This window comes from Oceanicaulis sp. (genome assembly GCF_965249665.1).
In the GTDB taxonomy this organism is placed as follows: domain Bacteria; phylum Pseudomonadota; class Alphaproteobacteria; order Caulobacterales; family Maricaulaceae; genus Oceanicaulis.
In genome coordinates this window covers 2,326,805-2,384,475 of sequence record NZ_OZ252247.1, presented here as the reverse complement: position 1 = coordinate 2,384,475, position 57,671 = coordinate 2,326,805, and the positions used below count along the sequence as shown (strand labels likewise).

At 61.3% G+C, this 57,671-nt stretch carries 51 protein-coding genes and 1 tRNA gene (1 of these 52 cut by a window edge); 26 read left to right on the top strand and 26 right to left on the bottom strand.

Annotation, left to right across the window (positions count from 1 at the left end; genetic code table 11):
• Positions 1–39: 39 nt before the first annotated feature.
• Together ACP154_RS11475 and ACP154_RS11470 are read right to left on the bottom strand one after the other, a co-directional pair.
• Positions 40–261 carry a hypothetical protein gene (locus ACP154_RS11475; RefSeq protein WP_421859066.1) on the bottom strand — a complete coding sequence of 74 codons (222 nt, stop codon included), beginning with the start codon at positions 259–261 and terminating at the stop codon, positions 40–42.
• A gap of 83 nt (positions 262–344) precedes the next feature.
• Complete coding sequence (locus ACP154_RS11470; RefSeq protein WP_022699625.1) at positions 345–521, bottom strand: DUF1328 family protein; 177 nt, start codon at positions 519–521, stop codon at positions 345–347.
• Positions 522–777: 256 nt separating this feature from the next.
• Here ACP154_RS11470 and ACP154_RS11465 point away from each other — a divergent pair, with 256 nt between their 5' ends.
• The 4 genes from ACP154_RS11465 to ACP154_RS11450 all read left to right on the top strand — a co-directional run bounded on the left by ACP154_RS11465 (position 778) and on the right by ACP154_RS11450 (position 3,423).
• Positions 778–1,287: a Dps family protein gene (locus ACP154_RS11465; protein ID WP_421859069.1), complete on the top strand. Its 510-nt coding sequence runs from the start codon at positions 778–780 to the stop codon at positions 1,285–1,287.
• Positions 1,288–1,350: 63 nt separating this feature from the next.
• On the top strand, positions 1,351–2,535 hold the full coding sequence (locus tag ACP154_RS11460; RefSeq protein WP_421859072.1) for a mechanosensitive ion channel family protein: 1,185 nt from the start codon (positions 1,351–1,353) through the stop codon (positions 2,533–2,535).
• A complete protein-coding gene (locus ACP154_RS11455) occupies positions 2,535–2,801 on the top strand; it encodes a DUF7218 family protein (protein ID WP_421859075.1) in 267 nt (88 codons plus the stop codon). The genes ACP154_RS11460 and ACP154_RS11455 overlap by 1 nt, the downstream gene beginning before the upstream one ends.
• An 85-nt stretch (positions 2,802–2,886) precedes the next feature.
• Entirely contained in the window at positions 2,887–3,423 is a 537-nt protein-coding gene (locus tag ACP154_RS11450) for a hypothetical protein (protein WP_421859077.1), read from the top strand.
• A gap of 1 nt (position 3,424) precedes the next feature.
• On the opposite strand, the gene ACP154_RS11445 is transcribed toward ACP154_RS11450, so the two are convergent.
• Positions 3,425–3,790, bottom strand: coding sequence for a YidH family protein (locus ACP154_RS11445; RefSeq protein WP_421859079.1), 366 nt, complete (start codon positions 3,788–3,790; stop codon positions 3,425–3,427).
• Between the two features lie 97 nt (positions 3,791–3,887).
• Between ACP154_RS11445 and ACP154_RS11440 the strand changes: the two genes are divergently transcribed.
• Together ACP154_RS11440 and ACP154_RS11435 are read left to right on the top strand one after the other, a co-directional pair.
• Positions 3,888–4,583: a hypothetical protein gene (locus ACP154_RS11440; RefSeq protein WP_421859082.1), complete on the top strand. Its 696-nt coding sequence runs from the start codon at positions 3,888–3,890 to the stop codon at positions 4,581–4,583.
• 29 nt (positions 4,584–4,612) lie between these two features.
• A complete protein-coding gene (locus tag ACP154_RS11435; RefSeq protein ID WP_107713083.1) occupies positions 4,613–4,801 on the top strand; it encodes a YqaE/Pmp3 family membrane protein in 189 nt (62 codons plus the stop codon).
• Between the two features lie 188 nt (positions 4,802–4,989).
• On the opposite strand, the gene ACP154_RS11430 is transcribed toward ACP154_RS11435, so the two are convergent.
• Positions 4,990–5,074: transfer RNA gene (locus tag ACP154_RS11430), tRNA-Leu, on the bottom strand.
• 165 nt (positions 5,075–5,239) lie between these two features.
• Between ACP154_RS11430 and ACP154_RS11425 the strand changes: the two genes are divergently transcribed.
• Complete coding sequence (locus tag ACP154_RS11425) at positions 5,240–5,881, top strand: methyltransferase domain-containing protein (RefSeq protein WP_421859085.1); 642 nt, start codon at positions 5,240–5,242, stop codon at positions 5,879–5,881.
• On the opposite strand, the gene ACP154_RS11420 is transcribed toward ACP154_RS11425, so the two are convergent.
• From ACP154_RS11420 to ACP154_RS11405, 4 genes are all read right to left on the bottom strand, one after another.
• Positions 5,878–7,242, bottom strand: a complete 1,365-nt coding sequence (locus tag ACP154_RS11420; RefSeq protein WP_421859088.1) for an MATE family efflux transporter — start codon at positions 7,240–7,242, stop codon at positions 5,878–5,880. The genes ACP154_RS11425 and ACP154_RS11420 overlap by 4 nt on opposite strands.
• A gap of 129 nt (positions 7,243–7,371) precedes the next feature.
• Complete coding sequence (locus ACP154_RS11415) at positions 7,372–7,869, bottom strand: hypothetical protein (RefSeq protein ID WP_421859090.1); 498 nt, start codon at positions 7,867–7,869, stop codon at positions 7,372–7,374.
• 58 nt (positions 7,870–7,927) lie between these two features.
• Entirely contained in the window at positions 7,928–10,213 is a 2,286-nt protein-coding gene (locus ACP154_RS11410; RefSeq protein WP_421859093.1) for an NADP-dependent malic enzyme, read from the bottom strand.
• A 67-nt stretch (positions 10,214–10,280) separates the two neighbouring features.
• Entirely contained in the window at positions 10,281–11,813 is a 1,533-nt protein-coding gene (locus ACP154_RS11405) for an NAD(P)H-hydrate dehydratase (protein ID WP_421859095.1), read from the bottom strand.
• Between the two features lie 148 nt (positions 11,814–11,961).
• On the opposite strand from ACP154_RS11405, the gene ACP154_RS11400 reads away from it, so the two are divergent.
• The 4 genes from ACP154_RS11400 to ACP154_RS11385 all read left to right on the top strand — a co-directional run bounded on the left by ACP154_RS11400 (position 11,962) and on the right by ACP154_RS11385 (position 18,234).
• Positions 11,962–12,300, top strand: a complete 339-nt coding sequence (locus ACP154_RS11400) for a P-II family nitrogen regulator (protein ID WP_107713080.1) — start codon at positions 11,962–11,964, stop codon at positions 12,298–12,300.
• Positions 12,301–12,353: 53 nt separating this feature from the next.
• Positions 12,354–13,760 carry a type I glutamate--ammonia ligase gene (gene glnA, locus ACP154_RS11395; protein WP_107713079.1) on the top strand — a complete coding sequence of 469 codons (1,407 nt, stop codon included), beginning with the start codon at positions 12,354–12,356 and terminating at the stop codon, positions 13,758–13,760.
• Positions 13,761–13,971: 211 nt separating this feature from the next.
• The gene (locus tag ACP154_RS11390) at positions 13,972–17,319 is read left to right on the top strand and encodes an autotransporter outer membrane beta-barrel domain-containing protein (RefSeq protein WP_421859098.1); all 3,348 of its coding nucleotides are present in this window, start codon (positions 13,972–13,974) and stop codon (positions 17,317–17,319) included.
• Between the two features lie 240 nt (positions 17,320–17,559).
• Positions 17,560–18,234: a hypothetical protein gene (locus ACP154_RS11385; RefSeq protein WP_424993785.1), complete on the top strand. Its 675-nt coding sequence runs from the start codon at positions 17,560–17,562 to the stop codon at positions 18,232–18,234.
• On the opposite strand, the gene ACP154_RS11380 is transcribed toward ACP154_RS11385, so the two are convergent.
• Positions 18,231–18,635 (bottom strand): ACT domain-containing protein, encoded by a 405-nt coding sequence (locus tag ACP154_RS11380; RefSeq protein WP_421859101.1) that lies wholly within the window; start codon positions 18,633–18,635, stop codon positions 18,231–18,233. The two genes, ACP154_RS11385 and ACP154_RS11380, sit on opposite strands and share 4 nt — an antisense overlap.
• An 82-nt stretch (positions 18,636–18,717) precedes the next feature.
• Here ACP154_RS11380 and parE point away from each other — a divergent pair, with 82 nt between their 5' ends.
• Complete coding sequence (parE, locus tag ACP154_RS11375; RefSeq protein WP_421859103.1) at positions 18,718–20,880, top strand: DNA topoisomerase IV subunit B; 2,163 nt, start codon at positions 18,718–18,720, stop codon at positions 20,878–20,880.
• Positions 20,881–20,903: 23 nt separating this feature from the next.
• Here parE and ACP154_RS11370 read toward each other — a convergent pair whose 3' ends face one another.
• Positions 20,904–21,740, bottom strand: coding sequence for a penicillin-binding transpeptidase domain-containing protein (locus tag ACP154_RS11370; protein WP_421859105.1), 837 nt, complete (start codon positions 21,738–21,740; stop codon positions 20,904–20,906).
• A gap of 208 nt (positions 21,741–21,948) precedes the next feature.
• Between ACP154_RS11370 and ACP154_RS11365 the strand changes: the two genes are divergently transcribed.
• From ACP154_RS11365 to ACP154_RS11345, 5 genes are all read left to right on the top strand, one after another.
• The gene (locus ACP154_RS11365; protein WP_421859108.1) at positions 21,949–23,376 is read left to right on the top strand and encodes an amidohydrolase; all 1,428 of its coding nucleotides are present in this window, start codon (positions 21,949–21,951) and stop codon (positions 23,374–23,376) included.
• Entirely contained in the window at positions 23,376–24,650 is a 1,275-nt protein-coding gene (locus ACP154_RS11360; protein WP_421859111.1) for an amidohydrolase family protein, read from the top strand. Before ACP154_RS11365 ends, ACP154_RS11360 begins: the two co-directional genes overlap by 1 nt.
• 172 nt (positions 24,651–24,822) lie before the next feature.
• Positions 24,823–26,328: a DEAD/DEAH box helicase gene (locus ACP154_RS11355; RefSeq protein WP_421859113.1), complete on the top strand. Its 1,506-nt coding sequence runs from the start codon at positions 24,823–24,825 to the stop codon at positions 26,326–26,328.
• A gap of 95 nt (positions 26,329–26,423) precedes the next feature.
• Positions 26,424–27,485: a GGDEF domain-containing protein gene (locus ACP154_RS11350; RefSeq protein WP_421859116.1), complete on the top strand. Its 1,062-nt coding sequence runs from the start codon at positions 26,424–26,426 to the stop codon at positions 27,483–27,485.
• Positions 27,486–27,532: 47 nt separating this feature from the next.
• On the top strand, positions 27,533–28,282 hold the full coding sequence (locus ACP154_RS11345) for a TMEM175 family protein (protein WP_421859120.1): 750 nt from the start codon (positions 27,533–27,535) through the stop codon (positions 28,280–28,282).
• Here ACP154_RS11345 and ACP154_RS11340 read toward each other — a convergent pair.
• The 11 genes from ACP154_RS11340 to ACP154_RS11290 form a co-directional block, all read right to left on the bottom strand.
• Positions 28,279–28,884 carry a glutathione S-transferase gene (locus tag ACP154_RS11340; RefSeq protein WP_421859123.1) on the bottom strand — a complete coding sequence of 202 codons (606 nt, stop codon included), beginning with the start codon at positions 28,882–28,884 and terminating at the stop codon, positions 28,279–28,281. The genes ACP154_RS11345 and ACP154_RS11340 overlap by 4 nt on opposite strands.
• A 75-nt stretch (positions 28,885–28,959) precedes the next feature.
• Positions 28,960–29,319 carry an iron-sulfur cluster assembly accessory protein gene (locus ACP154_RS11335; RefSeq protein WP_107713070.1) on the bottom strand — a complete coding sequence of 120 codons (360 nt, stop codon included), beginning with the start codon at positions 29,317–29,319 and terminating at the stop codon, positions 28,960–28,962.
• A gap of 10 nt (positions 29,320–29,329) precedes the next feature.
• A complete protein-coding gene (locus ACP154_RS11330; RefSeq protein ID WP_107713069.1) occupies positions 29,330–29,776 on the bottom strand; it encodes an SUF system Fe-S cluster assembly protein in 447 nt (148 codons plus the stop codon).
• A gap of 14 nt (positions 29,777–29,790) precedes the next feature.
• Positions 29,791–31,032, bottom strand: coding sequence for an aminotransferase class V-fold PLP-dependent enzyme (locus ACP154_RS11325; protein WP_421859126.1), 1,242 nt, complete (start codon positions 31,030–31,032; stop codon positions 29,791–29,793).
• Positions 31,032–32,129 carry a SufD family Fe-S cluster assembly protein gene (locus ACP154_RS11320; RefSeq protein WP_421859129.1) on the bottom strand — a complete coding sequence of 366 codons (1,098 nt, stop codon included), beginning with the start codon at positions 32,127–32,129 and terminating at the stop codon, positions 31,032–31,034. The genes ACP154_RS11325 and ACP154_RS11320 overlap by 1 nt, the downstream gene beginning before the upstream one ends.
• Positions 32,129–32,893 carry a Fe-S cluster assembly ATPase SufC gene (gene sufC / locus ACP154_RS11315; protein WP_421859131.1) on the bottom strand — a complete coding sequence of 255 codons (765 nt, stop codon included), beginning with the start codon at positions 32,891–32,893 and terminating at the stop codon, positions 32,129–32,131. The genes ACP154_RS11320 and sufC overlap by 1 nt, the downstream gene beginning before the upstream one ends.
• A 103-nt stretch (positions 32,894–32,996) precedes the next feature.
• Positions 32,997–33,479 (bottom strand): hypothetical protein, encoded by a 483-nt coding sequence (locus ACP154_RS11310; RefSeq protein WP_421859133.1) that lies wholly within the window; start codon positions 33,477–33,479, stop codon positions 32,997–32,999.
• 136 nt (positions 33,480–33,615) lie between these two features.
• Complete coding sequence (locus ACP154_RS11305; protein ID WP_421859135.1) at positions 33,616–33,933, bottom strand: hypothetical protein; 318 nt, start codon at positions 33,931–33,933, stop codon at positions 33,616–33,618.
• A gap of 3 nt (positions 33,934–33,936) precedes the next feature.
• Positions 33,937–35,448, bottom strand: coding sequence for a Fe-S cluster assembly protein SufB (gene sufB, locus ACP154_RS11300; protein ID WP_421859137.1), 1,512 nt, complete (start codon positions 35,446–35,448; stop codon positions 33,937–33,939).
• A 20-nt stretch (positions 35,449–35,468) separates the two neighbouring features.
• Entirely contained in the window at positions 35,469–36,608 is a 1,140-nt protein-coding gene (locus tag ACP154_RS11295) for a cysteine desulfurase family protein (protein WP_421859139.1), read from the bottom strand.
• Positions 36,605–37,069: an Rrf2 family transcriptional regulator gene (locus tag ACP154_RS11290; RefSeq protein ID WP_107713061.1), complete on the bottom strand. Its 465-nt coding sequence runs from the start codon at positions 37,067–37,069 to the stop codon at positions 36,605–36,607. The genes ACP154_RS11295 and ACP154_RS11290 overlap by 4 nt, the downstream gene beginning before the upstream one ends.
• A gap of 233 nt (positions 37,070–37,302) precedes the next feature.
• Between ACP154_RS11290 and ACP154_RS11285 the strand changes: the two genes are divergently transcribed.
• Positions 37,303–37,986, top strand: coding sequence for an alpha/beta hydrolase (locus ACP154_RS11285; protein WP_107713060.1), 684 nt, complete (start codon positions 37,303–37,305; stop codon positions 37,984–37,986).
• An 81-nt stretch (positions 37,987–38,067) separates the two neighbouring features.
• Here ACP154_RS11285 and ACP154_RS11280 read toward each other — a convergent pair whose 3' ends face one another.
• Together ACP154_RS11280 and ACP154_RS11275 are read right to left on the bottom strand one after the other, a co-directional pair.
• A complete protein-coding gene (locus tag ACP154_RS11280; protein ID WP_421859142.1) occupies positions 38,068–39,174 on the bottom strand; it encodes an anhydro-N-acetylmuramic acid kinase in 1,107 nt (368 codons plus the stop codon).
• On the bottom strand, positions 39,171–42,635 hold the full coding sequence (locus tag ACP154_RS11275) for a DUF3971 domain-containing protein (protein WP_424993784.1): 3,465 nt from the start codon (positions 42,633–42,635) through the stop codon (positions 39,171–39,173). The genes ACP154_RS11280 and ACP154_RS11275 overlap by 4 nt, the downstream gene beginning before the upstream one ends.
• A 94-nt stretch (positions 42,636–42,729) precedes the next feature.
• On the opposite strand from ACP154_RS11275, the gene bcp reads away from it, so the two are divergent.
• From bcp to ACP154_RS11255, 4 genes are all read left to right on the top strand, one after another.
• Positions 42,730–43,197, top strand: coding sequence for a thioredoxin-dependent thiol peroxidase (gene bcp / locus ACP154_RS11270; protein ID WP_421859148.1), 468 nt, complete (start codon positions 42,730–42,732; stop codon positions 43,195–43,197).
• Between the two features lie 26 nt (positions 43,198–43,223).
• Complete coding sequence (locus ACP154_RS11265) at positions 43,224–44,036, top strand: ferritin-like domain-containing protein (protein WP_421861473.1); 813 nt, start codon at positions 43,224–43,226, stop codon at positions 44,034–44,036.
• A gap of 242 nt (positions 44,037–44,278) precedes the next feature.
• Complete coding sequence (locus tag ACP154_RS11260) at positions 44,279–45,430, top strand: M23 family metallopeptidase (protein WP_421859151.1); 1,152 nt, start codon at positions 44,279–44,281, stop codon at positions 45,428–45,430.
• 64 nt (positions 45,431–45,494) lie between these two features.
• Complete coding sequence (locus tag ACP154_RS11255) at positions 45,495–45,977, top strand: bactofilin family protein (RefSeq protein ID WP_421859154.1); 483 nt, start codon at positions 45,495–45,497, stop codon at positions 45,975–45,977.
• A gap of 71 nt (positions 45,978–46,048) precedes the next feature.
• Here the strand turns inward: ACP154_RS11255 and prfB are convergent.
• The 3 genes from prfB to ACP154_RS11240 all read right to left on the bottom strand — a co-directional run bounded on the left by prfB (position 46,049) and on the right by ACP154_RS11240 (position 51,142).
• Positions 46,049–47,162 (bottom strand): peptide chain release factor 2 gene (gene prfB / locus ACP154_RS11250; RefSeq protein WP_107713054.1). Its coding sequence is split into 2 segments (ribosomal slippage): positions 46,049–47,092 and positions 47,094–47,162, totalling 1,113 coding nucleotides; the frame shifts between segments, so codons are not numbered across the junction.
• A gap of 112 nt (positions 47,163–47,274) precedes the next feature.
• Positions 47,275–49,803, bottom strand: a complete 2,529-nt coding sequence (locus ACP154_RS11245) for a penicillin-binding protein 1A (RefSeq protein WP_421859157.1) — start codon at positions 49,801–49,803, stop codon at positions 47,275–47,277.
• 118 nt (positions 49,804–49,921) lie between these two features.
• Positions 49,922–51,142, bottom strand: coding sequence for an N-acetylmuramoyl-L-alanine amidase (locus tag ACP154_RS11240; protein WP_158267900.1), 1,221 nt, complete (start codon positions 51,140–51,142; stop codon positions 49,922–49,924).
• A gap of 524 nt (positions 51,143–51,666) precedes the next feature.
• Here ACP154_RS11240 and ACP154_RS11235 point away from each other — a divergent pair.
• The 4 genes from ACP154_RS11235 to ACP154_RS11220 all read left to right on the top strand — a co-directional run.
• On the top strand, positions 51,667–54,390 hold the full coding sequence (locus ACP154_RS11235; protein WP_421859160.1) for an Rne/Rng family ribonuclease: 2,724 nt from the start codon (positions 51,667–51,669) through the stop codon (positions 54,388–54,390).
• Positions 54,391–54,515: 125 nt separating this feature from the next.
• Positions 54,516–55,952, top strand: coding sequence for a M48 family metalloprotease (locus ACP154_RS11230; RefSeq protein ID WP_107713049.1), 1,437 nt, complete (start codon positions 54,516–54,518; stop codon positions 55,950–55,952).
• A 68-nt stretch (positions 55,953–56,020) separates the two neighbouring features.
• Positions 56,021–56,749, top strand: coding sequence for a DsbA family protein (locus ACP154_RS11225; protein WP_421859163.1), 729 nt, complete (start codon positions 56,021–56,023; stop codon positions 56,747–56,749).
• Positions 56,750–56,843: 94 nt separating this feature from the next.
• Positions 56,844–57,671 carry the 5' portion of a hypothetical protein gene (locus ACP154_RS11220; protein WP_421859166.1) on the top strand. Its footprint extends 84 nt past the window's final position, so 828 of the gene's 912 nt are visible here — the first part of the coding sequence; its start codon is at positions 56,844–56,846; its stop codon lies off the right edge, out of view.

The following is a 57,671-nucleotide window of genomic DNA, read 5'->3' as shown; positions in this document are numbered from 1 at the left end:
CTTTGTGTTTTGAAGGGGATGATGGTCGCAAAACCAAATTTAGCGAGGCGGTTCGTCGGTCGCGTCCTCGATGGCGTCTTCGGCGTCATCAGCCGCGTCATCCAGGTTTTCACCAGCTTCCTCGAACGTACCTTGCTCTTCGCCAGTTACGTCCTCGATCGCCTCATCAACGTCTTCGCCAGCGTTTTCAGCCGGACCGTCTGAGCAGGCCGCAGCAGCCATAAAAAACGGGGCGATAAACAGCGGGGCAAACTGTTTCATGATCAACATCCTTTTTTGTTGAAGTCTGTCAGATGAAGTCTGGCGACTGTTACGCCGCCAGACTTCTCATAAAGGCTCTACGTTCAGGCTCGGGGTGAGCGTCCACGCAGGGCGCCAAACAGCAGCGACACCACAAACAGCACCAGAAAGACAAAGAACAGAACTTGCGCGATTGAGGCCGCGCCGGCTGCAATGCCGCCAAAACCGAAGAGGGCCGCGATCAGGGCGACGACGAAAAATCCAAGGGCCAGTCTCAACATGGTGTAGCTCCTTCAACATTAAACAGTCCCCCAATCAACGCCCTCGCCCATATCCGGTTCCCAAAATTTTCAGAAAAAACCACTACAGTTTCAGCTCGTATAATAAAGCATAGTTTTTGCCTGAGGGTCCGCGCTGGCCCTTTTCAATAGATGTGTTTTTGTGAGACGTGTCGAATGCGGCAGGTTTACTGTCAATTTTTGGAACCCATCCGTCACGACCCGCGTTGAAAGGGTCCGCAACTGATGGAGAACTGAGATGAGCAGCACCGCTCTCGCGTCCAAGTCCGCCGCATTCGCCCCGAAATCCGGCATCGAAGCCGAAGATCGCACCCAGATTGCTGGCGCACTGGGCAAGGTGCTCGCCGACAGCTACATGCTGTTTATCAAGACCCAAGGCGTGCACTGGAATGTGGTCGGCCCAACCTTCTACAGCCTGCACAAGTTGACTGAAGAGCATTACGAGAATCTCTATCACGCCATTGACGAGCTGGCCGAGCGGATCCGCGCCTTGGGAGAAAAAGCCCCGGCTTCCTATCGCAAGTACGGCGAGCTGTCAGAGATCCGCGATTACGATCTGGAACAATCTGCTGACGCGCATGTGCGCATGCTGGTGGACGACCACCGCACCGCGGTCAAATCCATGCGCGACGCCATCGAATGGTGCGAAGACAAGAAAGATTTCGTCACTGCCGACATGCTGATCGAGCGCATGAGCTGGCACGAAGAGGCGATCTGGATGCTCAACGCCATCATCGCAAAGCAATAAGATCATTTTTGACTTTGCAAAAGCGGGCCTGCGGGTCCGCTTTTTCATATGCGGGGACCTGTCATGACCCAAGCTCCGGATACAGAAGCTTCAAACACCCTCAACGCTGTCGAGGAAAACGTTCAGGGCGTCGTCGAGCAAGGGCGCATGGCCTTTACTGAACTTCTGGACTGGATCGCCGAGGATACTCAATCGGTGACCCTGGCGCTTTCACTCACCCTGGCAGTGACCATCACCGCGCTCTTGATAAAATGGGGCGTGTCGTTTGCGCGCCAGCGCCTGGATCAAAGCAGTCTGGCCCACGTTATGTTGGGAACGGCAGAGCGGCTGTCCGCCATGACCTTTTTGATCATCGGCGCCGCTATCGGACTGAGCGTAACATCCTCGCCTCAAAGCGTTCTGGACGCCATCTGGTATATCCTGGGCCTGGTGTTGATCATACAGGTCGCAGCGATCTTTCGCGGTTTGGCTGTCGATCTGGTGCAGCGTCGCGCCTTACAGCGCGCAGACAGCCGCAGCGCTGTCTGGAACGGCATCGCCATCATCAAATGGGCGATCAGCACCTTTATCTGGTCAGCGGCTTTTCTGGTCCTGCTCGATAACGCCGGCGTGGACATCACCGCCCTGATTGCAGGTCTCGGCATTGGCGGCATCGCTATCGGCCTGGCGGCTCAGGGATTGTTCAGCGACCTGTTCGCCGGCATCTCGATCCTGTTCGACAAACCCTTCAAACGCAATGACTTGATCGAGTTTGGCGAATGTCTGGGCACGGTCAGCAAGATTGGACTGAAAACCACACGCCTGCGTTCCTTGTCCGGCGAAGAGATCGTCATCCGCAACACCAATCTGCTCGACATGACGATCCGCAATTTTCAACGGCTCGAAGAGCGGCGCTGGCTGTTTCAGATCGGTGTGACCTATCAGACCGCCGCGGATCAGCTGGAGCAGATCCCGGACTGGATCAAAGCCATTATCGACGAGACCGACCAGGCCCGTTTTGAACGCGCTCATTTCGCCCGCTTCGCCGACAGCGCAATGGAGTTTGAGATTGTCTGTCACGCCCAGAGTCTGGACTACGCTGTTTACATGGACGTGCGTCACGCCGTGAATCTCGCCCTCGTGCGCAAGTTCGCAGATGAGGGCGTGGAGTTCGCCTACCCCACGCGCACCTTGATGCTCGCTCGCGATGACGGCTCGGTCGTCGATCCCGCCACAACGCCACAGCCCCCAGCAAACGGAGACGAATAATGACAAAGGATCATGGTCCGTCCGTGAAGGATGACGAAACCTATGAAGCCCTGCGCGAGGAGGGCGCGTCCAAATCCAAAGCCGCCCGCATCGCCAACGCCCAGGCGTCCGATGACAGCGACGCCGCTGCAAAAGGGGGCGCCCACGACGCCTATGAAGACTGGACGAAAGATGCGTTGTACGACCGCGCCCAGGAGATCGGCATCGACGGGCGCTCGAGCATGACCAAGAGCGAGCTGATCAAGGCGCTGCGCGACGGCCAATAGCCGCCCTGAACACTTCAGCTCTTCTCTGAAGGGAACTGTTTCGCCTCCCTGACGTTAGTCTTTCATACAAAATCGGGAGGACGCCATGTTCGCAACTACTGCCGTTTTGATTGCTATGCAAGCTGCGCAGGCTCCGGACGCGCAAGTTCGCGGTCCCGTCCTAAGCACGTTTGTCGCGCAATTACAGGCTGAGTTCCAGGGCCCAAGCGACAGCGCCTGGTCCATCCCGTTGGGCGGCGCGGACAGCGCGGCGTTGATCCCGACTATTTCTGCTCAGAATGAAAGCCGTGCTGACAGTGACGAGCTGTCCGCTTTCGGACTCGGCCTGGAGCTGGAGACGAGTCCGCTCGCCTTTGGGTCCATCTCACGTTTGAGCCTGATCGTGTCCTATGATGAGGAGACGGTCATCATGCGTCCGGGCGGCGGCGGTATCAGCGCTCTGACCCGCGTGGCAGGCGAAGTCGGCGTGGCGGACGGATTTGCGGGCGTTGGCATGTCACTGAATGATCATGGCGCAGTCACCGCAGGGTATATTCGTCAGAACCGGGAAATACGGTTTGGCGAAAACAGTTGGAACGCGCGATCTGATTTTATCGGCCTGAGCTATCGCCAGGCGTGGTGATCTAGACCAGCCAGATCACCAGGACCGCCCCCAGGGCGCCCAGGCACAATCCTGCAGACACTACATCTCCCAGCCAGTTTGAGCGCCCTTCAAGACAATGGGCGCTCAGCGATCGTGCGACGGCCCGGTCCCGCAACCGACCCATCACGATCAACCCCACCGCCAGCATCATGAACAGGCTGGAGATCATCTTGGCGATCCAGGTGGGCTCAAAGCTGTCAAAAACCACCTGCATCCCCAGCCCAACGCCGATGGCGGCCAGCGCTGTGCGCAGCCAGCTGGCGAAGGTGCGCTCGCTGGCCATCAGCGTGCGGTCTTCCGCAAAGTTTGTCCGCTCTTCAGCAAGTTCGGTCTTGGCGACGGTCATTGTGATTCCCTGAAAAACCGGGAACCGGACGTCCCATGGCACGTTTCTAAACCAAGCCTGAACATACATGAAGGAGGCCCTGACGATGAAGACCGCTATGACCTTGACTGCGATCGTGGCTCTGGCCGGATTGTCAGCGACCGCCTTCACCCAAAATCTTGACGCCCCACAGAATACCCTGGTCAACGAAACGGCTGACGGCAAGGCGTTCTATCTGGCCTCCACGCTCTTGCAATCGCGCCTGGCGTTTACTGACGGGGAGCTCCCCATCAAGGACTTGCTGGTGGATGAAGCCGGCAATCTGCACGCCATCGTCGTTGATCATCCCAATTGGCTGGACGGCGATGCCGCGATCGCAGCCGACCTCGTCTATCTGGCCGGCGCGCCCGGCGTTGAGACACTGCGCGCCGACATCACGCGCGAAGAGTTCCAGATGCTCGCTCAGGGCGGCGGATACGAACCTATCGGTTTGAGCTGGGCGGCTGAATATCGTGAGGCGAATTCGGCGCGCGCCCTATTGGGGCAATCCATTCAGGTCAGCGCCACTGCGCCCGATATCGCGATTGACGACCTTGAAATCAGTCAGGGCGGCGCCGTCATGGCCGTGCATTTTGAAGACAGCGGCTGGCTCGCCTTTGATGCGCTGGACGGCCGCATTCCGGTGAACGCCCTGCACTTTGACTATGAGGCCCCTCAAGGCTGGAGCGTCGCCACGACTGTGAATGACGCACAGATCAACGCGTTGGCGGGCCGCGACACCTCGTTGTTTCTGAGTGCGTCCAACGCGTCCTGATCCGCTAATCCATACAAAGGAGACCCACTATGAGTGCTCAATCCACTGCGACTGGCGGCGACATTCTGCGCCTGATCCTGGCCATTCTTCTGCCGCCGCTCGGCGTGTTCTTCCAGGTCGGCCTTGGCCTTCATTTCTGGCTGAACATTGTCCTGACCCTGTTCGGCTATGTTCCCGGCATCATTCACGCCGTCTGGATCATCGCCACCCGCCGCTAGACCGGCACATCGCCAAACTGATCATCGGGCGCTGGAGCTTTCCCCCTCCAGCGCCCGAAGTCTGTCTGGCTTCGGCCCACCCCCCTCATAATACGCAAACCCGAACCCAACGGGTTCGCATGGGCTAACGCCCGCCCGCAGCTTTAGCGAGGACTGACCGAACGGAGGCGAGGGAGACAAAGAAGAAATGGTGCGGGTGAGAAGACTCGAACTTCCACGTCATAAGACACTGGTACCTAAAACCAGCGCGTCTACCAATTCCGCCACACCCGCACAGGCAAGGCAGGCCGGAGAATTAGCTCTTAGGCTATGCCGCGGTCAATCTGCCTTTGCGGTGGCGAGACATCCCAAAGCCGCGCGCCAGACCTGTAACTGCATCTGGACCTTAGATGCCAGCGCTTCATCATGTCTGCAGCTTTCACCATGAGAGATCGCATCATGACGTCGGATCGCCCCGCACCACCCCCTTCAGACACTCCCCCGTCAGAAGACCGTAGCGGCATTGACTGGGAAGCGCGGTTTCAGGCCGATGACGCGCCCTGGGAGCGTCAAGGCCTGCACCCCGCCTTGATCGACTGGCTGGATTCAGGCGTTTTGAAACCGGGTCAGACTGTCCTGACCCCCGGCTGCGGGCGCAGCCAAGAGCCGGCATACCTGGCGCAGCATGGGCTGAGCGTCATCGCCACAGATATCGCGCCCAGCGCCATCGCCTGGCAAAAGGCGCGCTTTGACAGTGCAGGCGTCACCGCTCAGGCGTTTGAAACAGACGCTCTCGCCTGGCGTCCGGAAACGCCGGTTGATGTGCTGTACGAGCAGACATTTCTGTGCGCCATCCACCCCCAAAAGCGCGAAGACTATGAAGCCATGGCCCATGCCAGTTTGAAACCGGGCGGGCTGTTTCTGGCTTTGTTCATGCAGAAATCCGAGCGCGGCGGTCCGCCCTATGGCTGCGGCCTTAACGCCATGCGCGCCCTGTTCACCGAAGACCGCTGGCGCTGGCCCGAGGCCGACCCGCGCCCCTACCCCCATGGCGGGCTGAACGACAAGGCTGAACTGGGCATGGTGCTGACGCAGCTCTAGCGCTTGCCGCCCTCTTTCGCCGTCAAAGGCGCATATCTGAGCACCAGGAACCCGATCAGCAGACCAGAGATCAGATTGGCGGCGAACAAGCCCCAGATGACGCCGCCTGCGCCGCCCAGAAACCCGCCAAGCCAGCTCAAGGGGATGATCAACACCAGCCCCCGGAAGGCATTGCAGGCCACGCCCAGCAAGGGTCGACCCAGGCCGTTAAAGCCCGCCGCGGCCGCCATCGCCACGCCATAACCGCCCATGGCGAACGGCGCGATCGCCCAATACGCCACGGCCATGGCCTGCCCGTCCTCGGACGGCAGGAAGACCGGCGCCAGGAAACTCCCAGCCAGCAGAAGCAAGACCGCCATCGACGCGCCCCAGCCCCAGCAAAAGATGAAGGACTTCACAAAAGCTTCGCGGACTCGGTGATCCAGCCCGGCGCCTCCGTTCTGACCGGTGATGGGACCGATTGAGCCTGACAGGGCGAAGAGCGGGATCAGCGCCAGCGCCTCCACCCGCATCCCCACGCCGAGCCCCGCCACTGCGGGTTCGCCATAGGGCGCGATGGCCGCGAAGACCAGCGTATTGGCCAATGGCCCGATCATGTTGGAGCCCGAAGCCGGGGCGCCGATCCGGGCGATCTCGCGCCAGTTCCACAACAGGGTGTCGACACCGGGCCAGCTGAAATCGATCAGTTTCTCGCGAAAGATCAGAACGCCCATAGCGATAAGGAACACCGCCATATTCGCGATTAGCGTCGCCAGCGCGGCGCCCGTCACTTCCATGGCCGGAATGGGACCCAGGCCAAAGATCAGGATCGGGTCCAGCACCATATTGATTACTGCGGCGATGATCATGATCACGCTGGGCACGATGGCGTCGCCCATGGCCCTGAGCAGATTGCTGGCCACCATGGGGCCGACCATGAAGACTGCGCCGGCAAACCAGATCGTCATGTACTCACGCACGTAGGGCATCATAGACTCTGTCGCGCCCATCGCCCTGAAAACCGGACCGATCAGCGGAATGCCCATCACGCTGACCAGCAGAACCACGATGAAGGACAAGGTGATGGCGTCTGTCGCCACGCGGCGGGTGGACTCGCCATCGCCGCGCCCGGCGGCGCGCGCCACCACAGACACAGCCCCCGCGCCCAGACCGATGGAAACGCTCATGACCAGCATGGCGACGGGGAAGACAAACTGGACGGCGGCCAGCTGGTCCGTTCCAAGCTTGCCGACCCAATAAGCGTCGATCACCCCCACCAGCATCATGGCGAGGATGCCAAAGCTCATCGGGGCGACAAGGCGCAGGATATGGCCGAAGACCGGCCCCTGCGTCAGATCATTGGAGGCGCGAGTGGAAGCCATGAAAGCGCTTTCAGGAATCAGAAAATCAAACAGCGCCATAGGTAGGGCGCCCTATGGCGCTGTTCCATGTCTTTCATGGAAAAGCTCTGTTCACATCTGCTGTCGGCGCCGATCCGCCACCCTGCCCTGTTACTGGGTGCGAGTGATGGATGTGTAGCGAATGCGGGCCGAACTATGCTCGACCGACAGCTCAGGCAGACCACACACCTCTGACCGCGTCTCGCCGACCTCCATCAGCTCAAACCTCGCGCAATCTGCTTCGCCTTGCGCCCGGCCGGTCTCATGGATTGTCGACGTCGATAGCCCTGTGCTGACTGGATAGATATAGGCGAATGGAAAGTCATAGCTGAAGGCGTAAGTAAAGGCGCCTTCACCGGCCTCTGTGAGCGCAAATTGCGATGCGCAATGCTCATACTGCACATCCGCATCAGAGCTGCTCATCGCGATGCAATTGCCGGTGAATTCAAACTCGATCATATAGTCCTGACCATAGGCGGCGGCATTTGAAGAGATCACCACCTCCCAGACCTGGCCTCGCATCGGATCATCGTCAGAGAGCGCGGTCGCGTGTCCACAGCCGAGCACTCCAAAACCTGAAGCAACGAGTGTTATGGTCAACATACGCATGAGCGCCCCTCCCCTGAAAACAGAGGGCACTCTTGCACGCAGGGATTAAGGCTCTGCCCTATGTCGCTTTCTGCGATGGCGTATGATTGAGATCGTAGGCCGCCAGCCCCGCCAGATTGACGATGTCGGACACGTTCGAGCCCACACGCGCCACCTGGACCGATTGCTCCAGCCCGATCAACAGCCCCTCGATCACGGTCGCCCCGCCCGCAGACTTCAACAAGCGCGCCGCAATGGACGCGGAATGCACCGCCGGCATTACCAGAACATTCGCAGCGTCAGACAGGCGCGAGAACGGATAGCGCTCGCGATGATTGGGGTCGAGCGCGATATCGACCGCCATCTCGCCTTCATACTCAAAATCGAGATCAAGCTTATCCAGCTTGCTGACCGCGCTCTGGACCTTGGTCGTCCGTTCGCCGGGCGGGTTGCCGAAAGTGGAATAACTCATGAAGGCCACACGGGGATCGAGCCCCAGCCGGCGGGCGGCGTGGGCGGCGCCGACGGCGATCTCGGCCAGGCCGTCAGAATCGGGGAATTCGGTGACGTTTGTGTCCGCGATGACCAGCATCTTTCCGCGCGCCAACGCCACAGTCAGGCCAATTACGCGCCCCCCCGGCGCCGGATCCAGCACCAGCCGAATATCGCTCATTGTGTTTGTGAAATGGCGGGTGACGCCCGTGACCATGCCGTCCGCATCGCCGAATTTGAGCATGCAGGCGGAGAAGACATTGCGATCATTATTGACCAGGCGCTGGACGTCGCGGCGCAGATAGCCCTGACGCTGAAGCCGCTTGTAGAGCCAGTCCGCATAGTCAGCATTGCGATCAGACAGACGCGCGTTCTGGATTTCCAGTACATCTTCGGGCAGTCCCAACTCGCGCATATTGGCGCGGGCGATCTCTTCACGCGCCACCAGCACCGCCTTGCCCAATCCCTGGGACTGGAAGGCGAAGGCGGCGCGGATGACACTCGGCTCTTCGCCTTCAGCGAAAACGATACGCTTGTCAGATCCGGAAATCGCCTGGGTGACGCGTTGCTGCAAGGCTGCGGTCGGATCAAGGCGACGCGCCAGCGACTGCCGGTATTTCTCTTCATCCTCGATCGGAATGCGCGCCACGCCGGTTTCAATCGCCGCCCGCGCCACATAAGGCGGCACAAAGCTGATCAGGCGCGGATCAAAGGGCGACGGGATGATGTAATCGCGACCAAACCGCAACCCGCTGTCAGACTTGTTGGCGGTGGACACCTCGTCTGGCACGTCCTGACGGGCGAGATCGGCCAGGGCGCGAGCAGCGGCGAGCTTCATTTCCTCATTGATTGTCCGTGCGCGCACGTCCAGAGCGCCGCGGAAAATATAGGGAAAGCCAAGTACATTATTGACCTGATTAGGGAAATCAGACCGCCCTGTAGCCACGATAGCATCCGAGCGCGCCGCGCGGACTTCGTCGGGCATGATTTCCGGCGTCGGGTTCGCCATGGCGAAGAGTATCGGATCCGCCGCCATGGACTTCACCATGTCCTGACTGACTATGCCGCCCGCTGACAATCCCAGGAACACATCCGCGTCCACCATCGCCTCTTTGAGCGTGCGCAGATCCGTTTCGCGGGCATGTTGCGCCAGTCGGTCGTGCAGATCGTTGCGGCCGGTATGAACCACGCCGTTCACGTCCACCACGGTGACATTGTCGTGCTGAACGCCGAGCGATTTCACCAGCTCCAGCACGGACAGGCCTGCCGCCCCGGCGCCGCACAGCACCAGCTTGATGTCTTCAAACTTGCGATTGGTCAGATGGCAGGCGTTGATCAAACCTGCTGCGGCGATGATTGCTGTGCCGTGCTGGTCATCATGAAAGACCGGGATATCAAGCTTCTCGCGCAGGCGCGCCTCGATCTCGAAGCATTCCGGGCTTTTGATGTCTTCGAGATTGATGCCGCCAAAGCTGTCACCGAAACCGGCGACGCAATCCACGAACTTGTCAGGATCGGTGTAATTGATCTCCAGATCAAAGCCGTCAATGTCTGCAAAGCGTTTGAACAGGACCGCCTTGCCTTCCATCACAGGCTTTGATGCGGCCGCCCCCAGATTGCCCAGCCCCAGGATCGCCGTGCCGTTGGACACCACCGCCACGGTGTTGCCCTTGGAGGTGTAATCATAGACTGCGTCCGGGTTCTCCGCGATGGCCCGGACCGGCGCTGCAACCCCCGGCGAATAGGCCAGGGCCAAATCGCGCTGGGTCGCCATCGGCTTGGTTGGAATCATCGCCACCTTGCCCGGCGGGCTCGCGCGGTGAAATTCCAGCGCGTCTGCGTCGGTCGAGGAAAGCTTTTCTGTGTCGGACATGGCGATGATGGATCTATCTGCTCTGGGAAAGTCGTGAATGAGCTATACGCGTCTGCGCGCCCGCTTGCTACACCATGTGTGGGTTCAATCGCTGCAGAGCCGCCTTGCGAAATTGCGCCTGTGAAACAGCGTCAAGCGCTTGGGGTAATTGCGTAAGCACCGTGTCCGCCGTACCGCCCGGCCCCAGGCGCCGTCCTGCATCGCCATGTATATAGACCGCCGCGCAGGCCGCCTCCTGCGCCGGTGCGCCCTGGGCCAGAAAAGCGCCGATCAGCCCGGCCAGGACATCGCCCGTACCCGCCGTCGCCAGACGCGCGCTGGCGTGCACATTGACCCAAGCCGAGCCATCTGGCGCAGCGATCACCGTATCCGCGCCCTTGAACACCACCACTGCCCCACAGCGCCGGGAGGCTTCTCTTGTGCGCTCAATTTTGTTGCCTGCATGCGCCGCCTCAGTGAGGTCGGGAAAGAGCCGTGCGAATTCTCCGCCATGCGGGGTCAGAACGCAGGTCTCATGAAGGCGCTCAAACAAAGCTTCCGGCACATCCTCAAAGACGCTGAGTGCATCAGCGTCGAGCACAAGGGGGATTTTAAGATCACAAGCTGAGCGCACTTGCGCTTTCAGACGCGCGCTGATCCCGGCTCCCGGACCGATAACAGCCGCGCTGGCCCGGTGATGTTCGAGCACGTCGCTGAACGGTGCGTCAGCCTCATACTGTCGCGCTACAAGGCTTTCAGAGGAGGACGCGATCTCGTTGAGCGCGCCCTGCCCGGACAGGACAGTGACAAAACCGGCGCCGCCAATCTGACCCGCGCGAGCCGCCAGACGCGCCGCACCGGTCGCGCCGCGCCCGCCCGCCAAAACACAGAGCCGCCCCCGGCTGTGCTTGTGCGCATCTTGATCAACTGACGCGCCCGGCACGCGCCACAGATCGGGATGGTTGAGCGTCGCACAAGGAGCGGCCTGTTGGCTCCAACCGTCGGGTATCCCAATGCCGCACAAGACGACCTTCCCGCATAGCGCACGTCCCGGCGACAACAGATGCGCAGGCTTGAAGCGATGGAAGGTGACGGTCAGGTCCGCACGAAAGACTGGCCCCTGCCCCGCAGCCCTATCGCCTGACAGGCCGCTGGGCGTATCCACAGCCACACATACGCCAGCATAGCCTTGGCTCTCTTGCGCCAACCGTGCGGCTTCCCCCTCTAGGGGCCGACTCAGTCCTGCGCCGAACAAGGCGTCAACGATCAAGCCGTGATCGCTCAGACGGCAGGCGCTTAGCGGGTGAACAGGTCCGCTCCAGCCCGACGCAGCCCAAGCGGCGTCTCCGCTGAGGCCTGAAACGTGCGCGAGCGTGAAAACGCGGACCGGCCAGCCCTTATCGCGTAAGCACTGGGCGATGATCCAGCCATCGCCACCATTATTGCCTGGCCCGCAAAGCACCGCCGCCTCACGCGGCGCCCAGTTTTGCGTGATGGTGTGGGCGGCGGCCTCCCCCGCATTTTTCATCAACACCTGGCCCGACACCCCGTGCAAAACCGCATAGGAATCCGCCTCTCCCATCGCGGAAGTGGTCAGGATGGCATGGGGCTGCTCAGACATGATCAAAGACATCCTTGCAATTCGCATTAGTATCGAGCATCCGCGCCTCATAATCGAGCAACAAGGAGTATACGCACCCCTGTACGTGGCTCCGGCTTGCAGCGTTGGACACGTGGGCTAGCGTCCGTCTGGCGAGCGGAGGCCCCGAATGAAAAAAATCGAAGCGATCATAAAGCCGTTTAAGCTGGACGACGTAAAGGAAGCCCTGCAAGAGATCGGACTGCAAGGCCTGACCGTTACAGAAGCCAAGGGCTTCGGACGCCAAAAAGGGCATACCGAGCTGTATCGCGGTGCAGAATATGTCGTGGACTTTCTGCCCAAGATCAAAATCGAACTGGTCATTCCCGATGACCGCGTCGAAGCCGCCATCGAAGCGATCCAGACCGCCGCCCAGACCGGGCGCATCGGCGACGGCAAGATCTTCATTCTCCCAGTGGAAGGCGCGATCCGCATCCGCACCGGCGAGACTGATGACGACGCCATCTGACCCCCGCAAGACAACGCCCGCCAGCACCCAAAGCCAGCCATAAGGACCTAACCATGTCTGCTGAAAAGATTCTCAAGCAAATCAAGGACGAAGACGTCGAGTTCGTCGATCTGCGGTTCACCGACCCGCGCGGCAAGCTGCAACATGTCACCTTCGACGTGGACATGGTGGATGAGGACTTCTTTGAAGAAGGCTCCATGTTTGACGGCTCTTCCATTGGCGGCTGGAAGGCCATCAACGAGTCCGACATGGTTCTGATGCCCGATACAAGCAGTGCGTATATCGACCCGTTTTTCCAGCAAACCACCCTGTCCATCGTCTGTGACATTCTGGAGCCGGATTCAGGCGAAGCCTATAATCGCGATCCGCGCACCACGGCGAAAAAAGCCGAGAATTTTCTCGCCGCCTCCGGCATAGGCGACAAGGCGTTCTTCGGTCCGGAAGCCGAATTCTTCGTGTTTGACGATGTGCGCTGGTCCACCGCGCAGAACAACACCTTTTACGCGCTGGATTCCGATGAAGGCCCTTACAATTCCGGCGTCAAAATGGACGGCGGCAATCTCGCCCACCGCCCTGGCCCGAAGGGCGGATATTTCCCGGTCCCGCCGATCGATTCGCTACAGGACATGCGCTCTGAAATGCTGTCGGTGATGAAAGAGCTGGGCCTGCAGCCAGAAAAACATCACCACGAAGTGGCGCCGTCGCAGCATGAGCTGGGGATGAAATTCTCCACCCTCACCGAGATGGCCGACCGCATGCAGACCTATAAATACATCGTGCACAATGTCGCCGCCGTTTACGGAAAAACCGCGACCTTCATGCCCAAGCCCGTCCATAACGACAACGGCTCTGGCATGCACGTGCACCAGTCGATCTGGAAAGACGGCAATCCGCTGTTCGCAGGGGATAAATACGCCGGCCTGTCCGACACCTGCCTGTATTATATCGGCGGCATCATCAAGCATGCCCGCGCCATCAACGCGTTCGCCAACGCCTCGACGAATTCCTACAAACGTCTCGTGCCGGGCTTTGAAGCGCCGGTTCTGCTCGCCTATTCGGCGCGCAACCGTTCGGCGTCCATCCGCATCCCGCATGTGCCGTCCGCAAAGGGCAAGCGTCTGGAAACCCGTTTCCCTGATCCGGCGGGCAACCCGTATCTGACCTTCGCCTCATTGCTGATGGCGGGCCTGGACGGTATCGAAAACCAGATCCATCCCGGCGACGCGATGGACAAGGACCTCTACGACCTGCCGGCCGAAGAGCTCCAGGATATCCCGACCGTTTGCTCGTCCCTGCGCCAGGCGCTGGAATCACTCGACGCAGATCGCGACTTTCTCAAGAAGGGCGGCGTCATGGATGATGACCAGATCGACGCCTATATCGATCTGAAGATGGAAGAGGTCACCCGTATTGAGCATCATCCGCACCCGGTTGAGTTCGACCTGTATTACAAAGTCTAGGCTCAGGCTTACACTTCGCGGCAATCGGCCGCCCCGGATATCTCCGGGGCGGCCGTTCTCATTTGGGAAGCGGTTTCAGGGAAAGCGCGAAAAATGGCTGCGGCGCGCGGGCTTGCAATGGTCGACGTGCGCAAAACCATGGGCTAGAAAGACGGGATGACGCACGTTTGGTTCACAAGTTGTGAACCTGCGCCTGACCGGAGACCGACGCATGCGCCGCAGCCTTTTCGCCGCCGTTTCCCTGACCGCCCTCATCGCGTCGCCATCCTGGGCGCAAGTCACGATCAATGACGAACGCACCGAACCGGTCCAGACTGCTGATGCAGACGGGTCCGGCAACGCCGATGACATCGTCATTGGCGCGAACGGACGCGTGACGTTGATAGGCGTTCCGGGGCCCGCCGTGCACGTCAATTCCAACAATGACCTGACCACGAACAATGGTTCGGTCATCCGGATCAATGACCGCGACTCCGACGGCGAAGCCGTCAATGTAGACGGCGCGGTCGGCGTTCAGATGGATCCAGGCGTAGACAGCAATTTCGTTCATAATGGTCGCATCCTGCTCAATGACACGGATACGGGAGTGGACAGCGGCACCGACGATCTGATCGACTCAGATGGTGACGGACAGGAAGATGATCCGGATCAAGAAGCTGACGGTCCCTTCGCTCAGGACCAGAACAAGACCGGCATTCTGATCGGGGCTGTCGACGCCGATTTCAATCCGCTTGACAATCAGGCCGCCGTCACCGGGACTGTGAACATCACCGGCACGGGTTCTGTTATTGTGCAGGGCCAGAACAGTTTCGGCGTGAGAGCGGTCACTGATATTAACGGCGATTTTCTCTCTCAAGGCACAATCAGCGTCACTGGCGAAGACAGTCGCGGCGTCTCTTTGGAAGGAGATGTCAGCGGTGACGTAGAAATAAGCATCGTCACATCTGTGTCTCCAGGCGGAGAAGGTGTCGCCATTGAAGGAGATGTCGGCGGCGGCATCCGTGCGACCGGGACTATTCAAGCCTCAGGCTACCGCACCTCAACCCGTTACAATGAAACGCTCATGGCCTTGTTTGAAAGCGAGGCGGAAGCTGCTGAACGCGGAGATGTCGCGGACAATCTTGATTCCGGCTCCGCGTTTCTGATTGCAGGGTCCGTAACTGATGGCGTCTTTGTATCCTCCGGCGGGAGCATCCAAGCGTTCACGGGGGGCGGTGCAGCACTGGAAATCCGACCCGATGACACGGGCGCCGGCGATCTTGTCATTGGCGAAGTCACCTTGCCCGACGATTTCACCAGCGATCGGATCGATGATGACGACGATCGCGACGCGCTAGGCTATGGCGTGGTCAATGAGGGTTCAATCAACAGTGGCGGCGTATTCGACGGCAAAGACGTCACAGCGTTCCTCGTTGTTGGTCGCAACGATAATGGCGTCCTGCGTTCCGTGATCTTGGGCGCGGGGGGGCTGTCAAATGTGGGCCGGGTCACGGCCACCACTTTTGACGGGCGCGCCGTCGCAATGCGCTTTGGCGAAGGCGCCCAGGCAGAGACGTTGAACAATACCGGCTCGATACAGGCTGTGTCTGGTTTGGGACATGCCGAAGACGGCTTCGCCGACGATGCGTATGGCACGGCTGAAGCCATCGCTATTGATCTCGATGAGAACTCGCAAATCCGCAAAATTCTTAATGAGACCGGCGTCATTTCGGCTTCACTGACCGGCGGAGGCTTGAGCGCTACTGCCATCCGCTCAAACGACGATAGTCTTGAAGAAATTCGCAATACGGGCAATATCTCGACATTCGTCAGCAATATCGACGACGCATTTTCCACAGACGACATTGACCTCATCGCCATTGACGCGCGCAATAATCATGGCGGGCTCAGCATCATCCAGGAGCAAGGCTTTGATGATGACGGGGAAGCGTTGGCCGCGCCTGCCATCAATGGCGACATTTTGCTGGGCGATGGCGACGACCGTGTCGAACTCATGGCCGGCGCAGTAAACGGCGACATTTCCTTCGGTCTGGGCGCTGATGTCCTGATCATCGACAACTCCACGCTGAACGGCGCTTTGACCGATGCGGACGGTGATCTGGTTGTGGACGTCACCAATGGCCAGATCGGCCTGACGGGCACGGATGCGCTAGCATTGCGCGACGCGATTTTCCGCAATGGCGGCGTCTTGGAAGTCACCATCGACACTGCTGACCGTTCCAACGCCTTTCTGAACGCGTCCGGCTCGGTCACTTTTGAAGAAGGCTCTTCGCTGTCTGTCGGACTTGATAACATGATCGGCGAAGGCGGCGTGTTCGAGATCGTCTCCGCAGGCGATCTGACGCTGGCGGATGAAGCTGGCACGCTGACCACCTCAGGGTCTCCCTTCCTCTACAACGCGTCGCTGGAGCGTTCCAGCACAGACCAGAACAAGATCGTTCTGACGCTTGCGCTCAAGACCGCCGATGAACTGGGCATGCACGCCAACCAGGCGGCGGCCTATGACGAAGCCCTCGCCGCTTTCGAAACCATTGAAAGCCTGGGCGCAGCCTTTGCGAGCCTGCGTAGCGCTGAGCAGTTCTATGGCGCGTACGATCAGCTGCTGCCTGAATACGCCGCCAGCGCCATCCAGTTCGCCCTCGCCTCAAATGATGCGGCGGCCGGCGCGCTTCAGGGCCGCTTGAGCAATGCACGTCTTGCGCCCGACAATCTGGCAGGCGTCTGGATTCAAGAGTTTGGTTATTATGCTGACCGCTCCGGCTCCGCTCTCGGCCCCGGCTATCGCGGTCAGGGCGTCGGCCTCGCCGTCGGCCTGGATCGTCCAGTGGGTCCGTTCTACGCCGTCGGCGTTCAACTTGTGGGCGCCGCCAGCGAGATCGAAGAAACACACGGCTTTGATCAGCCCATGGTGTCTCTGACCGGTCAGATCGGCGGCTATGCCGCGATGGATCTTGGCGGGTTTGATGTCTCGGGCAATATCGGCATCGGTTATGATTACTTTGAAATCGACCGTGAAATCCGAATTGGTGATTTCAGCGCTCTGACCAGCGCCGACTGGAGCGGCTGGCACGCCACCGCAAGCGTGCAGGCCGGTCGCGATTTCGCCTTTGGCGCGTGGGTGCTGCGTCCTGAAGCGTCCGTGACTTATCTGTCCTTGTTTGAAAGCGGCTATACCGAGGCTACCTCTGGCAGCAATGCGGATGCGGTCAGCGACCTTGCGCTGACTGTGGATGACCGCGATTCCTCGATCCTCTTGGGATCGGGTACGGTATCGCTGGCGCGCCACTTCGGAACCGACATGTCCTGGTGGGCGCCGTCAATCCGCGTCGGTTATCGCGGTGAATTCTCAAGCTCGGGCGGTGAGACCACTGCGCAGTTCGGCCAGGACGGCAATCCCTTCACCCTGCGCTCCCAACAGCTCTCCAATTCCGGCGCACTTGTCGGCTTCGGATTAAGCGCCGGGTCCAACTACTCGACGTTCACCTTTGCCTACGACGCCGATATTCGGGACGATTTTGTTCGCCATGTGGCCCGGCTGGTCATTCGCCTGACCTTCTAGGCAACAACCACACATAGGCCGTTTGCACGTCACAGGGGAATCTGGTAGAGCTTGATTGGTCTTCCTGTCCTGACCCCATGCATTGACGGCGAAGACACGGGTCGGCGCGTGCGACGCAGGCGCGCCGACCCTTTTTTATGACCATCGCTTCGCTCAGCTGATCCTCACTGAAGCTGCGGGCGGCCTTTGGCCTTGCGAACCGGGTCGGTTCGGGCCTCATGGGACCATCACTTCGCTCAGGTGATCCTCGCTGAAGCTGCGGGCGTGTTTCATCGCCGGTTAACCGTGTCCGGCGAGACTGTACTCATGGTCATCAGGTCACTCATCATCGGCGTTCTGGGCCTTGTACTGCTGTCGGGTTGCGCCTCCGGGCCGCCTGACCAGGTCCATGACGCCTGCCTGATCCTGGAAGACAATCGCAGCTGGTGGCGCGACCTGCAGCGCACCGAGCGCCGCTGGGGTGTTTCGCCTGGAACCCAGCTCGCTTTTTTGAAAAAAGAATCAAGTTTCAACCGCAACGCGCGCCCGGCGCGGCGGCGTCTGCTGGGGGTCATTCCCGGCGCGCGCCCCTCTTCGGCTTTTGGCTACGCTCAGGCTCTGGACGGCACCTGGGACTGGTATCGCGAAGACACGGGACGGCGCGGCGCGGACCGGAACGATTTTGGCGATGCGGTGGATTTCATCGGCTGGTACGCCAACAAATCCCAACGCCTGTCGGGGATTTCTCTCGATGACCCGTATTCGCTTTATCTCGCCTATCATGAGGGGCATGGCGGGTATAACCGGCGCACCTATCGCAGCAAGGACTGGCTGTTGCGCGCCGCGCGCACCGTCCAGACCGATGCGGCGCGCTATGATCGACAGATCAGCCGTTGCGAACGACGGCTTGGGCGCAGGCTGATCCCGTTCTTCTAGGCCCTGCCCCGGTCTGAAAGCTTCTTGAGCACACACAGTGCGTCGTCCGCTCGCTCCTCTGGCACAAACACATGGTCATGGTGTAGCGCAGCGACGATGTTCGCGCTCACCCCTGCCTCAGCCAGCGCCTGACTGACCGCCGCCGTCAATCCCACGGCCTGCAGCGCCGAGTTTACGTCCAGGGTGATGCGGCGGCAGATGAAGACAGGTTCGATCCCTTGGTCTTTGAGCCGCGTGAGCGGCGCAATCACCGAACGCCCCTCCGACTCTTCAAAGATCGCGATGGGCGTTAACGCGCCTAGCGGCTGCGAGCTTGGCAGTGCGGCATAGGCGTAGCGCTCAGGATCAAGCCTTGGGCTCAATTGGCGCAATAACACGTCCAGATCGGTGATAGGCGTCATGATCGACTTTCCACATGGCAATGCGGCCCGGGCTGCGTCCCCCACTACACGATGGGCCGACGCTAGGGCAGATTACGCTGTGATGGCTGATGATTCGCAAGACGATCTGTTTTCCGCTCCGTCGGCGCCCAAAGGGCCCGCGACGCCGTCCGCCCCGCGCGAGACGGCGCCTGCGCCTGCGCCCAAGTCACAACAGCCTTCAGAGCCGCCCAGTGCGCCTTCGCAAGAGCCTGTAGCGGCAGCACAGAAGCCGGCGTTAAAGCCCGCTCCCAAACCCGCCAGCCCGCCGCCTGCAGCGTCCGCTGAGAACAAGGGGTATGACGCCTCCTCCATCGAAGTGCTGGAAGGGCTGGAGCCGGTCCGCAAACGCCCAGGCATGTATATCGGCGGCACGGATGAGCGCGCGCTGCACCATCTGTTCGCAGAAATACTCGACAACTCCATGGACGAAGCGGTGGCGGGTCATGCCGACCGTATCGAAGTCATCATGGACGAAGACGGCTTTGTCTCGGTCAGCGATAATGGCCGCGGCATTCCGGTCGATCCGCACCCGAAATTTCCCGACAAATCCGCGCTCGAAGTGGTGATGACCACGCTCCACGCGGGCGGCAAGTTCTCTGACAAGGCGTACCAGACCGCCGGCGGCCTGCATGGCGTCGGCATTTCTGTGGTCAACGCGTTGTCTGAACGGGTCGAGGTGGAAGTCGCGCGCGACAAGACGCTATGGCGTCAGATTTACGTGCGTGGCTTACCGCAAGGCCCGGTGGAAAGAGTCGGCGCCGCCCCCAATCGCCGTGGCACCACAGTCCGGTTCAAACCCGATGCCGAGATATTCGGGCCGCGCGCCGTCTTGAAAGCGCCGCGCATTTTCAACATGGCGCGCGCCAAGGCCTTCTTGCGCCGCGGCGTTCAGATTCGCTGGAAATGTCCCGAAACTCTGGTCGAAGGCACCGAAATTCCAGCCGAGACCACCCTCGCCTTCCCGGGCGGCCTCGCCGACCGGCTGACCGAGCTGACGCCGACTTCCGCGCTCGTCACCGAGCAGTTCTCAGGACGCGTGGAGCGAGACGGCCGCATGGGCGCCGTGGAATGGGCGGTCGCCTTTTCCGAAAACGGCTTCGGCCCCGATGACAGCTTTTGCCAGAGCTATTGCAACACCGTTCCCACACCCATGGGCGGAACCCATGAACAAGGTCTGCGCGCGGCGCTATCCAAAGGGCTGCGTGCCTATGGCGAGCTGGCCAATGTGAAAAAAGCCGCCCAGATCACCGCCGACGACGTCATGGGCGGCGCGGGCATTCTGGTGTCGGTCTTTATCAAGGACCCTGAATTTCAGGGCCAGACCAAGGACCGTCTTTCGACCGCCGAGGCCGGGCGCCTTGTGGAACAGGCCATACGCGACCAGTTTGATCACTGGCTCGCCGGTCGTCCCAAAGACGCGGCCCGTCTGGTGGAATGGGCGGTGGAGCGCGCCGAGGATCGTCTCAAGCGCAAGCGCGAAAAAGAAGTCAAACGCCAGTCTGCGACGCGCAAACTGCGCCTGCCGGGCAAACTGGCCGACTGTTCGCAAAACTCAGCAGACGGCGCCGAGCTCTTCCTGGTGGAGGGCGATTCTGCAGGCGGATCGGCCAAGCAGGCGCGCGACCGGAAGACCCAGGCCATCCTGCCCCTGCGCGGCAAGATCCTGAACGTCGCTTCCGCCACCGCCGACAAGATCGCAGCAAACCAGGAAATCTCTGACCTGCTATTGGCCCTGGGCGTACAGCCCGGCAAGAAGTTTGATCTTGAGGATCTGCGCTATGAGCGCGTGATCATCATGTGTGACGCCGATGTGGACGGCGCCCATATCGCGGCCTTGCTCGCGACCTTCTTTTACAAATTCCTTCCCGGGCTCATTGAATCTGGTCGCCTGTTCATGGCGCAGCCGCCGCTCTATCGCCTGACCCAGGGCGGCAAGACACTCTACGCTCAGGATGACGCAGAAAAGGATCACCTGCTGGAGACCGCCTTCAAGAAGGGCAAGGTCGAGGTGGGCCGGTTTAAAGGTCTGGGCGAGATGACCCCGCCTCAGCTCAAATCCACCACCATGCTTCCCGAAAGCCGTTCACTGGCTCGTGTGGTGGTGACGCCAGAAATGCGCGAAAGCGCAGACGCGCTGGTGGAAACCCTGATGGGCAAGAAGCCAGAGCTGCGCTTTCAGTTCATTCAGGACAATGCCCCCTTTGTGGAAGACGTGGACGTCTGAGCACAGACGTCCACACGTTCTAATCAGTCAATTTGTGCCGTCACATCGCTGAGCAGACGTTCCGCCATCTCGCGCCTGAAGGTGCGAATGCCGCCGTAACTGAGTGCTTCTGCATGCAGCGCAAAGACGATGGGGGCGCGGTCCTGTCGGACCAGATAGCCCACATACCAACCCTCGAACCGGCCCTGCATATTGCCCAGGTCAACAGGTCCGGAACCGGTCTTGCCGTGCAGCGCGCCGTCCGCACGGTCACCGGCGAATGAGACCTCTTCCAACGCTTCAAGGCTGGTTTCGCTGACGTCCAGCTCGCGGCTCAGGAGACGGTCGAGAAAGCTGACCTGTTCGGCTGGCGAAACCTCAAGCGTGTGATCGAGCCAGAACAGGTCCGAGCCGTCCGCGACATCAGCATCGCCATACGCCCAGTCCGATAGCGTCTCACGATAGGTCTGTGTTCCGATCTCGACCGCCAGGTCGCGAAAGGCCCAGGCGGCGGAGCGCTCAAACGCGGTTCGCACGGTTTGATCCCGCCGCCAGTCTTGCGGCCAAAAGTCGGAGGCAGGACGACGTGTGGGATCCCACACCAGGTCCATCTCCAGGCTCTCCGCCACGCCGCTCTCGAGCGCGATGATCAAATTGGGAATTTTGAAGGTCGACCAGGGCGTGCGGCGCTCATCAACCGCGCTTGCCTCCAGCACATAATCCGTGCCGGTCTCCAGATCGCGCGCCATGAAGCTGACCTGCCGGTCGCCAATCTCTTCAGCATGTGGCGCACGATCAAGTTCGACTTCAGACTGCGCCAGCGCAGAACCGCTGAATCCAAGCGCGATAAGCACGCCCAGACGGCATACGAGTGCGTTCATGTCTCTACTCTCCTCCTCACTTGCATCCCGGGTACGGAGGCATCAAGGCGAAGACAGGACCAAACTGGCGCTTTTACAAGGAAAACGCGCTTCCGCCCCCAGCTGACGTTATCAAGTAACCTCTTCCCTCAGCCCGTGGAATTGAGCCAGTCTGCGCCCCTACGCGATCCGCGTCTCGCCAATGACGCGACAATAAGGGGAGACTTCTGTGCACAGAACACTCAAAGCGCTAGGCGCGTCGATTGCGGCTTTGTCCGCTTTCGGCCTCGCCGCGTGCTCGTCTGAAACCGGATCCGGTTCAGGATCCAGCGGCGATGTCGACGTCGTCCGCTTTGACGCCAACCCATATCCCAGCACCTATGAACCCATTCCGTCCGGCGTCACCCTGATCACAGGCGCAACCGTGTTTGACGGCGTCGGCGGGGAGCTGGATAATACCGACATCCTGATCGAGAACGGTCGCATCGCCGCAATCGGCCAGGGACTGCAAGCGCCTGACGGCGCGAGTGTGATCGACGCACAGGGCCGCTTTATCACGCCCGGCGTGGTCGATATTCACTCGCATCTGGGCGTGTACCCTTCGCCGTCTGTGAATGCGCATTCAGACGGCAATGAAGTTACGAGCCCGGTCACGGCTGAAGTTTGGGCCGAGCACGCCATCTGGCCGCAAGATCCCGGTTTTGATACGGCCCTAGCGGCAGGCGTGACGACGCTGCATATCCTTCCGGGGTCCGCAAACCTCTTTGGCGGACGCGGCGTCACCCTGCGCAATGTGCCGTCTCGCTCGGCGCAAGGCATGAAATTCCCCGATGCGCCCTACACGCTCAAAATGGCGTGTGGCGAAAACCCCAAGCGCGTTTACGGCAATCGCGGCCAGGCGCCGGGCTCACGCATGGGCAATGTGGCGGGCTATCGTGAGGCCTGGCAGCGCGCGACGGAGTATCGCCGGTCCTGGAACGCCTATTGGGACGCAGCTGAAAACGGTGAAGACGCCAATCCGCCCACCCGCAATCTCGAGCTGGACACCCTGATGGGCGTGCTGGACGGCGAGATCCTGGTGCAGATGCACTGCTATCGCGCGGACGAAATGGTGCAGATCCTCGATATGGCCGACGAGTTCGGCTATCAGGTCACAACCTTCCACCACGCCGTCGAGGCCTACAAAATTCCTGACATCCTGGCCGAGCACAACACCTGTGCGGCGGTCTGGGCGGACTGGGGCGGCTTCAAAATGGAAGCCTATGACTCCATACGCGAGAACCTGCCGCTCACCCATGCCGGCGGCGCGTGCGCCATGATCCACTCCGACAGTGATCTGGGGATACAGCGTCTCAATCACGAAGTCGCCAAGGCGCTCTCTGATGGTCGCCGGATGGGCCTGGACATCACAGACGCGGAGGCGGTGAGCTGGTTCACTTCGGCGCCGGCCCGTGCGCTTGGTATTTTTGAAGAGACCGGATCCATCGAGGAAGGCAAACGCGCCGATATCGTGCTGTGGTCAGGTCATCCCTTCTCCAGCTACGCGCTGGCGGACACTGTCTATATTGACGGCGCCCTCATGTACGACCGCGCTGATCCCGAACGTCGCACCATTCGCGACTTCATGCTGGGTCAGCCCGGTGAAGGAGACTACTAATGAAAAAGCTCCTGACATCCTTAATGCTGGCCGCCGCCGTCATGGCCCCCGCCAGCGCACAAACGACACTGATCCACAATGGCCGCGTGGTGACCAATACCAGCCTAGGCGTGATTGAGAACGGCGCAGTGGTCGTTCGTGACGGCGTCATCGTATCCGTCGGCGAGTCCGGCGAATTTCAAGATGAGTCCGTGACCGTCATCGACGCCCAGGGCGGCTGGATCACGCCGGGCCTGTTCCACCCGCACACCCAGCTGGGACTGATCGAGGTGGGCGCCGAGCCCTCCACCCATGACGATGCGGCGGACGAGTCGAGCTTCACCGCAGCGATCGATGTGGCGGACGGCTTCAACCCGTCCGGCACGCATATTGATTCCGCCCGTATCGAAGGTTTGACCCGGTTTGCGGTTCACCCCAACACCGGTTCGGCCATCCTGGCCGGTCGCGGGGCGCTGGCGGACGCCAGCGGCGAGCCGGACAGCCTGTTCGCCACGCGCCGGTTCATGCTGGTGGACATGTCCCAGTCGGGCGCTCGCACGGCTGGCGGATCACGCACGGCGGCCTGGGCCTTTCTGCGCGCCGCCATCGAAGACGCCCGGTTCTACCCGGGACGTTACATGTCGCACCATGAGGGCGACGCCATTGACCGCTATGACGCGGCCGCCCTGGTGAGCGCTGTGCGGGGGGAGATCCCGCTGGTGATGATCATGGACCGGGCGGCGGATATCCGCCGCGCGATCACCTTCGCCGCCCAATACCCCGCCTTCAACATCATCATCGCCGGCGGCGCGGAAGCGCATCTGGTGGCCGATGAGCTGGCGGCGGCGGACATTCCGGTCATCTATGACCCCATGCGCAACCTGCCCGACAGCTTTGACACCCTCGCCTCCACCAATGAAGGCGCGGCGATCATGCATGCCGCGGGCGTCCAGCTGGCCTATACCACGGTGGGGTCGGATCTGTACTTCAACCCGCGCCTCCTGGCCCAACACGCCGGCATCGCTGTCGCGCACGGGGCGGACTGGGCTGACGCTTTCCGGGCGATCACCCTGACACCGGCTGAAATCTACGGCGTCGGCGACCAGTATGGCGCGCTGGCGACGGGATATGTGGCGGATGTCGTGGTCTGGGATGGTGATCCGCTCGAGGTCATGAGCGCGCCGACTCATGTGATCATCAACGGCGAAACTCAAAGCCTTGAGACCCGTCAGACACGTCTGCGGGACCGCTACGCCCAGGTGGCGGATGATCACGCCTACGCCTATGAGCACTAAATCGCGTCCCTAAAACACCACACTAGGGCGATTTAGTCACAGAAAAGGGTCGGCCGCGTTGACAGCGCGCGCCGGCCTTTTATGTTCGCGCCACGCAGATGCGCCGGAGTGATCGGCGCCGGTATGACGAGATCGACCCCGATCTTGGCCGATTAAGCGACTTCAGAGGCGCATGACGTTTGAAGACCTCGGGCTGAGCCCCGCACTCCTTTCAGCTATTGCTGACGCTGGTTACGAAAAGCCCACCCCGATCCAGGCGGGCGCTATTCCCGTAGCGCTCACCGGACGCGACGTGCTGGGCATCGCTCAGACCGGCACAGGCAAAACCGCATCCTTCACCTTGCCCATGATCGAGCGCCTGTCGCGCGGCCGCGCCCGCGCTCGCATGCCGCGCTCTCTGGTGCTGGCGCCGACGCGCGAGCTGGCGGCGCAGGTGGCCGATAACGTCAAGCTGTACGCCAAGAACCACAAGCTCAACATGGCGCTCCTGATTGGCGGCGTCTCGTTTGAGCCGCAAAAGCGCATTCTCGATCAGGGCGCCGACATCCTGATCGCCACGCCGGGACGGCTTCTGGACCATTTCGAACGCGGCGGCCTGTTGCTGACCGGCGTCGAAATCCTCGTTATCGACGAAGCCGACCGCATGCTGGACATGGGATTCATTCCCGATATCGAACGCATTCTCAAACTGCTGCCGCCGCGTCGTCAGACTCTGTTTTTCTCAGCCACCATGCCGGCGGAAATCAAAAAGCTGGTCGACACATTCCTGCGTGATCCCGAGCGGGTTGAAGTGACGCGCCCGGCCCAGACCGCTGAAACCATCACCCAGTACATTCTGCGGGTGTCGGACAATCAGGCGCGCACCAAGCGCGAAGCTCTGCGCGCTGCGATCAATCGTGACGGCGTGAAAAACGGCATCATCTTCTGCAATCGCAAGCGCGATGTGGATATTGTCGCCCGCTCGCTGCAACGTCACGGCTTCTCAGCTGCACCGATCCACGGCGATCTGGACCAGAGCCAGCGGATGAAGACCCTCGCCGATTTCAAGTCTGGCGATCTGCGTCTGCTGGTCGCCTCTGATGTCGCCGCTCGAGGCCTGGACATTCCGGCGGTGAGCCACGTTTTCAATGTGGACATTCCGCGCAATGCCGATGATTACGTCCACCGTATCGGACGCACCGGTCGCGCCGGCCTGAAAGGCGAAGCAGTGACCCTGGTCTCGGCTGAAGACGCCAAGGCGCTCGCCAAGGTCGTCAAGCTGATCGGCAAGGAACCTGAAGAGCTCAAGCTTGACGGCGCGGCCAAACAAGCGTCCGGCACGCCCTCTGCAAACCCTGTCTCATCTGAAGCTGCCAGCGACGACAAGCCCAAGCCTCGTCGTCGGACGCGCTCGCGCAACAAAGCCGACGCCAGCAAAGCGAAGGCCGACGCCTCCGAGACCTCTGATGCAGCCGCGTCTGAGGACGCGCCCGCCATGGCGGAAGCCCCGATTGAAGCACGCGCTCATGAAGAGTCCCAGCCCAAAGAGCATCCGGCGCCCAGAGAGCGTTCTTCGCGGTCACAGCGCGCCTCGCGTCAGGACCGGTCTTCGCGACAGGACCGTCATGAACGGGACGCCTCTCCGGTTGGTTTTGGCGACCATGTTCCAGAATTTTTGCTTCGTCCCGCCTTTCCCTAGGCAAAAAATAGTCTGCGTTTACCCGATCTTTTGATTCACAGGACATACTTTCCGCCAAGAACCGCTCAATAGCGGTCTAAGGTCAGGGGTATGCTTTGAACGGTCGTGCACACGCTGCTGAAGGGATCGAAATCGGGCGCAAGGCGCTGGATTTGATGGCGAGTCTCGGACTTGTACCCACGCCGCATAACTATGCGGTCTTTACAGCATATGTATCTGACACAATTCCCGAATTATGCTCAGTCATTCAAAGGCATATTGATCGGGACGAGCCCTTGTCCTCTGAACTTCTAGAGGATCTCTACGACACGCATTTCAGCTTCAAACGCATCCAGAGCGCTGTCCTGGATGCGGGTGGCGCCATGAGCCGTGAGCTGGGTTCCGTCGTTCAAACCCTGCAGGATGCTGAACGCGACACCGCCGCCTATGGCGCGGAACTCGCCGGCGCCACGGGCCGCCTGGACAAGGTTACAGACGCCTCTGGAATCAAACAGATGGTTGAAGGCCTGGTCGCGGCGACAGCTCGGATGCAACGTCGGTCCCGCGATCTGGAACGCCGCCTCCAGGAGACCAGCCAGGAAGTCAATCAGCTGCGCAGCAATCTGGAAAAAGTGCGCGAAGAAGCGATGACGGACGCACTGACCGGGATCGCCAATCGCAAACGGTTTGACGAATCCATGCGCAAGTCGCGCCGGGATGCAGACCTGAACGGCACGCCGTTCTCACTGGTGCTGTGCGATATCGACCATTTCAAACGCTTCAACGACACCTGGGGCCATCAGACGGGTGATCAGATCATCCGCTTTGTCTCCGCATGTCTGGCCCGCTATGCGTCAGAGCATCATGTGGTGGCCCGCTATGGCGGTGAAGAGTTCGGGATTGTCATGCCGAACACCTCGCTGCAGGACGCCACTGAGATCGCCGAGAAAATCCGTCAGGTTGTTGAAAGCAAACGCCTCTTGCGCAAATCCACTAATGAAGATCTGGGCAATATCACGATCTCCATGGGTGTGTCACAATTCAGACCGTCTGAAGTGGTGGAGTGCCTGATCGAGCGTTGCGACGCCAATCTGTACAAATCCAAGCAGCAAGGCCGCAATAAGGTCACCGTCGATGGCGACTCATTGCCCAACCGCCAGGGTATCGCCGCCGCCTGAGCCGCGCCCTGACATTTGTCAGCTATTGTTGTCATCCTGACTCAGGCATGCTCTGCGCCACCACAGCTGGCGAGGTTCAGAGCATGTCTCGGTCATATAAATTGCACGGCGAGAAGAACTTTCAGTGGCGCGGAATGGATGTGTCGCGCATTGAAAATTTGTCCGACATTGTGTTCGCGCTCGTCCTCGCTCTCGCCGCCACCCAATCCATTCCTCAATCCTTTGAAGAACTCACCGGGCTGTGGCGAGACGCCTTGTCCCTGGCCGCTTGCTTTGGACTGATCATTTTTCTCTGGCGAACGCATCACGTCTTTTTTCGGCGGTATGACTTGCAAGACTCGGTGGTGAGCACGCTGAACGCCGTTTTGCTATTTCTTTTATTGGCTTACATCTACCCGCTCATGTTCATGACTGACTTTGTCGTGAACCTCTACACGGGTGGATTCTCCCAGGAACAGCCGCCGGGAGACGTTCTCGCCTATGCTCAGATCAAGTGGCTGTACCTAATTTACGGGGGCTTTTTCGCATCCGTATTCGGTCTGTTCGCCCTGCTCTACGCCCATGCCTTGCGCCATGCAGACGATATTGGGCTGAACGAGCGCGAACGGGTTTACACGCGCTATGAGGTTGAATTTGCGCTCGGCGTACTGACGTTGTCAGTGGTGATCATTGTTTCCGCATTCGTGCTGCCCACAATCCTGTCGCCCTATGTCGGCATGGCCTACAGCCTGATGGGTCTCGTGGCTTGGATCTGCGGCGCCCGCGCTGAATCCCGTTTGAAACGCGCTGGCGCCTAGGCGCCAGATGGCGGACGGGTCTGTTCAAAACTGGCGCGCTGATCCCATCGCGCAGCGAACACCGCCAGATCAGGATAACGCTCCCGCCAGTTCAGCTCCGCAAATCTCAGATCGAGATAATGAAGCGCGATAGCGACGCTCAAGGCGCCCAAATCAACCGATCGCTCATATTGCGCGCGGCCATCATTAAGCGCATCCAAAGTCCGCCGGATGCCGCGTTCCCATCGCTCTGACCAGAAATCCCATTGCTTGTCCGCGTCACGCTGCATCTCGATCCGGCGACCGATGGTCAGATCGATCAGCCCGTCCGCCAGCGCCTGCTGTCGCATGACCAGGATCCGACTCTCGCCGCGACGCGGGATCCAGTTCTCCTCATCCATACTGTCGACGAACTCGCAGATCAGCGGAGAATCCATCAGAGCCGGCGCGCCATCGCGCTCCAGCGCCGGCACTTTGCCGAGCGGATTAATGGCCAAAAGATCTTCTGGATCACTCCGCGGATCGCACTCGATCACTTCGATCTTGCGCTCGAGGCTTTTCTCGATGATCAGCGCCCGGCATTTCCGTGCATAGGGCGAAGTGGGAGAGACATACAATTTCACAGCGCCAGTCCTCTATTGGGATCGGCATGTGGACGTGCTGCCCGTTGAAAGGCAAGTGAAGGATGCAGGCCCAAACTACTCGATGAGCTGTGCGGGCGCCAGAGTCACACTCTCACCGCAACCACAGGCATCGGTTTCGTTAGGATTGCGGAACACGAATTTGGCGTGCAAGGGCGTGATTTCATAGTCAATCTGCGCTCCCAGCATGAAGAGCAAGGATTTGGAATCCACCACAATCTCCACGCCTTGATCCTCAACCCTTTCGTCCAGCGCATCCGGCTCTGATACGTAATCCATCACGTATTCCATGCCGGCGCAGCCGCCGTTTTTGACGCCGACGCGCAAGAAGCCGGCGTCGCGATCCGCCATCAGTTTTTTGACGCGCTCTGCGGCGGCTTCGGTCAGGGTGACGGCTTTGGGTCTGTGTCGGGCCATGATCGGCTCCTTAAAACATGTTCAGCGTCAGCTTGGCTTCGTCAGACATGCGGTCCGGCGTCCAAGGCGGATCAAAGGTCAAGGTTACGTCGGCGCGCTCCACCCCTTTGACCGTCTCACACGCATCGCGCACCCAGCCCGGCATTTCACCGGCCACCGGGCAGCCCGGCGCCGTCAGGGTCATTTCGACCTTCAGACTATGGTCGGGCTCCAGATCAACCTGGTAGATCAAGCCCAGCTCGTAAATGTCGACCGGGATTTCCGGGTCAAACACCGTCTTCAGAGCCTCGATCACATCATGGGTGATGCGCTCGATCTCTTCTTGCGGAATATCGTGATCCGACGCGGCGTCCGCTGAGGTTTCCGGCTCAGCCGGAGTTGGCGCGTCCAGGGTCATGGACGGGGCGGCGCCCAGATCCATCATGTCGCGTTCAGAGCGTTTGTTGTCAGTATCCATGCTCGTCATACTCTCTAGATGAGAAAGCTCTTGGCTTTTCGCAACGCCTCGAGCGCCGCATCCACATCCGCCTCGGTGTTATAGGCGGCGAAGCTGGCGCGTAGCGTGCCTGGAACGCCAAAGCGCTGCATCAGCGGGTGGGCGCAGTGATGGCCCGCGCGAACCGCGACGCCGTATTTGTCCATGAGCTGCGCCAGGTCATGCGGGTGCGCGCCCTCAAGACTGAATGATGTAATCGCGCCCTTGTCCTGAGTGCGGCCATATATGGTCGCGCCCTCAAACTCGGCGAGCCCTGCCTCGAACCGGTCCATAAGCTGGCGCTCATGCTCCATCAAGGCGATCCGATCGAGAGCCGTCATCCAGTCGAGCGCTGCGCCCAGCCCGATCACCTCGGCGATCACCGGCGTGCCCGCTTCGAACTTGTGCGGCACATCGGCGTAGACCACGCCGTCCTCACGCACTTCTGCGATCATCTCGCCGCCGCCCTGATAGGGGCGCAACCGGTCCAGCCAGTCCCCCGCCGCATAGAGCGCGCCAGCGCCGTTGGGGCCATAGAGCTTGTGGCCCGTCACGACGTAGAAGTCACAGCCTAGCGCCTTGACGTCGACTGGCATGTGAACCGCGCCCTGAGAGCCGTCCACCAGCACCGCCGCGCCCACGGCATGGGCCTTTTTCACGATCGTTTCGATCGGCGAAATGGTGCCCAGCACATTGGACATATGGGTGATGGCGACCAGCTTGGTGCGCTCGGTCACAAGCGCATCAAACGCCGCCATATCGAGCGCGCCGTCATCGGTGACCGGCGCCCATTTGAGCACCACGCCCTTGCGCTCCCGCAAGAAGTGCCAGGGGACAATGTTGGAATGATGCTCCATCTGGCTGAGGATGATTTCATCGCCCTCACCCAGCATGGCGCCAAAGCTGTCCGCGACCAGATTGATCGCTTCGGTCGCCCCTTTCGTGAAAACGATCTGATCGGCGCGATCCGCCCCCAGAAAGCGCGCCAACTTGCCCCGGCTCGCTTCAAAGGCTTCTGTCGCCTCATTGGCCAGCGTATGCAGCCCGCGGTGCACATTGGCGTAGGATTGACGCCACACATCGGCCACCGCCTCGATCACGGCTTCGGGCTTCTGCGCGGATGCGGCGCTGTCGAGATAGACCAGCGGCTTGCCGTTCACCTCACGGCTGAGGATCGGGAACTGGGCGCGGATTTGCGCCACATCCAGACCGCTGACAGGTTTGCGTTCAGCAGACATCAGAGCGCCTCCAGCGCCGCCAACAAGCGCGTCATCAGGCGCTCGCGGTCATCGTCGTCGCGTATCCGTTCAATCGGTTCGGCCAGAAAGCTTTGCGTTAAGAGCGCGCGCGCTTTCCCATCCGGCAGGCCGCGCTGGCGCATGTAAAACAGGGCGTCCTCATCCAGAGCGCCAAAGGCGTTGCCATGAGCGCAGACCACGTCGTCGGCATAGATTTCCAGCTCGGGCTTGGCGTCGATCTCGGCTTTGTCCTCCAGCAACAAACCGCGATGCTGCATCTGGGCGTCGGTCTTTTGCGCCGCCTGCTCCACATGGATCTTGCCCTGAAACACACCCTTGCCGCCCTTCGCGGCCGCGCCTTTGAAGAGCTCCTGGGTCACGCCGTTCGGACCCACATGGCGCACGACCGAAGTCTGATCGAGATGCAGGCCTTCGCCCAGCACATAGGCGCCGTCGAGCCGCAGCTCGGCGCCCTCGCCCGCATGGTTCACATGGGTTTCAAGCCGCGCCAGCTTGGCGCCAAAACCCAAAGTGGTCTGGTTCAATGTCGCGCCCGGCGCCAGATCAACAAGGCTCGTCACCACCAGGGCGCCGTCAGGCGAGGCATCCTGCTCGATGACCCGGTCCAGCACCGCGCCCGGCATCACGACGATCACGAGCGTCAAATTGGCGAAACCGCCCGCTTCCACGGCGTAGCTTTCAATCAGCTCCGCCTTCACGTCTTCAGGCACAAGCACCAGAACCTGCTGGTTGGAGACGCCAGAGCTTGCTTCAACGCCCAACTCCAGACGCTCGCCGTCTTGCAGGGTGTAAACCTGAATGTCCTCGCCCAGAGCCGAAGCCAGACGCGGCATCAGGAGGCCCGGCTCCTCGTCCTGCTCGGCCCAGGCGTCCGGCTCGCGCGAGATGGTGAAGGTGAGTACGCCCGGATCGGCGGGCAGCTTGCCCACCACCGTACGCAGATCAGTCCATTTCCACTCTTCCACGCGGCGATGAGGCAGGCCCTGTTCACTCAGCAGCGTGCGCAAGGGCGCGTCTTCGGGCAGTTGCCCGATCAACGCCGTTTCCATGTCCGTCAGTTTGAAAGCTGCACTCATTACGCCGCCTCGCCTGCGTATTTGTCATAGCCTTCTTTTTCGAGCTTGTGCGCCAGCTCAGGCCCGCCGGTCTCTTGGATACGGCCTGCCGCCATCACATGGACGACGTCCGGTTTCAGGTAATCGAGCAGGCGCTGATAGTGGGTGATCACCAGCATGCCGCGTTCTTCATTGCGCAGGGCGTTCACGCCGTCCGCCACGACTTTCAGCGCGTCGATGTCGAGCCCTGAATCCGTCTCATCAAGGATCAGGAATTTCGGCTGCAACATCAGCGCCTGGAAAATCTCCATGCGCTTCTTCTCGCCGCCCGAAAAGCCGACATTCACCGGGCGCTTGAGCATGTCATTGCTGATGCCCAGCTGAGCGGCGGCTTCGCGCGCCAGCTTCATGAAGGCCGGGGCCGGCACTTCATCCTCGCCGCGCAAGCGCTTCTGAGCGTTCAGCGCTTCCTTCACAAAGGTCAGGGTAGGCACGCCGGGGATTTCCACCGGATACTGGAAAGACAGGAAAACACCCGCCGCGGCGCGCTCTTCAGGCTCCATCTCGGCCAGGTCTTCACCCTCAAAGCGCATCGAGCCGCCCGTGATCTCGTAGCCGTCGCGGCCCGACAGCACATAAGACAGCGTGGACTTGCCGCAGCCATTGGGTCCCATGATCGCGTGGACCTCGCCAGCCGGGACCTCAAGGCTCACGCCTTTGAGAATTTCACGGCCGTCGCCGTCTTCTGCATCCACACGCGCTTTGAGATCGTCAATCACCAACATGGTCGTCTTCCTTATCGTCGCACCGGCGCATGAGAGGGAGGCCGGCTCGAACCCTTATCCGTCTTCGGCGCCCCCCGCATGGCGGGCGCCATGTCATCTTGTCTTACAGGCCCGCCTCACAGACGCTCAGCAAGGCGTCCGCAGTCTGTCCCGCAGCGTCAAACGCCGGGCCCGGGGTCAAAACACAGGCGCGATCCGCCAGATCGCTTTCCAGCGCATAGACCAGAACGAGGCCGTCGTCAGACAGCACATAGGCGTGGTAGCCATAGCTGACAGCCGAGCTGCGCGAGGAAATGCCCAGAAGGCCGCTTTCCTCATCGCGCTCAAGCCCCAGACCACTCACCTCGCCCGCAGGCTCGAAACGCCCGTCAATCAGCTGCCGGATGCGATAGGCCGTGTTCACATTGCCGGTGAAGTCCGGGACGATCAGTTCGGGATCGCCGTCCTGATCAAGATCTTCGAGATACGGTCCAGACAAGGCGTTGCCACGCTCTTCATCAAAGCTCTGCAGAGCTTCGCCGTCTTCCAGCGCCAGCAGCGTGAAATCATAGCCGTCCTCGCGCGCCGCGTACGTTAGCCCCAGCATATCGCTGACCGCGGCGACGCAGCCTTCCTCCAAAGCGCCGTCACAGAGGGGCAAGCCCTTATCAACAGTCGACTGAGGGGCGCAGGCCGACGCGGCAAGAGCAAGCGTCAGGGGCGCGGCAATGGCTAAAAGACGCCTAGCCATGCTCGCCACCCTGTCTGACTTCACCCGAGCGGTACTGCGCCACGGTATGGTTCGGGTCGCCCTTGCTGACGGTCGCCAGCATGATCATGCCCGCGCCAAACGCCGTCAGCATGACAAAGGGGACCAAGCTCATCACCAGACCGGCGCCAACGCTCGCACTCTCAATCCATAACAGTACGCCCAGAGCCATCGCGCCCAGAAAGACGCCCACGACAGCCCAGCCCTGCCAGGCGATAGGATAGAACCGCCCCTTGAAGGCAGGCTTGCCGATATCTTCAGCGCGGCGGCGTGCAAACCAGTACTGCGTCATCGCTTAACCCACACTCCCCTCAAGCGAGACTTTCAGGAGCGCCTGGGCTTCCACGGCGAATTCCATGGGCAGCTCCTGCAGCACTTCGCGGCAGAAGCCGTTCACGAGAAGCGCCACAGCGCTTTCTTCATCAAGTCCGCGCTGGCGCGCATAGAAGAGCTGTTCTTCTGAGAGCTTGGAGGTGGTCGCCTCATGCTCCAGCGTCGCCTTGGGCGTCTTGCACTCGATATAAGGCACAGTGTGTGCGCCGCAGGTATCGCCGATCAGCAAGCTGTCGCACTGGGTGAAGTTGCGCGACCCTTCGGCCTTGCCATGCACGGAGACAAGCCCGCGATAGGTCTGGTCGGACTTGCCCGCCGAAATGCCTTTGGAAATGATGCGCGACTTCGTATTGCGACCCAGATGGATCATCTTGGTGCCGGTATCGGCCTGCTGACGGCCATTGGTCACGGCGATAGAATAAAACTCACCCTGGCTGTTATCCCCCTTCAGCACGCAGGACGGATATTTCCAGGTGATCGCGGAACCCGTCTCGACCTGGGTCCAGCTGACCTTGGAGTTCCGTCCGCGGCAATCGGCGCGCTTGGTGACAAAGTTATAGACCCCGCCCTTGCCATCTGCGTCGCCGGGCCACCAGTTCTGAACTGTGGAGTATTTGATCTCGGCGTCATCGAGCACGACGAGCTCCACCACGGCGGCGTGCAGCTGGTTTTCATCGCGCATGGGCGCGGTGCAGCCTTCAAGATAGGACACATAGGCGCCCTCATCCGCTATAATCAGCGTGCGTTCGAACTGGCCGGTGCCTTCGGCGTTGATCCGGAAGTAGGTCGACAGCTCCATCGGGCAGCGCACGCCCTTGGGCACATAGACGAAAGAGCCGTCAGAGAAGACCGCGCTGTTGAGCGTGGCGAAGAAATTGTCCGTCACCGGCACGACCGAGCCGAGATACTTCTTCACAAGCTCGGGGTATTCGTGAACCGCCTCAGAGATAGGCATGAAGATTACGCCAGCTTTGGACAGCTCTTCCTTGAAGGTCGTCACCACGGAGACAGAGTCAAACACCGCATCCACGGCCACCTTACGCTGCGAGCCTTCTGTGCGCGCATCGGCGGCGCTGGCGTCCGCGCCCTCCACGCCGAGGAGGACTTCCGCCTCTTTCAGCGGAATGCCAAGCTTCTTGTAGGTGTCTAGCAACTCCTGAGGAACATCATCCAAGCTTTTGTACTTTTTAGCGTCTTTAGGCTCAGCGTAATAGTACGCGTCCTGATAGTCGATGGGCGGATAACCGACCTTCGCCCAATCAGGCTCAGCCATCTGCGTCCAGCGTTTGAACGCTTCAAGACGCCATTCCAGCAGCCAGTCCGGCTCGCCCTTCTTGGCCGAGATGAAGCGCACAGTGTCTTCGCTCAGCCCCTTGGGCGCACGCTCTTGCTCGATCTCGGTGGTGAAGCCGTACTTATACTTGTCAGATTCCAGCTGACGGACGTCTTCGATGGTTTCCTTGACCGCAGGCATCAGCCGCTTCCTTTTTACTCTCAGACCGCCGCGCGAGGGCGCAGGCGGGCATATTCACTCAGCCAGGCGTTCGCGAACGCCTCGATATCGTCTTCAGTCGTCGTCCAGCCTAAAGAGATGCGCAGTGCGCTCTCCGCATCTGCAGACGACGCCCCCATGGCTTCCAGCACTTTGGACTTGCGCACCTTGCCCGATGAGCAGGCCGATCCGGCGCTGACGGCAAAACCGTTCAAATCAAGCGCGATGACCTGGATCTCGCTGGGCCAGCCCGGCGCGGACAGGCACAGCGTGTTATCGAGCCGGGGCTCGCGCTCACCCCAAACCGTCAATTCGGGAGCGCCCGCCTGAAGCCGTGCTTGCAAAGCATCGCGCAAACCCTTGATCCGGATACGCTCTTCCTCAGATCCAGCTGCACCGACAGCCGCGCCGAAACCAGCGATACCAGCCACGTTTTCCGTGCCCGCGCGTCGGCCTTTTTCCTGACCGCCGCCAATGATTTGCGCTGCGACGCCCGCCTCGCACGACACAGCCAGTGCGCCGACGCCTTGAGGGCCGCCGACCTTGTGAGAGGACAGCGCGGCGAAATGAGCCATGGAGCCAGCAAAATCAAAGCTCGCCTTGCCCAGCATCTGGACAGCGTCAATGTGATAGAGATGCCCTGCCTCGCGGATCATCCGTCCCGTCTGTTCATAGGGCTGGATCACGCCGGTTTCGTTATTGGCCGCCATAAGCGCGAAAAGGATTGGCGTTTCGCTTTCTCGTTCAGCCCGTTGCAGGCGATCGTGAAGCCATTGGATGTCCGCAATTCCGTCAGCGGTCACCGGCCAGACTTCACAGGGCACGCCCAATGTCTGCGCCGCAGCGCCTATGGCTTCATGCTCGATCGCGGACATGACCACGCGGTTCGCGCCAGCCGCGATGCCAGCCTTCAGACCCAGATTGTTCGCTTCGGTCCCGCCCGAGGTGAAGACCAGGTCTTCGACCCGCGCACAGAGCGCCTTTGCGATCACGCTACGCGCCGCTTCGATACACGCACGCGCCGCTCGTCCGGCCCCGTGAACCGAAGACGGATTGCCGACGGTGTCCAAGGCCTCGATCACGCTGTCACGCGCTTCAGGCCGGATCGGCGCCGTAGCGTTATGATCGAGATAGACCGTCACTCCGCCACCGCCTCCAGAGTCGCCGCCGTACGGCGCCCCATGGACAGCCCCATTACACGGCGCTCCAGCACGTCTTCCAGGGTCACATCGCTGAGGAACAGATGGATATGCCGGCTCAGCTCATCCCACAGGTCATGGGTGACGCAGCGGCGACCGCTTTCCAGACATCCCGCCGCCTTGCCCTGGCACCGGGTTACGTCCACCGGCTCTTCAACCGCCAGCATGATGTCGGCGATGCGAGTTTCATTCAGCCCCCGCCCCAACTTGTAACCGCCGCCCGGGCCGCGCACGGACTTGACGACGCCCGCACGGCGCAGTTTTGCGAACAATTGCTCAAGATAGGAGAGCGAAATTTCCTGGCGCGAGGCGATGTCACCCAGCGGCACAGGACGCTCTAGGCTGGCCTGGGCGAGATCGACCATGGCCATCACTGCATAACGCCCCTTGGTGCTCAGCTTCATGACATTATCCTTGGCTAACCCGTACAAATAAGCGCGATGCGCTCGCATTGTGCGGCCCGACCGTGTTAAGAGGCCGATCCGTTTGTCTGACATCGCTCGCGCATTAGGGAGCTAGTATCCCCAGCGCGAGAGTCAAGTATTAGGACTTGGTTTTCGCATACCCCTTGCACCACCTGGAAATCAATTCCTGAGTGCAGAGCTAGGGAAATTGAAGCAGGACCCGTAAGCTTTCCATGCCCGACGTTATCATTCCCGGCCCGGCCGGCCGCCTTGAAGGCAAATACAGCCCGTCCAAGACTCCTGGCGCTCCGGTAGCGCTGATCCTGCATGCTCACCCGCGGGGCGGCGGTCATATGGACACGCCGGTCAGCACCATGATGTATGACGAGTTCAAGGAGCGCGGGTTTTCCGTGCTGCGGTTCAATTTCCGCGGCGTCGGCCGCAGCCAGGGAACCTATGATCAGGGCCTGGGTGAGCTGTCAGACGCTGCGACCGCGCTCGACTGGGCGCAGGCGCATAATCCCAATGCATCCTATTGCTGGGTCGCCGGTCATTCCTTCGGCGCCTGGATCGCCATGCAGCTCTTGATGCGCCGCCCGGAGATCGCCGGCTTCATCTCTGTGTCGCCGCCCACAAACATGTATGATTTCAGCTTCCTGGCGCCCTGCCCGGCATCTGGTCTGATTGCACACGGGGAAGCGGACGCGATCGTGCCTCATGATGAGATGGAGCGCGCCATGAGCAAGGTGCGCACCCAGAAGGGCATCATCATGACCCATGACATCATCAAGGGCGCAGGCCATTTGTTCACCGATCACCTTGATCCGCTCGAAGCGTCGGTGAAAACCTATCTCGACAATCGTCTTCCGCAAGTGGAAGTCGAGCGCGCTGAAATGGCGAACACCGGCAAGCGCTAAGCCGTCAGACACATCGCCTGCTCATGACAAAACCCCGGCGTTCTGCGCCGGGGTTTTTAATTGCACCCATAGCTCAAACGCTCAAGGCCGCGCGATAAGGCCGCCCGTGATCGGTTTCGCAACCCCCGTAGTGCCTGGAAAGCTGAGGGGCAAGCCGCGCAGTGTTCGCGCCGCAAGCACCGCAAAGGCTTCCGCTTCAATCAGATCGCCACGCCAACCGACCGCTTCCGCGCTGCAGACCTTAATCCCGGTCACAGCACTGATCCGGCGCAAAAGATCCGCATTCTTGCGTCCGCCGCCGCAGACGATCAGACGCTCAGGGCGCTCAAGACAGGCCGCCAAGCCTTGGCCAATGGCTTCAGCGGTGAACTGGCTCAAAGTCGCCGCACCATCTTCCACCCTCAGATTGCGCGCCGCATCCAGGGAGAAGTCCCAACGATCGAGGGATTTGGGGCCTTCCAGCGCAAAGTGAGGGTGCGCCAGCAATTCCGCGAGCCCCGCTTCATGCACGCGTCCTTCAGCCGCCAAGGCGCCGTCGCGGTCCATGGCCTGCCCCGTGCGCTCCTCAACCCAGGCGTCGATCAGCCCGTTGCCGGGCCCGGTGTCAAAGGCGTCGAGCGATCCGTCTGAGCGGATCAGGGTCAGATTGGCGACGCCGCCGATATTGAGAACGCCCAAAGGCCGCTCAAGACCCGACCACCGCGCCAACACCTCGTGATAAACCGGGGCCAGCGGCGCGCCGTGCCCGCCAGCATCCATGTCAGCGGAGCGAAAATCATACGCCACAGGCACGCCGAGACGCTGCGCCAGCGCGGTTCCGTCACCCAGTTGGCGAGTGCGGCCCGGTCGTCCGGCTTGCGGCGGGACATGAATGACCGTCTGACCATGAAAGCCGACAAGGTCAATCTCCGCCAGTGTCAGCCCAGCGCGCGCGGCGACAGCCTCCACAGCGCGTTGATGGGTCTGGGTCAGAACGTCTTCAGCCTGCCTGAAAATCTCAGGCTCCGCCCCTTCAAAACGCCAGTCGAGCGCAGCCTCGACCGCTGCTTTCAACACGGCGCGCTCCCGGGCGGTAAAGGCGGTTTCCGCCCCCGGACCAAATCGGGTGAGGGTCTCGCCGTCCGTTTCAAGCAAGGCGGCGTCCACGCCGTCCAGCGAGGTGCCGCTCATCAAACCGATGCAGATCATGGCGTATCCTGTTGCGGCGTGTCCGAAGGCGGATCGGCGGGGCCGTCCGGCGGTGTTTCATCGTCATCAGCCGGGGTCTCGCGCGCTTCACGGGCCTCAGCCTGTTCCTCGCGGCGTTCCGCCTCTAGCGCCTCAAGCTCGCGCTCCGCAGACGTCCCTTCGAAAATGCGCCGGAACACTCCTGGCGCGAGCGCGGAAAGCGGATTGGCGCTGACGCGCGTTTCACTGAACGGGCCGCTGACCGAGAAGGTCACCCCGATCACGCCTTCGCCCCGCCGCGACGTCAACAATTCGCCCAAAACCGGAACAGAGCCCAGAACGGAATTGACACCGTAAGAGGGCAACAGCGTGCCGTTCACCGACATGCGTTCATCGCTGAAATCCACAAGCCCGTTCCACGTCGCCCCCAGAGACGCTCCGGCGACGCGCGCCTCACGCATCTCAATAATGCCGTCTTGCCAGACAAATTCGCTCCGCAAACGTTCAAAGCCGATGCCCTGACCGCTCAGCAGGCCGCCCAGCCCTTCCAGCGAGCCGGCCGCCAGGACCCGCGCCAGCAAAGGCATGCGGTTCAGCGTAAAGGCGCCCACTTCGATCTCGCCAGCAACCCCGCCGGGCTGCCCCAGAGGCGGCGCCTGTCCACTTAACCTCAAAGATCCGCCGTAAATATTGTCAAACCCGGCGAAAGCCGAGAGCAACAGGCCTGCGTCCGGCCCCATTGCGCTCAACCGGCGCACGCCGGTGTCTTCTTCAGGTTCAAACCGGACAATGACGGGGCCTTGCGCAGCGTCAGCCTCCAGCACGAAACGCTCAACGCCTTGAGGCCGCACGTTCAGCACCAGTCCGACATCCGTAAAACGCTGATCCCGCACCAGAACCCGATCCAAAACACCTTCAAAATTCACCGAGGCGCCCAAGGTCATGCCGCCCCCTGACGGCGCCGCAATGCCGAACAGATCTTCAGCGTCCATGAACGGGCCCTGGACCGCGATTTGAAGCACACCCTCCGGACCGTCTGGACGGGAAATGTCTGCACTCAGATCAAGCCTGTCGCGGACAAAGACGCGAGAGGCCTGCGCCGCCAGCAAGCGCCCGTCCGGCGCCAGGTCCGCGCTGGTCTCCAACGCCACGCCCTCGCCCGTCAGGCGCAGCTGGTTCAGCTGAACCGCGCCGGTCTCCGTCACCCCCGCCTGCAAGGACGCGGCGGCGGACTCGCCTGCGGGCTTGTCCCACAGCCCCGCAGGCAGGGCGATAGCGGCGTTCTGGAGGTCAAGCTCCACCGCCATTTGCGAGAAGGCGAGACCCCGGCCTTCAATCGTCGCGTCAACGCCCACCGCTCCGTCCATGAAGCGCCGCAAGGGCAAACCGAGCTGGTCCAGCTCTCGTGCGGTCATGACAGAGGTCACGCGCACCTCTGTCGAATTGACCTCGGGCTCGAGCCCGAACGTTTCCGTCCAGACGATCTGAGCATCCGCTGAGGCGATCCGCGCATCCCCTTCAGCCCGAAGACCTTCAGGATTGACCGTCAGGGTGACCGCACCGTCTGACAGCGAGACGCCAGGCGGGCCGGCCGGACCTGACACATCCTCAAACTGTCCCGTAATCTCAAACCCCAGATCCTCGGCGGGTACGGAGCGCAACATCGGACGGCGGATTTCAAACGCCAGCTCGCCCTGCCCGCCAAAAGCGGTGGGATCAAAGCCATACTCGGTCGACAGATTAAGCGGCGGTTCACTGACAAGCGCCAGGAAGTCCGAGACTTCCCCCCTGCCCGTACCGCCAAAGCGCGCCACGGCGCCTTTGGGATTCAAACGCGGAATGTCCACATAGATCTGCGTCGCTCTAATCTCACCGATCGCCCCGCCCGCGCCTTCGAGGCTGAGAGAGTTGCCCCGCAGCACCGCGTCTCCCGACAGCCCCAGCAGCGGCGTCATCGTGCTCATATAGCGCACATCGGCATCGGAGAACTGGAAACTGAGGGTCAGATCTTCGTCTGACAACGTCTTGGCGGCCAGCGCCTGGGCGGTGAGGTTGAGATCAAGCGTCGCGCTGGTGACCCGGCCGTCCAGAATGCTGTCACGCACCCAGTCCCGGGCGCCGAGCGCGAAATTGACAGGCCAATGGTTGAGAACGTCTTCCTTGGTCAGCGCGCCCTCAACCGGACCGTTGAGTTTAACGGTGGGCAGCAAACCCGCAACGGTCGGCTCCAGCGCCAGCGACCCTGTCAGTGTTGTTCGGGCGGCGGGCAGCACTGCGTTCAGCGTTTCAAAGCTGATCAGGCTTTCTTCCAGGTCCAGCGTTCCCGCCAGCTCGGCCGATCGCCACTGCAAAGGCTCTGGAAAGGCGCCATTGAGATCCAGGCGTCCTGCACCAGACGTCAGCTCATAGCGCGCCTGAGCCGGAATGGCGTTGTCATAATCGGAAAAGTCAAACAGCGCGCCGCTCAGCGACAAGGACAAAAGGTCTGAATCCACTTCCAAAGCCTGAAGGTCCAGGCGCCCCGCCTCCACATCCAGCGCCGCATCAATGCGGGCGTCGCGGATGTCGGTCTGTCCGCTGGCGGTGCGCACAACGCCGGACTGCGCCGCCATCTGCAGGCTGGCTTGTCGCAGGCCCTCGTCTCGGGAGGCGTCAAAGACGAGGTGCATGTCAAACGGCGCATCCAGAGCGGACACCCCCGCAAACGGGCCTTGCAAGGGCGCAGCCGCTGCAGGCACGAGATTGGACAGGCGCGCCTCGACAAAGACGCTGTCGAGCGACCGGCCCGTCTGCACATCCAGCGTGATCGGCGCCATGCCGGCGGAGGTGACCAGCCCGCCTTCCGCCCGCAGCGACACTACCCCGTCCGACAGGTTCATCGCGCCGCCCATGCCCGTGAACAGCCCCGTCCAGTCATGAAATTCTTCACGCACCTGCAAGGTGACGTCAGAGACATCCACCATCAACAAGCGCGCAAACACCGCGCTGGCCTGGTCCATATCGAAATCAGGCGTGACGCTGTCGTTTTCCTGGGTGGCGCCGAACCGGTCATCAAGCGCGCCCAGCCCGCCGGTCAGACGCCCCAGCGCGTCTCGGTACAACCAGAGAGTGCCGCCGCGCGCCTCAAGGCTGACGGGCGCAATCCTGCCCGTCATCAACAGATCGAGCGCCAGACCCGCTTCGATAAGCTCAGAGGAAATGACGACATCGCCTGTGTCACGCGTAATGCGAACATCACGCGCGGTCACCACAAGGGCGGCGAGCGCGGGATCGAAGCTGATCTCAAGATCGCCAATGGCCGCTGCGTCGCCCTTGACCGCATCCAGCAGGACTTCCGTAACGACAGGGCGGATCATCTCGGCGTTGACCGGCCCCTCTGCAAGACGCCACAACGCCGCGCCGAACGCCACCACAGCCAGCGCCAGCAAGGCGGCGATCGCTTCAAGCACATAGAGAAGGGACAGACGAGCGATACGGCGCATGTGAACTCAAAGTCGGGTCGCGACTGGACGTGGCGGGGTGAATTGACAATCTTCCGGTCCGAAGTATCGGAAATCATCATCAAGGACGACACTCATGAGCGAGCTTAAGCCCGGCGACAAGGCCCCAGACTTCACGCTTCCTGCAGATGGCGGCCGACAGGTGTCATTACATGAGCTGAAGGGCAAATCTGTCGTCCTGTATTTTTATCCCAAGGATGACACGCCCGGCTGTACGACTGAGGCCATCGGCTTCTCTGAGCATATCGACGCATTCAACGCCGAAAACACGGTGGTCATCGGCCTGTCCAAGGACACCGTAGCCAAGCATGACAAGTTTCGCGACAAGCATGCGCTGAAAGTCATTCTGGCTTCGGACGAAGACGGCTCCGTCACCGAAGCCTATGGCGCTTGGGTGGAGAAGACCATGTACGGGCGCAAATACATGGGCATTGAACGCTGCACCTATCTGATTGGTTCCGACGGCGTGATCCAGAAGGTCTGGCGCAAAGTGAAAGTCAAAGGCCATGTGGAGGCGGTTCTGGACGCGGTGAAATCTGCGTGACGCAACACCTCCTCAAACCGTGCGTGATGGAGGCGGCGGCCCGCGTTGTCGCCACCTCCACCCCTGACGCCAAATCCCAATTGGCGCGAGAGACCGCCGCCGCCTGGCGAGCAGGCGACCTCCTCTTGCCCGAACCCGGCGCCCCCTCGCGTGCGCCTGCCGCGCCAGGCCGGCCGCCGCGACCGGAATTGAAACCGCCCGGACAAACGCCGCGACGGCGCTTGGGCAGTCTTGAGGGGCGCTTCGCCTTGATGCACGCCGTGGCGCATATCGAGTTCAACGCCATAGATCTGCATTTTGACATGGTCGCCCGTTTCGCAGGCGACCGCAGAATCGCGGACGATCAACGCGCCACCTTTGTGTCAGACTGGATCAGCGTCGGAGATGACGAAGCGCGTCATTTCACCATGGTGCGTAAGCGTCTTCAGCAGATGGGCGGCGATTATGGGGATCTGCCCGCCCATGACGGGCTGTGGGAGGCGGCGCAAAACACGGCGCATGACCTGGCGGCGCGTCTTGCCGTCGCACCGCTGGTGCTGGAAGCGCGCGGGCTGGACGTCACCCCACCCATGATCGAGAAGCTCTCAAGCGTGGGCGATGCTGAAAGCGTCGCCATCCTGAGTGTGATCTACGAAGAGGAGGTGGGCCATGTCGCCGCAGGCGCGCGCTGGTTTGACCATGTGTGCCGCGATGAGACCGAAACGCCCGAACACTGCTTCCATCGGCTGGTTTCAACCTATTTCAGCGGCGCGCTAAAGCGCCCCTTCAATGACGACGCCCGAAGGGCGGCGGGCTTGCCAGGCTGTTTCTACGAGCCTTTGGCGGAACAGCTTTCCTGAAACCAGGACTTGCATCTGACGCCGACGCACGGGACATTTTCATATGAGTCCCATAGGGACCGGAACAGGGCTTGCAACGGATCAGTTGATAAACGATGCGTTATCATGCGAGATAGCGCATCGAGGGGCGAGGATAGCGAGGCGAACGCAGTCGGATGGTGAAACGACTACTGGCCGGGCCTTGGGAGCAGATTAAGCAACGCTTCCCTGATCGGCAGATCTATCATCGGACCGAGGGTCAGGTGAGATACTTCGCTATCACGACCGAGATGCAACTCTCGGCAATTGGAGGCGTGTGTCTGCTGGCGGTCTGGCTGTCTTTGACCACCGTCGGCATGCTGCTCGACGGTCGAGCCGATCAGCGCGTCAAGCAACAGTTCGCCCAGATCGAAGCCGAATATCAAAACGAGGTTGATGAAGCGCGCGCCGCTGAGGCCGCCGCCATCGCCTATATGGAATCGCGCACCGACGCCTTTGACCGCACGGCGGGCGAATTCCAGATGCGTCATGACACGCTTCGCCGCCTTTTGGATTTCGCCGACGATTTGTCGGTCGGTGAAGAACGCGAAAGCCCCAGCCTGGATGAAGGCCGCATCCTGATGGCGGCCTCGCCCGCCGACCCTGATCCGCGCCAGGCGCTGCTCGACCCGGTCGGGGAAGAAGCCTTTGACGGCCTGGCTGAAGAGCGCGTCGCCGCGCTGTTGGCCGATCAGGAAGCCGCCCTGGCCGAAGCCGAGAACGCCGCCGAGCGCCGCCTCGAGAATTTGCGCGCGGTCTTGCGCCTGACCGGCATGCGGGTGGACGAAGCCATGCAGGAAGGCCCGCTGGAGGGTGAAGACGGCGGCACGGGCGGACCTCTGATCAGTCTCGATCAGGCGCCGCTGTTCAGCGATGCGCTGAACCTTGATGACCCGTTCAATGCGCGCGTCGCCCGCATCGCGAACCGGATCGTGGAAAGCGAACAGGTGGAAAACCTGCTCAACGCCGCACCTCTGGGCCTGCCCATTGACGGGCCTTTCCGCGAGACATCCCGATATGGCGCCCGCATTGACCCGTTCACGCGCCGTCTGGCCATGCACGCCGGCAAGGATTTCGCCGCTTACAGAAACGCACCTATTGTGGCGCCTGCGCCGGGCGAGGTCGTTTACGCAGGCTGGCGGGCCGGGTATGGTCGCACCGTCGAAGTGGATCACGGATACGGGTTCCGCACACGATATGGCCATCTTCACGCGATCGACGTTCGCCGCGGCGATGAGGTGGAGCTGGGCCAAAGACTGGGGGGGATGGGATCGACCGGACGTTCAACCGGCACGCATCTCCATTATGAAATCTGGTTCCGCGGCGAACACATTGACCCCGAAGATTACATAAGAGCCGGACGCTATGTTCACTAAAAAAGATACGCCCCCCAGCGACAATCACGCCGCCGCCGTCCCCGCTCCGACCAAGAGGTCCGCCATGAAAACCAAAGCCCCATCCATTCTGAGCGCTGATCTGAAAATCACCGGCTCCATCGTGTCAGACGGCGAAGTTCAGCTGGACGGCGCTGTGGAGGGCGATGTTCGCGCAACGGACCTCACGATCGGCGAAGAAGCGTCCATCAAGGGCGAAGTGGTCGCCGAAAATGTGGTGATCCGCGGCCGGGTGATCGGCTCTGTTCGCGCCCGACAGGTTCAGCTCTCCGCCACCGCCCGTGTGGAAGGCGATGTGATCCACGCAACGCTCGCCATCGAAAGCGGCGCGTTCTTTGACGGACTGTGCAAGCGCTCTTCGGATCCTCTGTCTGACTCCAAAGCCTCATCGGCGTCGTCCAGCAAACCGGCCGCGCAGAGCAGCAGCGCCTCTACGCCCGCCAGCGCCGCCTCGACAACCCCGCCGCCGGCTGCCGCCGCCAGCGCGGACAAGGCGGTCGCCAACGATCCGTACACCTCGAAGTCCTAGAGCTTCAGACACTGACATGCAAAAAGGGCCGGCGTATCGCCGGCCCTTTTTTTATTCATGTTGGGCGGGCTTCAATCCTCGTCGGACTTGCCCACACGCTGAGCCAGCGCCGCCGCCATGAAATCGTCCAGATCACCGTCCAGCACCCCTTGGGTGTCTGAGGTTTCAACCTGGGTGCGCAGATCCTTGACCATCTGATAGGGCTGGAGCACGTAAGATCGGATCTGGTGACCCCAGCCGATATCGGTCTTGGAGTCGGCATCGGCCTGGGCCGCCTCCTCACGCTTTTGCAGCTCGAGCTCATACAGGCGCGCACGCAGCATGGTCCAGGCGTTCGCCCGGTTCTTGTGCTGGGAGCGGTCGGTCTGACACGCCACCACGATGCCGGTGGGTTCGTGGGTCAGGCGGACGGCAGAGTCCGTCTTGTTGATGTGCTGACCGCCAGCGCCGGAGGCGCGATAGGTGTCCACACGCACATCCTTGTCCTCGATCTCGATTTCTATGGTGTCGTCCACCAGAGGATAGGTCCAGACCGAGGCAAAGCTGGTATGGCGGCGCCCCGAGCTGTCATAGGGCGAAATACGCACCAGCCGGTGCACGCCCGCTTCGGTCTTCAGCCAGCCATAGGCGTTGTCGCCTTTCACCAGAATTGTGATGGACTTCAGACCCGCCTCTTCGCCAGCCTGCGCTTCGATCACTTCGACCTTATAGCCGGACTTCTCCGCCCAGCGCGTATACATGCGCGCCAGCATGGACGCCCAGTCCTGCGCCTCGGTGCCGCCGGCGCCAGGGTGGATTTCCAGATAGCTGTCATTGCTGTCCGCTTCGCCCGACAACAAGGCTTGCAGCTCAGCCTTGCCGGCGCGCGCCTTGAGCCCCCGCAGCGCGGTCGCCGCCTCTTCATAAAGCGCGTCATCGCCGTCCAGCTCGGCCATTTCGGCCAGCTCCAGCGTGTCAGCAAGATCCGTGTCGATCTCGCGCACTTCGGTCATGGACTGGTCAAGCCGGTTCCGCTCACGCATCAGCGCCTGAGCGTCGCTGGGCCGGTCCCACAATGTGGGGTCTTCGGCCTTGGCGTTCAGTTCATCAAGTCGTTTCTCAGCCGTAGGCCAGTCAAAGACGCCTCCGTAGCAAGGCGGTGGACTGTTCGATGGCGTCTTTGAGTTCAGCGATCTCGGCGCGCATGGCGGATCTCCTGATAGTCTGAAAAGAGGGTGGATCGGGTCGATAAACGAGGCGCAGCCCCCGGACAAGGGACTGCGCCTGTCATGGGCTTTAAAAGCGGCGAGGCTGGGCGCTAGTACAGCCCGCCCAGCGTATCCTCGTCATCATCATCATCGTCTGTGTCATCAGGCTCGCCCGAGGAGAAATCTACGCCCAGCGCATTGGCGCCGAAGCTCAGCGTTTCCTCAGCATTGGTCTGGCCACGCTGGGGTTCAGTGCCCGGTTTAAACGCTTCCAGGATCACGCCAGGGCGCCCGATGACCGACGGTTCGCCCGTTTCGCGATCAATAGGCGCCAGGCTCACCCCGTCAGGCACCCGGAACGGGCTGACAGAGTAGGTTTCAAGCGCCGCCCCCAGAAAGTCAGCCGCCACAGGCGCCGCAACCCGGCCGCCCGCCTCGCCCGACCCCAAAGGCCTCGGCGTGTCAAAGCCCACATAGACCCCAACCACCAGATCAGGGCTGAACCCCACAAACCAGGCGTCGTGGAAGTCATTTGTCGTGCCCGTCTTGCCGCCCAGCGGTCGCTCCAGCGAGCGTAGCGCCGTGGCGGTGCCGCGCTGAACAGCGCCTTCAAGCATATGCACGATCTGGTAGGAGGTGACCGGGTCGATCACCTGCTCGCCGAGCTCGGGCAGCTGAGGTTCATGAAGGGTGGGCTCATAGCCGTCAGGAACGTCACATCCGACACAATCGCGCTGGTCGTGAATATAGATCGTCTCGCCCGAACGGGCCTGAACCCGGTCAATCAAGGCTGGCTCGATCAGACGGCCGCCATTGACCAAAGCGCCATAGGCGCCGATCAGCCGCATCAGCGTGGTCTCCCCGGCCCCCAGCGACATGGCGAGCGTGGGTTGAAGATCGTCATAAATACCGGTGCGCTCGCCAATATCCACCACAGGGGCCATGCCCATATCCTGCGCCAGGCGAACCGTCATGACGTTACGCGACAACTCCAGCCCCCGCCGCAGCGTGGAGGGGCCGTAAAACACCTCTGAATAGTTTTGCGGCCGGTAAAACCGCATTTCGGCGTCGCCCGACGCCACGAAAGGCGCGTCAAGGATGATCGAGACGGGCGTGTACTCATTCTCAAGCGCCGCCGCGTAGACAAAGGGTTTGAACGAAGACCCCGGCTGACGGCGCGCCTGCACAGCGCGGTTAAACTGACTGTGCTGGAAAGAATAGCCGCCCACCATCGCCAGAACCCGTCCTGTGAACGGGTCAATCGCAACAATACCGCCATTGACGTCTGGCAATTGGCGCAAGCCGTAATGGTCGTCCTCGACGGTTTGATCAGGCGCATCTTCGGCGACCAGAGCCTCCACGATGACCACATCGCCCAGCTCGAACACGTCAGACGGCCGACCGATGGCGTCGCCCGTCCGCGGGAAGCCGTTCTCGTCCCGGCGCGGTTCACGCGCCCAGGCCAGTGCGTAAAGCGGAATGCGGCCGCGGGTTCGGTCAGCGAACCCGATCAGCGCGTCGCTGTCCGTCATCTCCAGAACCACGGCCAGACGCCAGCCATCATCGAGATCCGCTGGTGGATCAATCTCCGCCAACTGGTCCGGCCAGGCGTCAAAGCTCTCCATCCGCGTCACCGGACCGCGATAGCCGTGACGACGATCATAGGTCTCAAGCCCGTCGCGCAGGGCCGCACGAGCGGCCAGCTGCATGCGTGTGTCCAGCGTGGTGCGGATCGACAGCCCGCCTTCATAGAGCTGGTCCTGGCCATAGCGGTTGAAGACTTCACGGCGCACCTGCTCGACAAAATACTCCGCCGCCAGATATTCGTCGCCATCCAGCCGCTCGGCGGTTTCCAGCGGCATCTCCATCGCCGCTTCGCCTTCTTGGCGGCTGATGACGCCATTGGCGATCATGCGCGAGAGCACCCAGTTGCGGCGGCCTATCGCGGCTTCGGTGTTCCGGGTCGGATGATAATTGCTCGGTCCTTTGGGCAGCGCGGCGAGATAGGCCGCCTCGTGCAATTCCAGCTCATCCAGGGATTTGTCAAAATAGTTCAGCGCAGCCGCGGCGATCCCGTAAGCGCGATTGCCCAGATAGATCTCGTTCAGATAAAGCTCGAGGATCTGATCCTTGGTGAAGGCGCGCTCCATGCGTCGCGCGATGACGATTTCGCGGATTTTGCGGTCAATGCGCTGATCCGAGCTCAAGAGGAAGTTCTTGGCCACCTGCTGGGTGATGGTGGAGCCCGATTGCAGGGCGGCGTTGGGATTGCGCAGACGCGCGATCACCGAGCGTATGCCGCCCCGGATCATGCCCAGATAGTCAACACCACCATGATTGTAGAAATTCTTGTCCTCGGCGGACAGATAGGCGTCGATGACGAGCGGCGGGATATTTTCGATCGGCACAAAAACGCGATGCTCGATCGCATATTCTTGAATTAGGCGACCGTCACCGGCGTGCACCCGGCTCATAATCGGCGGCTCATACTCGGCAAGCTGCTGATATTCAGGCAGGTCTTCGGTGACGCGGACGACATAGACAGCGATGGCGATCGCGGCCACAACGCCCAGAACACCCGCCGCGCCAGCGCCCCAGACAAGAGCGCGTAGCGCGTTTTTCCAACTCAACAGCTTCATCTTGCCCTCTTAGACGGCGCGCAAGGCTTGCCCGCCCTCGCCTTTTGACGCCCGCAGATGGCGCTATTATGGCGTGTCTCAGGCGTCAACCCAATGACGGATTCCGCATAGGTCCAGATTAACGGGTGCTGGAGGCGTTCGCCGTGTTCTGGGCAATATAGCGATCGGGCGCGCCGCCCTGGCAATGCGCAAAATGCGCATCGATGGCGGATGCCGCCGATTGCATCAGTCGCCGCCGGTCTGTGGCGCTGTTCAGGCGCCGGGCGTCGCTACGGTTGGTCAGAAAACCCATTTCAAACAGAACCGCCGGTACTTCAGCATCAATGAGGACCGCAAAGTTGGCGCGCATGGGGGTGTCGCGGAACAAGGGCTGAACCCGTCCAACTTCGGTCCGAAGCGCGTCCGCAAACCGCTCAGACTGGCTCTCCTTATTGGTCAGGGACATCTCGACCAGGATGCGGGAGACCTCTTCAGGCCGGTTTGCATCCACCCAGTCGCCCTGGCTGATGGCGCGGCTGCGCGCACGGTCCACGGCCCGGTGGTTCATAGAATAAACGGTTGCGCCCTCAGGCCCCGTCGAATCGCCAGCTGAATCCGCATGAAGGGAGATGAACAGATCCGCCTCGGCCTGACGCGCGATTTCGACCCGGTCAAACAAATCCACATAGACATCGCGGTCCCGGGTCATGATGACTTCGTAACGCCCGGTGGCGTTCAGGATGTCGCGCAGCACCAGGCCCGCCGCCAGATTGACGTCCGCTTCATCCCCGCCGCCAAACCGCGCCAGCGCGCCGGGATCACGACCGCCATGACCAGGATCGATCACGACGCGCACAGCCTCGCACGCTGGCGGCGCGGCGGATACGACCGCGTTTTCCACAAGGAACTGCGCCATGTTTCTGCTTTCCGACGGAAAGCCCGAGGTTTGCTGGAACGCCGTCGCACCCACGGGCGCCAGATCCACAACCGTGCGGTAGCCCCCGCCATCAGGGGCGAGCGAAAAATGATGATCAACCGTGGACGGTGAATTCAGCGCAAACACCAGACGCGGCGCACCCGCCTGTCCGTCAAACTGAAACCGGCCCACAAGCCCCTCGCCCTCGCCTTGTTGATTGGGCAAAGCAGGAACATCCCAGCCCGCCTGATCAAAGGAGACCACCAGACGCGAGACGGGCTCAGCCAGCGTAAAGGCGCGCGAATCAAGCGGCGTTTCGCTCTCAATGACGATGCGCGTATGGGTTTCGTAGGCGCCGAAGCGCACATTTGTAATATCTGACGCCATCGCCGAACCGGCGGACAGCGTCAGGGCGCAAGCTACAAGACCCGCTAAAAATCGCATTCCGACCACCACCATGCCGAAGTCCCAAACGGGCTTTGCGTCATTTTAAGTCGCGCAAATGCTCCGATGACAACACTGTAAAACGCCACGCCTTGAGATTCGGTTAGCGAGTCCTTACCGAGAGTCTAACACGGCGAAGCTCGCTTTTCATTGGCGACATTATCGTGCAAGGTGATTATGTTCGTTATCGGGATCGGGCGCGTTCGCGCGCCGTCCCTTTGAACACCCTTGAAGATCCGCCTCAGGGCGCAAATCTTCAAAGCACACAGATTTCTGGACGACGCGGGAGGGCTCACGCCCGCCGCCGGCGCCACAAGCCAGAATGACTGGCGCTCGGGCGACGCTTCGAATCAGAACGCGCCCCTGCCCGGTTAAGGACAGACCCATGATGCGCGCTCCCGCCGCGAGATCATCTTTAGTAAGAACAGATCGCCGCCGAGCGCGTTCCTGCAACAATCGCTGCACGTCCAAAGCCGCCTCCTCGTTGAGCGCGGCTTTCGCCATGCGGTATGGAGCGTATTTTAATGTCACGCAAAATGCTGATCGACGCCGCCCACCCGGAAGAGACCCGGGTGGTGATTGTCGACAACAATCGAGTTGAGGAATTCGATTTTGAATCGGCGTCCAAAAAGCCGATTCGAGGCAACATCTATCTCGCCAAGGTCACACGTGTAGAGCCCTCGTTACAGGCTGCATTCGTTGAATATGGCGGTAACAAGCACGGCTTTCTAGCCTTCAACGAGATCCATCCCGATTACTACCAGATCCCGCATGCGGATCGTGAGGCGCTGCGCGAAGCGGAAGCGGAAGCGACTGGCGATCTCAATGACGAGGCCGCCCCTGACGACGACACTGAAGACGCGCCGGCGCCCGATGAGGATGATCTGATCGATGAAGCGGCGCGCCGTCGCCGCTCCTTCATGCGCCGCTACAAGATCCAGGAAGTGATCAAGCGCCGTCAGGTCTTGTTGGTGCAAGTGGCCAAGGAAGAGCGCGGCAATAAGGGCGCCGCGCTGACGACCTATCTGTCGCTGGCAGGCCGGTATTGCGTGCTGATGCCCAACACCGCACGCGGTGGCGGCATTTCGCGCAAGATCACCAATGCGTCTGATCGCAAGCGCCTGAAATCGGCGGTGTCGGAACTGGCCGTGCCCCAGGGCATGGGCCTGATCATCCGCACCGCCGGAGCGGCGCGCACCAAGGTCGAGATCAAGCGCGACTACGATTATCTGATCCGGCTGTGGGAGACGATCCGCACCACGACGCTGGAATCGAGCGCTCCCAAACTGATTTATGAAGAAGGCAACCTCGTCAAACGGGTGATCCGAGACCTCTATGACAAGGAGATCGACGAGGTGCTCGTGGAGGGCGAGGATGCGTACAAGGAGGCCAAGGCCTTCATGCGCATGCTGATGCCCAGCCACGCCAAGAAGGTGCAGCATTATCGCGACGCCACGCCGCTCTTCCTGCGCCATCAGGTGGAAAGCCAGCTCGAGGCGATCCATTCGCCTGTCGCGCAGCTGAAATCCGGCGGCTATATCGTCATCAACCCGACCGAGGCGCTGGTCTCCATCGACGTCAACTCGGGCAAGGCGACCAAGGAACGCAATATCGAGCAAACCGCGCTCAAGACCAATTTGGAGGCGGCCGAGGAAGCCGCCCGCCAGATGCGACTGCGCGACCTCGCCGGCCTTCTGGTGATCGACTTCATCGATATGGACGAGAACAAAAATGTTCGCGCCGTCGAGAAGAAGATGAAGGACGCGCTCAAGCGTGACCGCGCCCGACTTCAGATGGGCCGTATTTCGCAATTCGGCCTGATGGAGATGAGCCGGCAGCGCCGCCGCACGTCGCTGGTGGAAGGCTCAAGTGACGTCTGCCCGCATTGCCGGGGGTCCGGCCATATGCGCTCGATCGAATCCAGCGCTCTGGTCGCCCTGCGTACGCTCGAAGAAGAAGGCGTGCGCGGCCGCACCTCGAAGGCGCGCTTGGTCTGCGCCCCTGAAGTGGCGCTCTATATCCTCAACGAGAAACGCGATCATCTCACCGCGATTGAAGCGCGCTATGACATGAACGTGACGGTGGACGCGGATGACGGCCTGATCCGTCCTGACTGCAGCTTGGAGCGTCTGGAGAGCCGCAGCGAAGCCGCCCGCGCCGAAGCGAAAGCCGCTCGCGCCGACACCCCGCTGACCAGCGCGGCCGCCGTTGTGGCCGATATCGAAAACGACGACAATATCGATGATGCGGACGAAACAGAGGCGAGTGAAGAGCGTCAGGAACGCGACGAGCGCCCGGCCCGCACCGCATCTGACGAGACCAATGAAGACGGCTCGAAGAAACGTCGCCGTCGCGGTCGCCGCGGCGGCCGCAATCGCCGCAAGCGCAATGACGAGGCGGGATCGCCCGAAGACGCCCAAGCGGCTCTGGACGCGACCGAGGAAACTGACAGCGACAGCGAAACCGGCGCTATCTCCAAGGACTCTGACGCCTCCGATGAAGTCGCGGGTCTGCAAGTGATCGAACCGTCTGAATCCGACCCTATCGGCGCCCAGTCAGACGATGAAGACACGCCGCCCCGGCGCAAACGCCCGAGCCGCCGTCGTCGCAAGCCGGCGGGTCAGAGCGACGCCGCTCAGGATGAAGCGGGCCAGGTCGAGGCGAGCCCTCAGGACGCACCCGCTGCTGAAGCGCCGGCTGAGGACACCTCGGTTGACGCCGACAGCAATGCTGGCGAGGAGACAGCGCCGGCCAAGCCCAAGCGCAGCCGCCGCACACGTAAAAAACCTGCCGAAGACGCAACGGCTACGCCTGAGGCTTCAGAGTCTGAGGCAGACGCCCCAGCAGCTGCTGAGGGTGATGCGGCGGAAGACAAGCCCAAGCGTCGGACACGCCGCAAGAAGGCCGAACCTGTTGCTGACGCGTCCGCCGAAGGCGAAGCGGCCAGCGAGGAGGCCGCTCAGGCAGACGCCGATAAACCCAAGCGACGCACGCGCCGCAAGAAGGCGGAACCGGCTGCACAGGCGGACACCACCGACACGGCGGCGCGCGAAGCCATGGAGCAGGCCAGTTCTCCGACGCCTGAGCCTCAATCCGCAACCGGGAGCGAGGCCAAGCCTGAACAGAACGCGCCTGAATCAGCCCCGCAACCGGCTGATCAGACAAGCGATGATGCAGGATCAGATGAGAACCGCCCCGCAAAACGCGGTTGGTGGCAGCGCTCGTCGAAATTCCTGGGCCTGAGCTAAACATGGAACCGGCGCCGGTGGTCACACTTCCGGCGCCGTTTTCACGTTTTCTGGCGTGCAGACGGACAGAAGGATAGACTGCTGTCTTCCAGAGCTGGCTGACACGAAGGACGCTTGTATTGCGTATGCTCAAATTCCTACGGACCGGCGTCGCCTGTATCGCCGCCGCTGCCGGGCTGGCGCTCGCCAATCTGGTGAGCGCTCACGCACAGGGCCTGGTCCGTGATACCGAGACCGAGCGCGCCATGCGCGAATACACAGATCCCTTGCTGGTCGCATCGGGGCTCGATGTGAACGCTGTGGATTTCTATCTGGTCGGCGATATGGAGTTCAACGCCTTCGTCACCGGCGGGCAAAATATCTTCTTGAACACAGGTACGATTGTCCGCGCCGAAACCCCGAACGAAATCAAAGGCGTTATCGCCCACGAAATCGGCCATATCGAAGGCGCCCACATCATCCGGCGCGGCGAAGCCAGCCGAGCGGGTCTGGCCACCATGGCCGCTTCAATTGGCGTGGGACTGATCGCAGCTCTCGCTGGCGCGCCGGATGCAGGCGCGGCCATCATGGCGTCCGCTCCGCAATTTGGTCAGCTCAATTTGCTGACTTACACCCGGGCTCAGGAAGCCTCCGCCGACCAGGCCGCCGTGCGCTTTCTGACCGCGACCGGACAATCGGGCCGCGGTCTGGTGGCGACGTTTGAACGCCTCGCCTACCAGGAACGCATCTCGTTTCAACGCCGCTGGGAGTATTTCCGCTCTCACCCGCTGTCTGCTGACCGGGTGGCGGCGTTGCGCCGGAATGTGGAAGCCTCCGAGTTCGCCGATGTTCCCGACAGTGCAGAGGAAATTGCCGAGCTGGAGCGCCTGCAGGCCAAGATTATCGGGTTCATGGCGCCCCCCGCTCAGACCTTTTCTCGTTATCCCGAAAGCGACACCTCCATACCGGCGCGCTATGCGCGGGCGGTGGCGTATTACAAGCAAGGGCTGACCGACAACGCTGAGAGCGCGGTCAATGAATTGCTCGAGCTTGAGCCTGACAATCCCTATTTTCACGAACTCAAAGGCCAGATGCTCTATGAGAGCGGTTTCATCGAACGCTCGCTTGAGCCCTATCGCCGCTCCATTGAATTGCTGCCCGATGCGCCGCTTTTGCGCATTGGTTACGCGTCTGCGCTGATCGCCACCAATGACGAAGAGAACGCTCGAGAAGCGCTCAGCCAGTTGCGCATCGCTCTGGTGAGCGAGCCGCAAAACCCCTTCGCCTGGTTCCAACGCTCTCTGGCTCACCAGCAACTGGGTGAGACGGCGATGGCGGAATTGTCCACCGCGGAACGCGCCTATGCGGTCGGCGACGTCATGCAGGCTCATATCTTCGCCACGCGGGCCCATGAAGAGCTTGAACGCGGCACTGAAGCCTGGGTCCGTGCGACGGAGATCCTGGCGGTCACCCGGCCCGACAGCCGGGAATTGCGGGACTGGAACCGCCGCGAGCGCGAACGCCAGCCCAATTTCCAGCATCTGGACCGCCATGCGCTTTTGCAGCCTTCCACGGGCTTGTGATTGTGCGTGTGCGCAAAACCGCGCTAAACGCGGGTCCAACTGAATTCTGACTGATGACTGGAGCTCTCATGCGCATCTTGCTGCTCGCCCTCGCCGCCGCTTTCGGCATGACCGCTTGCGCGCCGGCGCAGGAACCCGCCAATCGCGATGAAATCGAGCAGATTGTGCGTGATTACATTCTGACCAATCCCGAGATCATCGAGGAAGCGCTGATCGAGCTGCAACGTCGCGCCCGTCAGCGCGAGCAGGACGCGATGCTCGGCGCTGTCACCTCGAGCCAGGACCGGCTGTACGCCGACGCCCGGGACCCGGTTATAGGCGCAGACAACCCGGTCGTGACCGTGATCGAGTTCTTTGACTATCGCTGCCCGTATTGCACCGTCTCGAACGAATGGATTCAGTCCGTTTTGGCGGAGCACGGCGATCAGGTGCGTTTCATCTTCAAGGAATTTCCGATCCGGGGCGAGCAATCCACAAATGCTTCGCGCGCCTCGCTGGCCGTCTGGCGTATCGCGCCTGATTCCTATGAGGCTTTTCATAACGCCTTGATGAACGCCAGCGGCCCGCTGCCTGATGCACGGATCGACGCCTTCGCCGTCACCGCCGGTGTGGATGTGGCCGCCATGCGCGCTGAAATGGCCTCTGACGAGATTACCCGTCAGCTCGCTGACGTGCGTCAGCTGGCACAAAGCATCGGCATCACCGGCACGCCCTTCTTCATCGTGGGCGAAACGGTCGTTCCCGGCGCCGATATCGACAGCCTTGACCGCCTGGTGAACGAAGCGCTGGCGCGTTAAGCCTGATGACAGACGGCGCCGGGACACGTTCCGGCGCCGTTTACAGCTTGTTTTCCGCTTGTGGTTAATCATCCCCGCGAACCTGGAGGGGATGATGAAATATCTAACGATCCTGATGGCCGCCTGTGCGGCGATGACTCTGACCGCTTGCGCCAGCCGCGACGCCATTTCCGCGCGCCAGACGCCGCAGCCTCTGGTCACGCAGAGCCTTCGCGCAGACGCCGCCAGCCCTTTCTATCATCAAATGGCGCTTGGCCCGGTGACGGGAACATCCCGGTTTTCCTGGTTCCTTCCTGAACCCAATCGTTCAATCCTGCGCCCGCGGTTTGAAGCTGCGCTGGACCGCGCCGGACTCGCCGCGCCCGACCGGGATCAGGCGCGTTATGTGATATCGATGGATTTTGATGAGGTCCATGGGCCTGACTTTGGCTCGCATATGGATGCGGCCCTTCTGGGGCGTGTCTGGATCGAAGACCGGCTGACCGGACGGGTCATCCTGAACGAACCGGTTTCCGTGCGCCGCGAGGCCTATTGGCCGGGCGTGGATGAAGCGGATTGGGCCACAGGCGGGGTTCTGGGCGTCTTCAACATCGTCCCGTTTTTCTTTGACAGCCCCTGGCTCAGCGTCGGCGCGCGCTGGGACACCACCTATCCGCCCTATGCGGGACCGGAATGGCTGCCGCTTGTTCCGATCCGTTTGCGCGAAACCGACACCGAGCTGATGGTCGGCCCGTCAGGCCGGTCCTATGGAAGCGGGTCGGGGGCGGAGCGCGCCTGGCAGGTCAACGCCCTCGTCAGCGACGCTCTCGCCGCTGCGGTCATGCGCAGCATGTCAGATCGCGGCATGGTTGAGATCAGCCATGTCCTGCCCTGTATGGGCGGCACGGCCATGCGCGAGCACGAGCAGGCTTTGCTGGGCCGC

Bases quoted from the DNA above. Each gene is read 5' to 3' on its own strand.
- ACP154_RS11475 (WP_421859066.1), bottom strand. From the start codon at position 261: ATGAAACAGTTTGCCCCGCTGTTTATCGCCCCGTTTTTTATGGCTGCT.
- ACP154_RS11470 (WP_022699625.1), bottom strand. From the start codon at position 521: ATGTTGAGACTGGCCCTTGGATTTTTCGTCGTCGCCCTGATCGCGGCC.
- ACP154_RS11465 (WP_421859069.1), top strand. From the start codon at position 778: ATGAGCAGCACCGCTCTCGCGTCCAAGTCCGCCGCATTCGCCCCGAAA.
- ACP154_RS11460 (WP_421859072.1), top strand. From the start codon at position 1,351: ATGACCCAAGCTCCGGATACAGAAGCTTCAAACACCCTCAACGCTGTC.
- ACP154_RS11455 (WP_421859075.1), top strand. From the start codon at position 2,535: ATGACAAAGGATCATGGTCCGTCCGTGAAGGATGACGAAACCTATGAA.
- ACP154_RS11450 (WP_421859077.1), top strand. From the start codon at position 2,887: ATGTTCGCAACTACTGCCGTTTTGATTGCTATGCAAGCTGCGCAGGCT.
- ACP154_RS11445 (WP_421859079.1), bottom strand. From the start codon at position 3,790: ATGACCGTCGCCAAGACCGAACTTGCTGAAGAGCGGACAAACTTTGCG.
- ACP154_RS11440 (WP_421859082.1), top strand. From the start codon at position 3,888: ATGACCTTGACTGCGATCGTGGCTCTGGCCGGATTGTCAGCGACCGCC.
- ACP154_RS11435 (WP_107713083.1), top strand. From the start codon at position 4,613: ATGAGTGCTCAATCCACTGCGACTGGCGGCGACATTCTGCGCCTGATC.
- ACP154_RS11425 (WP_421859085.1), top strand. From the start codon at position 5,240: ATGACGTCGGATCGCCCCGCACCACCCCCTTCAGACACTCCCCCGTCA.
- ACP154_RS11420 (WP_421859088.1), bottom strand. From the start codon at position 7,242: ATGGCTTCCACTCGCGCCTCCAATGATCTGACGCAGGGGCCGGTCTTC.
- ACP154_RS11415 (WP_421859090.1), bottom strand. From the start codon at position 7,869: ATGCGTATGTTGACCATAACACTCGTTGCTTCAGGTTTTGGAGTGCTC.
- ACP154_RS11410 (WP_421859093.1), bottom strand. From the start codon at position 10,213: ATGTCCGACACAGAAAAGCTTTCCTCGACCGACGCAGACGCGCTGGAA.
- ACP154_RS11405 (WP_421859095.1), bottom strand. From the start codon at position 11,813: ATGTCTGAGCAGCCCCATGCCATCCTGACCACTTCCGCGATGGGAGAG.
- ACP154_RS11400 (WP_107713080.1), top strand. From the start codon at position 11,962: ATGAAAAAAATCGAAGCGATCATAAAGCCGTTTAAGCTGGACGACGTA.
- glnA (WP_107713079.1), top strand. From the start codon at position 12,354: ATGTCTGCTGAAAAGATTCTCAAGCAAATCAAGGACGAAGACGTCGAG.
- ACP154_RS11390 (WP_421859098.1), top strand. From the start codon at position 13,972: ATGCGCCGCAGCCTTTTCGCCGCCGTTTCCCTGACCGCCCTCATCGCG.
- ACP154_RS11380 (WP_421859101.1), bottom strand. From the start codon at position 18,635: ATGACGCCTATCACCGATCTGGACGTGTTATTGCGCCAATTGAGCCCA.
- parE (WP_421859103.1), top strand. From the start codon at position 18,718: ATGGCTGATGATTCGCAAGACGATCTGTTTTCCGCTCCGTCGGCGCCC.
- ACP154_RS11370 (WP_421859105.1), bottom strand. From the start codon at position 21,740: ATGAACGCACTCGTATGCCGTCTGGGCGTGCTTATCGCGCTTGGATTC.
- ACP154_RS11360 (WP_421859111.1), top strand. From the start codon at position 23,376: ATGAAAAAGCTCCTGACATCCTTAATGCTGGCCGCCGCCGTCATGGCC.
- ACP154_RS11355 (WP_421859113.1), top strand. From the start codon at position 24,823: ATGACGTTTGAAGACCTCGGGCTGAGCCCCGCACTCCTTTCAGCTATT.
- ACP154_RS11345 (WP_421859120.1), top strand. From the start codon at position 27,533: ATGCTCTGCGCCACCACAGCTGGCGAGGTTCAGAGCATGTCTCGGTCA.
- ACP154_RS11335 (WP_107713070.1), bottom strand. From the start codon at position 29,319: ATGGCCCGACACAGACCCAAAGCCGTCACCCTGACCGAAGCCGCCGCA.
- ACP154_RS11330 (WP_107713069.1), bottom strand. From the start codon at position 29,776: ATGGATACTGACAACAAACGCTCTGAACGCGACATGATGGATCTGGGC.
- ACP154_RS11325 (WP_421859126.1), bottom strand. From the start codon at position 31,032: ATGTCTGCTGAACGCAAACCTGTCAGCGGTCTGGATGTGGCGCAAATC.
- ACP154_RS11320 (WP_421859129.1), bottom strand. From the start codon at position 32,129: ATGAGTGCAGCTTTCAAACTGACGGACATGGAAACGGCGTTGATCGGG.
- sufC (WP_421859131.1), bottom strand. From the start codon at position 32,893: ATGTTGGTGATTGACGATCTCAAAGCGCGTGTGGATGCAGAAGACGGC.
- ACP154_RS11310 (WP_421859133.1), bottom strand. From the start codon at position 33,479: ATGCTGGGGCTAACGTACGCGGCGCGCGAGGACGGCTATGATTTCACG.
- ACP154_RS11305 (WP_421859135.1), bottom strand. From the start codon at position 33,933: ATGACGCAGTACTGGTTTGCACGCCGCCGCGCTGAAGATATCGGCAAG.
- sufB (WP_421859137.1), bottom strand. From the start codon at position 35,448: ATGCCTGCGGTCAAGGAAACCATCGAAGACGTCCGTCAGCTGGAATCT.
- ACP154_RS11290 (WP_107713061.1), bottom strand. From the start codon at position 37,069: ATGAAGCTGAGCACCAAGGGGCGTTATGCAGTGATGGCCATGGTCGAT.
- ACP154_RS11285 (WP_107713060.1), top strand. From the start codon at position 37,303: ATGCCCGACGTTATCATTCCCGGCCCGGCCGGCCGCCTTGAAGGCAAA.
- ACP154_RS11280 (WP_421859142.1), bottom strand. From the start codon at position 39,174: ATGATCTGCATCGGTTTGATGAGCGGCACCTCGCTGGACGGCGTGGAC.
- ACP154_RS11275 (WP_424993784.1), bottom strand. From the start codon at position 42,635: ATGCGCCGTATCGCTCGTCTGTCCCTTCTCTATGTGCTTGAAGCGATC.
- bcp (WP_421859148.1), top strand. From the start codon at position 42,730: ATGAGCGAGCTTAAGCCCGGCGACAAGGCCCCAGACTTCACGCTTCCT.
- ACP154_RS11265 (WP_421861473.1), top strand. From the start codon at position 43,224: ATGGAGGCGGCGGCCCGCGTTGTCGCCACCTCCACCCCTGACGCCAAA.
- ACP154_RS11255 (WP_421859154.1), top strand. From the start codon at position 45,495: ATGAAAACCAAAGCCCCATCCATTCTGAGCGCTGATCTGAAAATCACC.
- ACP154_RS11245 (WP_421859157.1), bottom strand. From the start codon at position 49,803: ATGAAGCTGTTGAGTTGGAAAAACGCGCTACGCGCTCTTGTCTGGGGC.
- ACP154_RS11240 (WP_158267900.1), bottom strand. From the start codon at position 51,142: ATGCGATTTTTAGCGGGTCTTGTAGCTTGCGCCCTGACGCTGTCCGCC.
- ACP154_RS11235 (WP_421859160.1), top strand. From the start codon at position 51,667: ATGTCACGCAAAATGCTGATCGACGCCGCCCACCCGGAAGAGACCCGG.
- ACP154_RS11230 (WP_107713049.1), top strand. From the start codon at position 54,516: ATGCTCAAATTCCTACGGACCGGCGTCGCCTGTATCGCCGCCGCTGCC.
- ACP154_RS11225 (WP_421859163.1), top strand. From the start codon at position 56,021: ATGCGCATCTTGCTGCTCGCCCTCGCCGCCGCTTTCGGCATGACCGCT.